Source organism: Bacillus sp. RE35, assembly GCF_052146655.1.
Lineage (GTDB): Bacteria > Bacillota > Bacilli > Bacillales > Bacillaceae_G > Bacillus_A > Bacillus_A cereus.
This window is the reverse complement of the sequence record NZ_CP197377.1, coordinates 2127331-2185001: the sequence shown is the minus strand read 5'-3', so window position 1 is coordinate 2185001 and position 57671 is coordinate 2127331. Positions and strand designations below refer to the sequence as shown.

Here is a 57671-nt window from a genome sequence, read left to right as displayed (position 1 = left end):
AATGGTAATTCTTCTAGCACAACAAATGCCGATGGTATCATATAATTCGCTAAACTTTCTGAAACATAAGAACGAATTTCTGAAAGATTAATCGGTTCCTTTTCTTCTGCAACAATATACGCAATGATGCGTTTATCATTTGGACGATCTTCTCGTACCATTACTACCGCTTGTTGAATATTTTCATGTCGTTGTAATACCGTTTCAATTTCAGCTAATTCAATTCGGAATCCACGAATTTTAATTTGATGATCTGCGCGACTAATGTACTCTAACGCACCATCACTACGCCATTTCACAAGATCTCCTGTACGGTACATGCGCTTCCCTGATTCTCCATAAGGATTTGCAACAAACCGTTCAGCTGTTAACTCAGGTTTTCCTAAATATCCGCTTGCAAGTCCTTCCCCTGCAATATATAATTCACCAATAACTCCAGGTGGCACTGGTTGTAGCCCTGCATCCAATACATACACTTCTGTATTGCAAATTGGCTTTCCAATAGTTGGTATACCCTTTTCACCTTCATCAATGTTCATGAAAGTAGACCAAATCGTCGTTTCAGTTGGTCCATATAAATTAGTTATTGAACAACCTAATTCTTTTAATTTATTTGCTAAATGCGCTGGAAGAGCTTCACCACCAACTAGTATGTTTAGCCCTTGTAGCTTTTCTGAATAATCAGTTACTAACGCCTGCCAAAGCGTCGGTGTAGCCTGCATAATGGTCACTCTTTCTTCATGTAAAAGTGTCGTTAATGCAGAAGGCTCTTGTATGTCTTCTTTTTGTGCAATTGTTAAACTTGCACCACTAATAAGAGGTAAATAAATTTCTAGTGCAGAAATATCAAATGCAAACGTTGTAACTGCTAATAAATGATCATTTTCATTTAATGAAAACTTTTGTTGCATAGCCATTAAAAAGTTACTTAAACCTCTCATAGGAACAATTACACCTTTTGGGTTTCCTGTTGAGCCTGAAGTATATATTGTATAGGCTGTGTTTAACAGTGATACATCATTCTTACATGCTATATTCATACGAGAATATGTATGTAACGCTAGTTTCATTTCTTCTTCATCTAATACAATTTTTTTCATATCATTTTCTATAACTAACTTAGATGAAACAGATGAATGTGTTATGATACAAACTGGTTTTGCATCATTTACTATATAATTAACTCTTTCTGCTGGGTATTCTGGATCTATTGGTAAATACGCTGCACCAGCCTTTAAGACTGCTAGCATACTAACTACCATTTCTATTGATCTAGGGAATACTAAAGCTACAAACTGGTTTGGTTGTATTCCTTCTTCTACTAAATAATGTGCTAGTTCATTCGCTCGTTCATTTAGCTCTTTATACGTAAGGTTTACACCGTCACAAGTAATCGCTATTTTATTGGGATTTTTTTGCACTTGTTTTTCAAATGATATAGGCAGACTGATTAATTCATCGCCTTCCTTTGTTTCATTCCATTCCAATAAAACTTTATGATTTTCTTCAGGCAGAGTAATGTTTATTTTTCCAATCGACTCGTTTTTCTCACAATTATTTATTACTAATTCAAATAGATTCATAAATCTTTCTTTATGCAATGCTAGCTCCGCGTCATTATATACTTCGGGATTTGCATCAAAATGAATCATTAGCTCATTTTGATCAAAACGTTTATATACATTTATTGATAAATCATCGACAGGTCCTGCTGATAAGTTATGCGTAATACCACGATTTCCAGCAAAATTTAGCCCGTAATCAAAAGGCATAACATTCACTAACGGTCCAAACAACCTTTGATTTTCACCTAGTAACTTTAAATCTCTTCTTAATTCCTCATGACGGTATTTATAATGGCGACGTACATCTCGGATTTCTTTAGAAACTTGCTGCAATAATTCTGCAAGAGTTATATTTGGAGTTACTGTAATACGAATTGGAACTAAATTCATTACCATACTTGGTGTATGAATAGATACAGAACCTAGACGTCCCATCATCGGTAAACCTAAAACAATATCATTTTCACCTGTTAATTTATGCATATAAATACTTGTTACAGCGACAATGAATTCCGGCCAACTTGTTAACGAAATATTGATATCTTCTAGTAAAGTTTTCGTGCTAGAACTAGATAAATAAGCTGTTTCTCGTGAAAATCCATTTGATGTTCTCGGTGCTCGTTCTGCCAAACTTACAACTTCTGGTCCATCTGCATACTTTTCTAACCAAAAAGTACGATCTTCCTGAAATTGTTTAGACTCACGATACTCAATATCTTCTTGCACAACTTTTGCAAGAGAACCAAATGGCTTTTCATTCTTGTTTGTTTCTTCTATAAGTGATGTATACTCATTCGCTACTTTTTGGCTAAGAAGTGAAAATCCATAGCCATCCATCACAATGTGATGGATGCGCTGATACCAAAAGAAACGATTATTTTCGACTTGAATAAGTGCTTCATTAAATAAAGTATCTTTTTTCAAATTGACTGGCATAGATAAATCATTTTTCATCCATACTTTAGCAGCTTCTTCAGGATTTTCTTCTTTACGAACGTCAATAAAATGCATATGAAACTGTGATTCTTCAATAACTTGCCATGGGCCAATTTCATCCTCTTCGAAGCGAACATGAAGTGCTTCTGTTTCCATTACAACTTTACGTACAGCTAATTCAAAAATGTCTTGATGAATATTTCCGTTTATTTCTACATATTCCCCAGTATTATAAATTGGATTAAGCGGATCTAATTGTTGCGCAAACCACATACCAGACTGCGCAGATGATAACGAATGACGAATCTTTTGACTGTTAGGCATTCTTTACTACCCCTTTATTATGTAGTCTATTTGTTACAGCACCTGTGCTGTTTGTGAAGATAGTAAACTGTACCAACCTGCAACAGTTGGACGTTCTGCTAAATCTGCAAAAGTGATTTCTTTCCCTTCACGACGCCACTTCTCTACTAAACTCATAATTCTGACCGAATCAAGCCCTCTATTTAATAAGTCCTCATCAATATCAATACTCTCTACTGGCTCACGAAGTAGTTGTGCAACTAGTTCATGCACTTCCTGTATAGTGATTCCTTCACCCTCATCACCTTTTACACTTTGTAAATCTTTTAACAGTAGGTTTGTTGATGTCGTTACTGCACATCTATTAGATGCATACTCCAATGCTTGTTTATGATGCTCTAGTGAAAAATCAGCAACTGCATCTGCTACAAAGAACGGCTCTATACCATCCATAAATGCTTCACAAGCTGTTAAAAGACAGCCAATATGCGCATAAATACCGCAAATAATGAGTTGATCTCTTCCTTGTTCATTTAAAATTTCTAATAGATTTGTCTTTTTAAATGCACTATATCTCCATTTTGTTAGGAATATATCATCTTCATCAGGAGTAAGTTCATCAACAATTTTCTTTTTATCTGGTCCAGCAGGTATACCATCACCCCAAAAGTCTTGTAATAAACCTCGTTGTTCTAACGTTTGCCCACCAGGTTGTGCTGTATAAACAACTGGTATACCAAGTTCCTTACATTTTTCTCTTATCATTTTAATATTTGAAATAAGTTCTACTTTTGGTGATTCTTTATCGCTATATGCATCAAGAAAGTATTCTTGCATGTCATGAATTAAAAGTACTGCACGTTTCGGATCTGGTGTCCAATTCACTTTATTTTTTGGTAGTTCTGATTCAATTGGCATTTTATATACTGAAATAGATGGGATGGCCATCTAATCACTTCCTTCCGATTTTTATTATTGTTTTACTGTAATAAGTTTTTCAGCAATGACTTTACGTAGTTCTTTTTTGCTGACTTTTCCGACTCCTGTTTGCGGGAATGATTCAATAAATTCAATTCGATCTGGAATTTTATAAGCCGCTATACCACGTTCTCTTAAAAACATTTTTAATTCACTTACTGCCGGAACTTGTCCGCGAACTATAACAAAAGCACAGGTGCGTTCACCTAAATAATCGTCAGGCATAGATACGATTGCTACGTCATGGATCGCATCGTGTGCTAATAGATGATTTTCAACTTCTTCTGCAGCAACTTTCTCACCACCACGGTTAATTTGATCTTTATCTCTTCCTTCTACAATGATGTATCCTTGTTCATTTACTTTTACAAGATCACCTGTGCGATAAAACCCATCCTTTGTAAATGATCGTGCATTATGCTCTTCGGCTTTATAGTAACCACGAATTGTATATGGACCTCGTGTTAATAAACTACCTACTTCGCCCGGTTGTACATCGTTGTCATTTTCATCAACAACTCGTACTTCATCGAGTGCAGACATTGGTCTACCTTGTGTATGAATAATAATTTCTTCCGGATCGTCTAATCTTGTATAGTTCACTAATCCTTCCGCCATACCGAATACTTGCTGTAACGTACATCCAAATGTAGGGCGTATACGTCTTGCTACCTCAGCACTAAACTTAGCACCACCTACTTGAATAACCTCTAGGCTCGATAAATCGGTATTACGAGAAGATGCAGCATCAAGCCAAATCATTGCTAATGGCGGAACGAGCGCTGTAATTGTAACTTTTTCTTTTTCGATAAGAGCAAATGCCTCATCTGGACTACCACCGGTTGCCAATACCACTTTTCCACCCGCATAGAAAGTTCCAAATGTCCCTGGAGAACTCATTGGGTAATTGTGTGCTACTGGAAGAACTGCCATATAGACGCTTTCTGCATTCAAATTACAAATTTTAGCGCTAACACGTAAACTATAAATATAGTCATCATGTGTTCTAGGAATTAATTTAGAAAGACCTGTTGTGCCTCCTGATAATTGGAGAAACGCAACATCACTTGGCTGAACTTCTGGTAATGAGACGGGATCCATATACAGATCATTTATGTTCACAAACTCTTCTTCTTCTCCCACTACAATTACATGTTGTAAATTTGGCACTTTCTCTTTCACTTCTCTTGCTAGTTTTCGATAATCAAAACCGAGAGCCTTATCTGAAATAACGTAAGCGCTCGCCTCGCCAAAATCACAAAAATAACTAATTTCACTGCTTCGATGTGACGGCAGTGCAAAGACAGGAAGCGCTCCAATTCGAAATAGTGCAAAACATATTTCGAAAAACTCGATAATGTTAGGTAACTGGATTACAACTCTGTCCTCTTTCTTTATTCCTAAATTCAGTAAACCTGCTGCTAAACGATCTACCTTTTTATTAAGTTCACTATATGTTATATGCTTCTTACCACTTACAACCGCGATTTGATCTCCATATTTCTCAGCCCGCTCTCTTAACACTCCTCCAAATGTTTCACCAAGCCAACATCCTTCTTCTCGGTAACGATCGGCAAATTCTTTTGGCCATTCTGTATAACCTACTAGCATTCTTTCTTCCCCCTATTTTTCATTAAGTGAACTATCTCTTAACCCTAAAGCTTTTAGCATTGTTTGGAACTTAGCTGATGTTTCTGCTAACTCATCTTCTGGTTTTGACTCAGCAACAACTCCAGCTCCTGCATATAAACGCAGTGTATTTTCTTGTACTTCAGCACAACGAATTGTAACAATCCATTCTCCATCTCCATTTAAATCGCTCCATCCTAGCATTCCTGTAAAGAACTCGCGGTCAAATGGCTCAATATGCTGTATAGCCTCTCTTGCTTTTTCCATCGGAGTTCCGCAAACTGCTGGCGTAGGATGAAGGGCAATTGCTAATTGTAAAGAAGAAGTATTTGGATCCTTCAGTTCACCTTTCACTTCTGTAGACAAATGCCACATCGCTTCACTATGAATAACTGATGGCTTTTCTGGAACATGTAATGTATGACAATACGGACGAAGTGCAGCGGCAACCGCTTCCACTACTACCGCATGTTCATGTAAATCTTTTGGAGAAGAAAGTAATTCCTCTGCTCTTCTTTTATCTTCTACTGGGTCCTCACTACGTGGCCTTGAACCAGCTAACGGGTTAGAAATAACTTGCATACCATTACGTGAAACAAGTAATTCAGGACTTGCTCCAATTAGCGTCTTACTGTTCTCTTTTTCATCTTTCGGTAAATTCACAGCAAATGTATAACCATGCTTATTATGCTCTGCTAATTCTCGCAGAAGTTTTTGCTTATCAATCTTTTCCGAAGATTTAACATCTAACGATCTAGATAGAACGATTTTCTTTAAATCACCGTCCTGTATTTTTTTAATTCCTTGCTTCACACCATTCACATAAACTTCAGGGTCTGGCATTGGCGTCATTTCAAATGTTACGTTCTCATTTGTTTCAAGCTGATTTGTTGTATCAAATTGTAAACGCTCAGAAATCCTACTATATTCTGGTACGATAAGTTGGACTTCTTTTCTACGATCGAATGGCAAAGCACCCACAACGATAGGATTTGGATTTCCAGCTTGTTTCGCATTACTTAATGTCGCTTGCACAAGCTCTGGGAAATTTTCAATTTCACGATGCTTTACTGTAGTAAACTCTCCTTCTGCTAATATCGTTCGAGTTGGTGAAGCAAAAAAGAATGAAGATTCAGTCTTATAATCTTCTAAAAGTTTTTCTGACAATTCCTTTACAGCTATATGTTCATTCATAATATAATAACCTCCTGAATTTTGATTAAACTCCTAACGTAGCACCGCCATCGACACATAAATTGTGCATTGTAATATGACTTGCTCTATCTGAGGCTAAAAATAACACGGCTTCAGCAACTTCTGAAGGTTGTGCAATTTTTTGTAATGGAATTCCGAGTCTATATGTATTTTGAGAACCAGCAATTATATTTTTAGCTCCATTCTCATCAGCCCATAGTAATCTTTGCATCTCAGTTTCAGTAGAACCTGGAGAAACTAAGTTGCAGCGTATATTGTATGCCGCAAGCTCTAGTCCTAAACATTTCATAAACATCGTCGTTGCAGCCTTTGACGCAGCATACGCAGCCATCTCCATTCTCGGCGTATTTGCCGCATTTGAACCGACTGTAACAATTGCCCCTGATTTTCTTAACATCATATTTTTACTTACCGCTCGGGACATATTGAAAACCCCTGTAGTATTTACAGAGAATGTTTTATTCCAATCTTCATCACTTAACGAATGAATTGGTCCCATACGTAAAACCCCTGCAACATTTATTAAAATATCTATTGGCGCTATTTCATTTGCAATATGATTTACCATGTCTTCAACAGCAGCGCTATTACTCACATCTAAACGAAACGTTTTCATACGTGTTTTATTTAATTCATTTTGATTTAAGAGTACATTTAACCCCTCTTCATTTTGATCAACCGCAATAACTGTGGCTCCTCTTTCTAAAAACATTTTGGCAACAACACTGCCTATGCCTTGTGCTGCACCTGTTACTAAAACTGTTTGCCCATCAAATTCCCCTAAGTTCATTTTCTCTATCCTTTCACATAAACATTAATTTCATTAAGTAACATAAATGATATTGATTTTCATTATCAGTCATGTTGTAAAAAATAATACACTTACTAAACTAATTGGTCAAGTGCGCATTACTTTAAAATCCATTTTATTGATAATGTTTTTCATTTACTATCTTACACCGAAATGATAATGTTTCTCAATAAACTTGTCAATCTTTTTTTATTTTTCAGATAAAGTATTTTAATGCTTCTTAATAAAATCATACCTAAACGCATTAAATGTACTTATATTATAAATAAAATTCAAACTCCTCTTTTTAAAATTGAAGAAGATAAACTAGAGATACGTTCATTTACAATGCTTTATGAAAAACTCAAGTATATATTTTCTCAATATTTTTCTGAAAATATATCTTACAAATACTAATGAATGTCTTCTTTATCATTTAAGATTTAATATATATTTCGAATATGATGTATCAATTTATTATATTCCAAATGGGTATTCCACTCACTTTTACATCTATAAAAATCACAAAAGTAATTTAACCTTGTTAAAATAACTCATAAAAAAGCATCCTAATTAATAGAATAGGATGCTTTTTCGTAATCATAGTGTTATAGAAGATTTGTATACTTATGCTACGCTGCGATACTCTTCTTCTTGTTCTTTTTTCTGTTTAGGTGCTTGAATTAAAATTGCGATAATGAATGACACGACACATAATACACCGATCACCATGAACGTTGGTTTGAATCCACCTAGAAGTGCACCGATAAAGGAACCTGCAAGCGCCCCAAATCCAAATCCTTGATACACAATTCCGTAGTTCTTACTATGGTTTTTCATACCGAAGAAATCACCAACAATAGCTGGGAAAATAGTGATATTTCCACCAAAGCAAAACGCTACACTTGCTACACATACGAAGTAAATACCATAATTTAAATCTACAAAACTTAGAACTAAGACTGAACTCGCCATAACAACAAAAGTACCAGTAACGATTTTTAAACGCCCAATTTTATCCGATAACGGTCCTAAAATGATACGACCTAATGTATTGAAGATTGCAACCATAGCCACCGCATTAGCTGCTGTTGCTGCGCTAAGTCCTACAAGTTGAACACCAATGTCTTTTACCATACCAATTAAGTATAAGCCACTCATACATGATGTAAATAACATGATAAATAATAAGTATACTTGTTTTGTGCCTAACATTTCTTTCGTTGTGTATTCCTTAGTTTTTGTTTCATGAACTGCTCCTTGATCTGCAGCTTGATGGATTAAACAAGCACCAATTACAATCATAGCTGTAACAATTAAACCCCAGTATATAAATGCTTGCGATACACCAACTGATTCAATCAACTGTGCGTTAACGTATTTAAAGATTAAGCTACCTGAACCATATGCAGAGACAGAAATACCAGCAATTAAACCTTTACGCTCTGGAAACCACTTTATTAAATTTGATAGTGAAGTGATATATGCTGTACCATCTGCATAACCTACAACAACTCCTGCTAGTACATAAAGCAATATTAATGAAGACGCTTGTGAACTAAGTATTAACCCTAGTCCTAATGCTAATCCAGCTATCATAATAAGTTTACGAAGTCCCCATTTTTCTTGCAATTTACTCGCAAATAAAGTTGAAAATGCTAAAGAAAGACTAGTAATTGAGAAAGTTATCGCAACAGCGTTAAGACTCCAACCGTATTTACTAACTAAAGGCTGATTGAATAAACTCCATGTATATATCGTCCCAAGCCCCATTTGTACTATAACTGTGCCAAGGACAACAAACCATGGATTAACAGTTGATTTTTTCATACCTTTCCGCCTCCTCTTTCTATTTCAATGCTATTCGCTAAATTTACTTTTTTTATGTTCATTTTGGTCACCTCTTTTGATTTGACACCTTCATTGTATAAGATGTTTTCGTTCATGTAAGCACTTACAAGACAGAGCGTCAAAAACGTAGAATCAGTTACAAAAAACGAAGGATGAAATACAAAAACTACTTATTAAATACGTAACACTTATTTAATAAGTAGTTTTTGTATAAGATCGATTTACATTTATTTTTGAACTCTTTTTTTAAAAGTGAAACAATAAAACCGTCTCTTTACTATTTATTAAAGAGACGGTTTTATTAGGTCAATTCATAAGCCTGACTTTTTTTATACGTTTATAATTGTTTCTTCAAATGTAACAATTGGCTCTACAAATTCCATCATAATGAAAGCATTTTTAATACGTCTTGTTAAAACTTCTTTTAATTCTGCACACATTTCTTCTGTAAGTGATTTTACAAATACAAAGTTGTGATAATAAATCACACTCTTCTCTTTACTTAATGGGTTTAAAAACATCCCCTCTTTTGTAACGAGAGCATTAGAATGCCCCGATAAAGTTGAAAGAAACGTCTCTAAAATTTTTATTTCTCTTTTTGAAAACGATTCTTCACAAACTACTTTAATATTCATTTCTGTTATCATTTATATATTCCCCCAACCATTTTTTCACAAGGGGATACTATAATACTATTAAATTTTCACAAGACTCCCCTTGTCGTTCATAAAATTCACCAGAAAACTAAGTTGACTAACTTGTTTTTTCCCTTTATTCATATAAATCTCTCCTTTCGTATATATTACTTCTCCATTTGTAATTGATTACCTTTTTATATTAAAGTTTTTCTATGTTTTTAATTGGAATTTTACCAATTAGAGATCTTATTAATAAACGTATATTTTTCTTATACTCCTGAAAAAAACTTTACTTATCTACTTTACGTTTTGTGCTACATAGTGTCTGTTTTTTGAATAATTTGCTTCTCTGCAGTATTTACATAGAAATATTGTTTCGCTAATGCTGAAAACAATTTACTTATAATAAAGTGAAACTTTAATCAACCCTCACCAATCGGGCTTTTATGGGCAGCAGGGCCCCCACCTAACTTCTTTGCTTCCACTGAATTTTGAGGTGGGGGTCTTACTGCCCAGCAAATAGCGGGATAAACTTAAATAAAATATAACTTTTAACATAAGAGTACTTTATACTCTTCTATTAGAGAACAAATTTTTTCCCAATAAATAAAACTAAATATTCACTAATATATCTATCCGTGGTTTAATATATATAATAAAAAAATATTTCTGTCTTTAATGAGGAGGTACTATGAAAGCAAACGTAGGGGATACTATACTTTTTCAACGAAATAATTTAAAGATTACAGGATCTGTATTAAAACTTTATACTGAATCGGTCTTAGTTGAAATTACAAATGTAAGCGGTGGTACTTTTGAATTTGATCGAACAATTGTAAATCATAAAAACTATAAAGTTTTAAATACAAATACATAAAACAACACAAAATAGCCCCTGCTCAACAGCAGGGGCTATTTTATATAAAAATATTTCACTAGTTTATATACCCTAAAACATTAACAATCTTACTCGCTTTTAAATTGTTAATATGATAATAAATTTCTAAACCTCTTCTCTCTGCTCGTAACACTTTACCCTTCATTTTTGATAAATGTTGTGAAACAGTAGATTGCGGAATATTCAGTAACTCTGTTAATTGTGTTACATTACAAGTTTTTCTCGTACTTAATTCATTTACAATTTGCAGTCTGATTGGATGCGCCATAATTTTTAAAATATCTACATCTTCTTCTGAAACTAAAGTTTTTCTCATTTCACTCGTATATGTTGTCATAAGACATTCCCCTTTTATATGAATTCCATATTCATAAGATCTATTTCCAAATTTTTTAAAACCCTTGATTAAAACTTTCATATAGAAATAAAAGGATTTTAAATTTTTGAAAACAGAACTTACATTCACTTTATTTATTTATTTATTTGGTACATATACATAATACAATGTTAATATGTGCTCTATGTGAAGTTCACATAAATTTGTGATGAAGATTTACTTAGCCACTCGCATCCTACTCATCTAATTACTCACTGCGTAAAATCATCAGTTATTTTAACACATTTTAGGCGTTTGTATATACTATTTATAAAACAACTTTTATAAAGGAGGATTCATATGCCTACAGCGTTACAAGAAGAAGTCGAAGAAGCACGGGAAACATATGTCAGTCGTATCATCTTAGTTGGAGGATCGACTTTATTTTTAGTAGGCGGGGTTATATCGGCAATTTCAGCTTTTAAAGCTTATAATCGTTTGGAGAATACGCCGCCTTCTACAGATAATTCATAGATATTTTATAAAATAAAACGTCGCCTCTAATATGAAGAGACGACGTTTTATGATTCATACATATGACACTAAAAGTATCGGTAGATTCCCTACTCCATTCTCTAAGCTTACTTCACCACAAACCTAGTCTGACTACACCCATCCTTCTGCTTCGTTACTTCTAATACAGCTGGCATTGCGTTTTTCAGCTCTTGTACGTGTGAAATGACACCGATAAATCGGCCTGATTTTTGTAAGTCAATTAAGGCGTCTACTGCTTTCGTTAATGATTCTTCATCTAATGAACCGAACCCTTCATCGATGAACATCGTTTCGATGGAAATACCACCTTCATATGCTTGAATGACATCTGCCATTCCTAGCGCTAGGCAAAGTGATGCATTAAATTTCTCTCCGCCGGATAGTGTTTTTACATCGCGTGTTTGGCCAGTATATGCATCGTACACATCTAAGCCTAATCCACTTTGACGATTTCTCTTTTCAACTCGTTCACTTCGTTTTAAATAAAATTGTCCGTTTGATAATTTACGTAATCGTTCGTTTGCAATTTGAACAATTTGTTCTAAATACTCAATTAAGATGTAACGTTCAAATGATATACGGCTCTCGTTATCACCTTTCATTACTTCATATAAGTCAACAAGTTCTTGGAAAGCTTTTTCTTCCTCATGAATTTGCTCATCAATACGTCTAATGTTTTCATGTAAATCAGAAATATATGTTACCGCATTTTGCGCACGTTGACGTTTTTCTTTAATGATATCGAGATTAATTTGTAATTCTGTTATGTGTTCACCTAACGCTGTAATATCCATATACTCTTTATCTTTTAATTCAGCTTGTAACTCTTCAATTTGTTTTGCAAGCACTTCAAGCGATGAATAATAACCTTGAATTTCTTTTTGTAACATTTCCATCTCGTGATCGCTTAATTTGGCTTCTTTATACGTGAATTCGTCTGTAAACCCGCTTTGTTCTAGCTCTTTCATAAAGCGTGCGAAAGTCTCTTCTTTCTTTAATTTTGCACTTTCAAATTGATTAGAAGCACCTTTTTGTTCTGCTTGAATACGTATATTTTCATTTTGCCAATGCTGATACGCTTCCTGCACTTTCTTCCATTCGTCCTCCATTAACCTAAGTTCCTGCATAGCTTGGTCAAACTGTGCTTTCCAAGCTTGTACTGTTTGTAAGTTTTCTGGAATATTTCGTTTATCATGTTCATATGACGTACGAAGTTGCATACACTCCATTTCTGTACGGTGCTGCATTGTTTCCACTTCTCGTTTTTGTTTCTGAAGTTCTTCTATTTTTTCTTCTACGCTTTTCATGTTCGCAGCAATCTGCTTACGTGTTTCTTCACTTGCTTTTAACGTATTAACGTCTGCAGCTAATTGTTTTCCTTTTTGAACAAGTGCACTATATGTTTCAGCTAATTTTTCCGAGTTGTAGCCGCGCTTCACAACTTCTTCTATCACTTGTTCATATTGTAGTCGATAGAAATTCCATTTCTCCTCTACTTGCACATGTAATTTTTCAGCAATGTTCTTCTTATCTCTTAAATCGTTTAACTCTTTTTCATCGATCGCATTACTTTGCTCTGTAGCTTTTTGCGGATGATTCGTACTACCACATACCGGACAAGATTCACCGTCATGTAAATGAAGAGCTAATATACCAGCTTGTTCACTTAACCAGCGGCGCTCCATGTTTTCATATGCACGAACTGCCACTTGCATTTTATTATTTGCCGCTTCTTTTTCTTGCTCGAATTTTTGTTTTTCTTGCCAAACATCATATGCTTGCTTTAAAACTTTTGCATCTTCTCGCATATTCGTTAGTTCTTCTACTTTAGCTACATATTGCTCAAGTGCTTGTTCTAATTGCTGCAATTCATCAGACATTCTCTGTTTTTTGTTTGTATGCTCTTCTAGTTGTTGATCTAACTTTTGCATACTTTCTTTTAATTTCCCTATTTGGATTTCGGTATTTTGTAAATTCAGCTTTCTCTCAGCTAATGATTCAATAATCGCTTGTAACTCTTCTAATCTTTGAACAAGTTTTTTAGCCTCTTCTCGCTCAGCTTCTTTATTCTTTACTACTTCATACTTCTCCTGAGCAAGTTCAAAGCTATTCATTATCTGTTCTTGTTTGACGCTTATCTGTTTTAACAAACTTTCAGCTTTCTGCTCATTTTCCATCGCTTCTTCATACCATTGTTCAAATGGTAATAAGCGCTTTGCTTGTTCCGCACGTTTAAAGGATTTTTCTTTCCTTTCAATTGCTGCACGGTTCTCTTGTAAAGTGTTATATTTCTCATCCTTTTGTTGTAAATCTATAAATTTCTCATTTACAGATTTTGCTGCATGAAAACGTGTTTCTGCATCCTTTAATTGCTTCGTTTGAACATCTTGTTCTACTTGTAATTGCTCAACCTCTGCCTTATACACGGTTGTTTCTTGTTCTAACGCTTCTACTACTTGATGCGTATTTACATGTTCTTGTGCCACTAATGTCTCTAATAATGCTCCATCACGGATTGGTAATTTAAAAACATTACGGAAATAGAGCTCTCTCTCTTTTTGTTTTTCTTGCAAGACATCTTTCCATTGTTTTCTCTTTTGATCAAGTAACTCACGCATTAATTTATAACGATCCGTTTTAAAAATACGACGTAAAATCTCTTCTTTGTTTTCCGTCTCAGATGTTAATAGTTTTCGGAATTCCCCTTGGGGTAACATAACAATTTGGCTAAATTGATGTTTACTTAACCCAATTAAATCTTCCACTTTTTTGTTTACGTCTGTTACATGAAAACGATCGACGGCTGGAACGTTTTCTCCATCAATAACTTCATATAATTCTACTGCATGTCCTGTAATGGTCTTATTCCCTTGTTTTTTATGTCCAAGTTGTCGTTTTATTTCATAGCGTTTCCCTTTTAACTGAAAGGTTAATTCAACACTTGTATAAACATTATCATCAGCAAATTGACTTCGAAGCATGCTCGTATCACTACGTTCTTCTCCACTAGCCTCACCATATAACACATAACAAATCGCATCAAAAATCGTTGTTTTTCCAGCTCCCGTATTCCCAGAAATAGCGAAAATACGATGTTCTCCAAGATCTTCAAAATCGATTACTTCTTTCTGTTTATATGGCCCGAATGCTGTCATAATAAGCTGAATCGGTCTCATCCTCGTTCACCTTCCCGTTCTTGCACTGTTTGTAATACATCTATAAATAGGCGTTCTTTCTCTTCTGATAAATCTAACCCTTTCATTTCTTTATAGAAAGCCTTTAAAAGAGATAAATCATCCGTTTTATGTCTTGAAACCGTTACTTCATTTGTATCTGTGAGTTCTCGCCTTTGCATCGCTCTTTCAACGTGCATTGCATTTGGATATACAGATCGTATTTTCTCCATTGGCTGTAAGACAGGGTTTTCGTCTAATAATTTTACAAATACGTAATCTTCACTTACTGGGTGCTGTAATAATTCATCTATTTTCGCTTCTACTGTTCGCATTTTACGACGTGGTGAAAGTAACCTTTTTTCAATTGCTACTTCACCAGTTTCATTCAGTTCTACAATGTAATAACCTTTTTTATGTTTCTCTTCAGAAATTGAATAGGCAAGTGGTGAACCTGAATATCTAATGGTCTCATTACGTACGAAATGCGCTTGATGTAAATGTCCAAGCGCTGTGTAATGAAACTTATCAAAATAATGACTATTTACATATTCAGCACCACCAATTGAAAGTGGTCGTTCTGCATCACTTGTATTCTCCTCCGCTTCTCCTGAAGAAGTTACAAATGCATGTCCAACAAATACATGTCTAGCTTCTTTATCCATCGTTTCAGAGAGCTCATTCATAAAAATGCGCATCGCATCATCATGAGAACGTACGTCTTCATTTTTCAACACGTGTCTAACTATGCTTGGGTCTGCATACGGTATTAGATGGAAGTGAACCTCTCCATATTCATCATTTAGTACAACAGGTTCGTACGGGAATTGAAATTGACCTGCAATATGTAATCCTTGTTTTTTCATTAAACTACTTCCAAAATGGATACGATCCGGACTATCATGATTACCAGCTACTGCAATAACTGGTGTTTGTAAATCAATAACTATTTTTTGCAGCACATCATTTAATAAGTCTACTGCTTCTGTAGGTGGAATTGCTCGGTCATATAAATCCCCTGCAATAATTACAGCATCTGGTTTTTCTTCTTCAACAGCCTGTACAAACTGATCTAATACAATCTTTTGGTCTTCAGTCATATACACGCCATGAACAAGCTTTCCTAAATGCCAATCCGCTGTATGAAATAACTTCATATTTTTCTACTCCTTTTAATTTACTGATTTTAGTGAAACGAGTTGATAGTTTATTGTAGTTTTTCCGTTCTCCCACTCTAGTTTCAATATCGTTGCACTTCCAATTCTTTCTTCATTTGATTTATATAAAGGCAATATTTCTTGAATTGTAAATAAGTGATAACCATCCAATATTAATTGGAATATATTTTCTTCAATATGTAATCTTACTTCTTTTTCATTTGAAATAATTTTTGTGTGCATCTCAAATTTCATGATAGATACAACCCCTTTTTATAATCTCTACATTTTAATAGTATAGTGGCTATGCAAGATTGACAAGTACATACACAGCAAAGTACACACTTTTCTATTGTTATATGCTTTATGTATTTTATATAAAATACGGTATGTGAAATTTTACATTTCCCCCAAAATAAAAATGCCTATTGTGACATCTTTATTTTTGTATAAAGTCTTTCATTACATAATATAAAACGGTAATTAAGACGATTGCGACGAAAAATGAGAACACTGCGACAATGTAGCCATCTTTATTTAATAAAATACAGAATGAAATAGATATTATAAAAATCGGAAATACGAGACGTACTTTATCCTTCACTTCTTCTGTCGTATCTGTATGATGAAAATACTGCGTTATTCCTATCATTAAAAAAGACAAAATAATAACCGACAATAGTAAAGGTCCTGGCATTCCGATTTCTCCTTTCTCTATTTCTAATTCAATGTAAAATTTTTTATTACAATTGTACGATTTATTTTTTCTTCAAACACACTTTTAGAATTGATAATGAACATTTCACACCTATATAATAGCGCTTTTATCATTATAACTTCAAATAATTACACTTACAGTAATGTTGTAATATTCCCCCTCAGTCTCTGAAATCCTGCAAAGATAACTCGTCAAAATATGCAGTGACCAAATTAATATTTACCGTCAACTTTTGACAAAATTTATAAAGGACATTTCAGTACATATCAAGAATTAAGAATAAGAAGATATGTAAGGGAGGATGCATTATGACTGAACAAGTTTTATTTTCTGTTAGTGAAAACGGCGTTGCAACAATTACTTTAAACCGTCCAAAAGCACTTAATTCTTTATCTTATGACATGTTACAACCTATCGGACAAAAACTTAAAGAGTGGGAACACGATGAGCGTATTGCACTTATCGTGTTAAAAGGAGCTGGCACAAAAGGTTTTTGTGCAGGTGGCGACATTAAAACTCTTTATGAAGCGCGTTCCAATGAAGTGGCATTGCAACATGCAGAACGTTTTTTTGAAGAAGAGTATGAAATTGATACATATATTTATCAATATACAAAACCGATTATTGCTTGTTTAGATGGAATTGTAATGGGCGGTGGTGTCGGTCTTACAAATGGTGCGAAGTATCGCATTGTAACTGAGCGTACGAAATGGGCAATGCCAGAGATGAATATCGGCTTCTTCCCAGACGTCGGAGCTGCATATTTCTTAAATAAAGCACCTGGATATACAGGACGCTTCGTTGCTTTAACAGCATCTATTTTAAAAGCTTCTGACGTATTATTTATTAATGCTGCAGATTACTTTATGACATCTGATTCATTACCAGAGTTTCTTACTGAACTTGAAAGTGTAAATTGGCATAAAGAAGATGATGTACATACTAATTTAAAAGAAGTTATTCGTACATTTGCAACTGCTCCAAACTTAGAAAGCGAGCTCGCTCCTTCATTAGAAGTAATCAATTCACATTTTGCTTTCGATACAATTGAAGAAATCATCCATTCATTGGAGAAAGATGAAAGCTCCTTTGCTCTAAAAACGAAAGAAATACTGTTATCAAAATCCCCTATTTCACTAAAAGTAACATTAAAACAGTTTATTGATGGACAAGATAAATCCGTTGAAGAATGTTTCGCTACGGACCTTATACTTGCTAAAAACTTCATGAGGCATGAAGATTTCTTCGAAGGAGTACGCTCCGTTGTCGTTGATAAAGATCAAAATCCGAATTATAAATATAAACAGTTAAGTGACGTTTCAGAAGAAGATGTGAATCGTTTCTTTAACTTACTTAATGCATAAAATGAAATTGTCATGAGGGGATATTTTGTTCATCCCCCACCTAACTTCTTTGCTTCAGCTAAATCTTGTGTGGTGAAAATCTTACTACCCGCAAATAGCGGTATAAAATCGAGGCTATATAGTAGTGTAATTACAGCTACTATATAGCCTTTTTTATTTAATTATTTTTAATAAAATTTAATTTTATTAAATCCATTTTTGTGCTACACTGATTTTAATCAAATATTCTAAAAATAAAAAGGAGGGGCGGCTATGATAGAAAATTATCTTCTTTTCATCATTATGTCTATTTGCCTTATCATTTTACCTGGTCCAGATACAGCAATGGCTACGAAAAATACATTGGTTGCTGGTAAAGTCGGTGGAGTGAAAACAGTGTTTGGTACATGTATTGCACTATTAATTCATACTTTAGCTGCTGTAATTGGTCTTTCTGCACTTATTGTAAAGTCAGCTCTTTTATTTTCTATTTTCAAGTACGTTGGGGCTCTCTATTTAATATATATCGGTATTAAAGCCCTTTTAGCAGTAAGAAACAAAGAAAACTTAGATACAAATGATCTATCTTTGAATAATGAAAACGAACATACTTCTTGCTTTCGCCAAGGATTTCTTACAAATTTATTAAACCCTAAAGTAGCAGTCTTCTTTTTAACTTTTTTACCACAATTTTTAAATCCAAATCATAATACATTTATTCAACTTCTTGTAATGGGCCTTACTTACCTCGTTTTAACAGTCATTTGGTTTGCATTTTATATATTTTTAATTGATAAAATTAGTGCTTTTATGAAAAAACCGAAGACGCAACGTTATATTCAAGGGCTAACAGGAGTCGTCCTAATTGGATTTGGTATTAAACTAGCTTTTGAAAAAAATAATTAACAAGACGAAAACCACCACTATTAATAGTGGTGGTTTTCATCTAATAACTGATTTGGTTGTTTACTCTATATTAAAACCAGCGCTCAGTTACAACTTTTTTACGTGTATAGAATTGAACGCCATCTGTACCATTTGTACCTAAATCACCAAAGAATGAAGCTTTATTTCCTGCAAATGCGAAGAATGCCATTGGTGCTGGAACGTTTACGTTTACACCAATCATACCAGCATCGATATTATCACGGAATGTTTGTGCATGTTTACCATTTGACGTATAAATAACCGCACCATTTGCAAATTTAGATTGATTTGTTAGTTTAATACCTTCTTCTAAATCTTTAACACGTACAATACTTAATACTGGAGCAAAAATTTCATCTTGCCAAATTTTCATTTCTTGATTCACGCCATCAAAGATTGTCGCACCTACAAAGTAACCTTCTCCAACTTCTTCATTAATTTTACGGCCATCTACTAATAAAGTTGCCCCATCTGCTACACCGCTATTAATATAGCCTAAAACGCGCTCTTTATGAGATTCACGGATTAATGGTCCAACATAGTTATCTTCGTTAAAGCCATCGCCTACTTTTAATTTTTTCGTTTCTGCTACTAATACATCAATAAATTCATCAGCAATTTCATCCACTACTGCTACTACTGAGCATGCCATGCAGCGCTCTCCACTACTTGCAAATGCAGATCCAATTACACCTTGTACTGTTTTCTCAAGATTGCAATCTGGCATTACAATCGCATGGTTTTTCGCACCTGCTAATGCTTGTACACGTTTTCCGTGTTTCGTACCTGTTTCATATACGTAACGAGCTACCGGCTCAGAGCCAACGAACGAAACAGCCTGAATATCTTTATTTTCTAAAATGCTATTTACAACATCTTTTCCGCCTTGCACTAAATTTAATACGCCTTTTGGGAAACCTGCTTCATAGAATAATTCTACAAGTCGCTCCGCTAAAAGTGGCGTTCTTTCAGATGTTTTTAATACGAATGTATTACCGCAAGCAATTGCAAGTGGGAACATCCATAACGGAATCATCATCGGGAAGTTAAACGGTGTAATACCAGCAACAACTCCGATTGGGTAGCGCCAAATCGATCCATCAATTCCGCTAGCGATATTCGGAAGTGCTTGACCCATCATTAAATTTGGCGTAGATGTTGCAAGTTCTACCGCTTCAATACCACGCTGTACTTCACCTGTTGCATCCGTTAGCGTCTTACCATTTTCTAGCGTAATGATTTTTGCAAGCTCATCTTTGTTTTCTTGTAATAGCTGTAAATATTTATATAAATTTCTTGAACGATTTGGAACTGGTACTTTAGACCATGTTTCGAATGCTGCTTTTGCCGCTTCAACAGCTTTTTCAACATCTTCTTTTGGAGATAGTGGAACGTAAGCGATAATTTTTCCAGTCGCTGGATTTGGAACTGCTTCTACTTCCGTACCTGTCGATTCAACCCACTCACCGTTAATGTGATTTTTTACTCGTTTAATTTCAGTTGTAATCATTGTATTCTCTCCTTTGTATAATTTATTTTTGATTAGAAATTAATTGCTCGCTAACTTTCTTATATAAAGCAGCCATATCGTTTTCACCATATCCAGCTTGACTCGCTTCGTCATATACGTTTAATAACATTTCGCTTACCGGTAAATGGAGTTCGCTTTCCTTAGCTAAGTCAACTGCAAATCCTAAATCTTTCTTCAATAAGTTCACAGTAAATCCTGGCTCGTAGTTTTCAGGTGCTATAAAACTTTTATAATTACGTTCATAAATTCTACTTTGACCGTAACTTACATTTAAAATATCAAACATTTTATCTAAATCCATATTATTCTTTTTCGCTAATGTTAAAGCTTCACTCACACCAGCTGTATAAAAACCAATTAATAAGTTATTAATTAACTTAACAGTTGTACCACTATCAATCTGCTCACTAACGTGGAAAATGTTCGCGCCTAGTACGCCCATGATAGATTCCGTTTTCTCATATACGTCTTTTGATCCACCAACCATAAACGTTAATGTACGGTTTTCGGCTCCTATTACACCACCGCTCACAGGTGCTGCTAAAAAGTCTACTTTCTTTTCCTTTGCAGCTTCCTCTAACTGTTTGTTTAACTGCGGCGATACCGTACTTGTATCAATGAAAACTACATTCGAGTGACCATTTTCAAATAATCCTTCTGCTCCAAAATATACCGCTTCAACAGCGCGAGGTGAAGGTAAACTTGTAAAAACTACATCACATGTTTCTGCTAGTTTTGAGATTGATAGACCGATAATTCCGCCTTCTTTTTCAAAGGACGCTTCCGCCTCTTTATTTAAGTCCACGCCATATACTGTGTAACCTGATTTAACTAGATTTTTTGACATTGGAAGGCCCATGTTACCTAAACCGATAAAACCAATCTTTTTCATATCGCTTTCCTCCTATTTACACAATATATTTCCCGCGATTTATAATAGCTTTCGCAATTTCTCTCTTCTTCGTAAATACGTTCGTGTATAAAGGCACTAATAATTGACGGATTTCAGCTAAAATCACATGTCTATCTTGTTCTTCTGTGACAGCCGCTGAAAGTACAGAAATCGCCGCTTCTTCTACTTTACGGTATCCTTCTTCACAAATAACATCCGTTATTAATTGCTTCGTACGTTCTTTTTCCTCACCATTTTTACTTACCGCTTTTCTCGTACGTAAAAACGCTGATTCCATGACGTACACGTCCGTCAACATATTTGAAATTACACGTGAATATTCTTGTTCTTGGTCAATTTTTAGACCTAGAGTTTTAGAGAGCGTTTTCAAAGATTGTTTCAACAATTTTTTCGCTAATAAAATGTAACGATGGTTTCTTTCTACATTTGCTACATCACTTTCTACTTCAGTATTTTCTAATTGTTCGATTTGCTTCATTAACATTTTGGCAACTGTTAATCTATTAATTTCGTTCGTTCCTTCAAAAATACGACTAATTCTAGCATCACGATATAATCGTTCTACCTCATACTCTTGCATATAACCGTAACCACCATGAATTTGTACAGCTTCATCTACGATATAAGCAAGTGTTTCAGAAGCATTTACTTTATTCAGTGCACATTCAATTGCAAATTGGGACATTTTCTTCATAAGATCTTCATCGCTCTCATGAATTGCTTCATCGATTACACCTGCCGTACGATAAGCTGCACTTTCGGCTCCATATGTAGCAATGATCATATTTGCAATTTTCTCTTGAATCATCGTAAAGTTTACTAATTCCGTTTGGAACTGTTTTCGCTCTTTTCCATATTGAACCGACAAACCAATTGCTTGTTTTGCTGTTCCAATATTTCCAAAAGCAAGTTTAAGTCTAGCAAAGTTAAGAATATTAAGGGCTACGTGATGCCCTTTCCCAACTTCCCCTAAAACATTTTCAGCAGGGATGACAACATCTTCTAAAATAAGAGTCGCTGTTGAAGAACCTTTAATCCCCATTTTCTTTTCTTCTAATCCAATAGATACACCTTCACATGTTCTTTCGACAATAAACGCTGTCATTCCTTTATTTGTCTTCGCAAAAACAACGTATACATCTGCCATATGAGCATTTGTAATCCATTGCTTCTCACCATTTAACTTCCAAGCTGTTCCCTCTTCATTCAATACGGCGCTTGTTTTTGCACTTAATGCATCCGAACCAGCATTTGGCTCTGTTAAAGCATAAGCCCCAATCCATTCTCCCGATGCGATTTTCGGTAAATATTTTTCTTTTTGCTCTTTCGTTCCATAATATATGTAAGGCAATGTACCGACACCAGCGTGTATATTAAAAGAAACGCTAAACGCACCAGCGTAACCCATTTTCTCTGCTACAAGACCTGAGACAGCCTTTCCTAACTCGAACCCGCCATAATCTTCTGGTACCTCAATGCCTAATAATCCAAGTTCCCCAGCTTTCTCAAATAATTGACGAGAAACTTTATAGTTATGTTGTTCAATATTCTCCATTTGTGGAACAATTTCTTGTTTAACGAATTGTTCTGTCGTTTTTGCGATTAAATCTTCATCACCTGAAAAATCTTCTGGTGTAAAGTAAGTATGATTTATATCTTTATTAAGTGAAAAGAATTCATCCCATGGTAACTTCGTTTTCTCCATATGTATCCCCCTATCATTCGGCTTTCATAGCTTTTTGCTTATGCTCGTCTACGATGAGTGGAATATCTTTTTTGAAAATAGAAGGCGATGATTTTTCACATCAAGCATTTTATTTTGCCAAAGATGTATTTTCATCGCCTTCGCTGCTTTATCTATTGATCTTCTGATAATACTGTTTTTGCAATACCAGTATCTAACTCTTCAAAGTCATGATATGAAATTGTTTCGTATAATTCACTTCTCGTTTGCATATTAGAAAGTGCATCTTTTTGAGAACCTGTTTCTTTAATTAAAGCAAACACATTTTCATACGCTTTCGCTGCAACGCGAAGTGAAGTTACAGGATAAATAACCATTTGGAAACCCATATTCGCAAATTCCTCTGCACTATAATATGGAGTTTTTCCGAATTCAGTCATATTCGCAAGCAAAGGTGCATTTACCTTACTATTAAATAGACGGAATTCTTCCTCTGATTGAAGCGCTTCAGGGAAAATTGCGTCTGCACCTGCTTTTACATATGCATTTGCTCTTTCAATTGCTTCATCTAATCCTTCAACGCCACGAGCATCAGTACGTGCTACAATGTATAAGCTCGGTGCAACTTCTTTAATCGCTTTAATTTTTTGAACCAATTCTTCTGTAGTAACAAGTTTCTTACCATTTAAATGTCCACATTTTTTTGGTAATTGCTGATCTTCAATTTGGACAGCTGCTACTTTCGCTTCCACCATTTCTACAGCTGTTCTCGCCACATTTAGTACACCACCAAATCCTGTATCAATGTCAACAAGAACAGGTAAGTCTGTAGCTCTTACTAAATCTCTTGCTCTCTCAGCCACTTCAGTAGACGTCACGATACCTAAATCTGGTAAACCTTTACTTGCAGTATAAGCAGCTCCTGATAAATAAAGAGCTGAAAAACCTGTATTTTTCGCAACAAGAGCTGCCATTGCATCATGAGCACCTGGAATTTGCAAAATTTCATTTGCTTCTACTAAAGCTCGGAATCGATTCGCAAGCTCCTCTTGTGTTGACTGTTTTTTCACAACCCAAGCCATTCTAAATTCCCCCTATTATTAAATTAAGAATAGATCTACAAATTCGTTTACATTCATATTTTCTAGTTTTTCTTCATTTAAACAAACTTCATGAATTTGTTCTTGTTGCTTACTAGAATAATGACCTGCCATATTTGCAGTGAATTTTTGAACAACTTTTGGTATTGCTTCGTCTCTACGGAAGCGGTGACCAAGCGGATATTCACATTCCACATTTTCTGTTACTGTGCCATCTTTAAAGTGAACTTGAACAGCGTTGGCGATTGAGCGCTTGTTCGGGTCAAGGTAATCTAAACTGTACTGTTTGTTTTCAACAACAACCATCTTATTACGTAATTCATCTACACGTGGATCGTTTGCTACTGCATCTTCATAATCGTCTGCAACGATATCTCCTTTTAATAAACCAATTGCCGTAATGTATTGTAAGCAATGATCACGATCAGCTGGGTTATTTAATGGACCTTCTTTATCAATAATACGAATTGCTGATTCATGAGTTGTAATTGTAATACGGTCAATTTCATCTAATCTCTCTTTAATTTCCGGATGCAACTTCACTGCACATTCTGCAGCCGTTTGTGCATGGAATTCTGCTGGATATGACACTTTAAATAATACATTTTCCATTACATATGACTCTAGTGGTCTTGCTAATTTTAATTCTTGTTTATTGAATAATACATCTTGGAATCCCCATCCTGGCGCAGATAATGCTGTTGGATAACCCATTTCACCTTTTAGAGCAGTCATTGCAAGATGAACACCGCGGCTCGTTGCGTCACCTGCAGCCCATGATTTACGTGAGCCCGTATTTGGAGCATGACGATATGTACGAAGACTAGAATTATCAATCCACGCATGTGATAATGCATTAAAGATTTCTTCACGTGTTCCGCCAAGCATTTTCGCAACTACTGCAGTTGTTGCTACTTTTACATATAATACATGGTCAAGACCAACTCTGTTTAAGCTGTTTTCTAAAGCAAGCACGCCTTGAATTTCATGTGCTTTAATCATCATTTCTAATACTTCACGTACTTTTAAAGCTTCTTTTCCTTCTGAAATACGAACACGGCTAATATAATCTGCAACTGCTAAAATTCCGCCTAGGTTATCAGATGGATGTCCCCACTCTGCTGCAAGCCAAGTATCGTTATAGTCTAACCAACGGATCATACATCCGATATTAAATGCACCTTTTACTGGATCTAGTACATAAGACGTACCTGGTACACGTGTACCATTTGGCACGATTGTTCCTGGCACAACTGGTCCTAGTAATTTCGTACATTCTGGATATTGCAGTGCTAAAATTCCACATCCAAGTGTATCAAGTAATACGTAACGAGCTGTACTGAATGCTTCTGCACTAGTAACCTCTTTATTTAATACATAATCGGTAATCTCTTCTAATAATGCATCTTTTTGCTTAATTTCATTTGTTTTAATCATGCTATTCTTCCCTTTCTGTCGAAAATTCGTTATTATTAATGATGGGTGTCGGTCAAACACCCATCTGGCGGGCGGCGCTAACAACTCCCCAGTTGTTCTTATTTACTAAGTACATGTCGCTCGCCAATATAATTTACACGTGGACGGAACAAACGATTATTTGCATGTTGCTCAATAACGTGCGCACATAACCCCACTGTTCTAGAGCTAAAGAAGATTGGTGTGTAAAGTTGAATTGGAATACCTAGCATCCAATATACTGGAGCTGCATAATAATCAAGATTTGGATAAATTCCTTTTTCTTTTTCCATAATCTTTTCTCCAGCTTCACACATTTCATATAGTGTATAATCACCTTTTACATCACATAACTGTTTTAAAGCTTCCTTCATCATAAGTGCTCTTGGATCCATCTTCTTCATATAAACACGGTGTCCAAAGCCCATAATTTTTTCTTTGTTATATAGTTTCTTCTGTAATAACTCTTCAAATTTCTCAACATTACCAGCTTCTAAAAGCATGTACATAACCGCTTCATTTGCACCGCCATGTAAACTTCCTTTTAAAGATGCAACTGCACCTGTTAAAGCACCGTATAAATCTGATTGTGTTGATGCAATAACGCGAGCTGTAAATGTAGAGTTTGGCATTTCATGCTCACTATATAAAACAAGGGAACGATCAAAGATCTTTTCCTCAAGTTCAGTTGGTTTTTTACCAGTTAACATATAGAAGAAATTCGCACTATAAGATAATTCTTTAAGAGGTTCAATTGGCTCCTCATTATTTAAAATATGATAGCTATTCGCTACAATGTTTGGCACTTTACTTAACAGCTTGTACCCTCGGCTTTTATTCACTTCTAACGAGCGGTTTTCGATATCATTATCGTAACCAGCTAACGCTGACACACCTGTACGTAATCCATCCATGGGATGCGTCTCTTTAGGCAATGCCTTTAGTACGTTGAATACACCTTCTGGTACTGCATATTCTTCTTTTAATTTCTTTTCAAGTGTTACTTTTTCATCTTCATTCGGTAGGTGTTCCTCCAATAAAAGGTGCACAATGTCTAAATACTCTTTTGTTTTTGAGAGTTCGATTAAGTCATACCCTTGAATTACAATTTCACCTTTTACTGTGTCAAGAAACGAGATTTTCGTCTCCGCTGCCACTATACCATCTAATCCCGGGGAAAATTTCTCTTCAGCTTTCATCATTATTTCCTCCAATCCTAATAGATCTTCGTGCACATAACTGTAAGCCTTTACAATATTGTGAAACTACATTTCTATTTCAATGTATCAGAGTTTTTAGAAGATTTCAATTTATTTTATAATGATAAGTTTCCTACACTTTTCTTACTGTAACAATACAATTTTTTGAAAATAATTCTTATATTTTATAAAGAAAGGATAGACTTCTTTGCGTATTTTCAAAAACAAGATATAAAGATTTTTCATATAACACCGCCAAATATACAATTATTCTAATTTTATTTGAGAAATAGAAAAAACGAGCTGTACATAAATACAGCTCGTTACTATATGATATTTATTTCACTATCTCTTAAATATAATTTTTATATAAAACTTATTCATTTTTAATAAAGTTATTATTTTACATAATTAAATTGAATTTCTTCCATTTCCTCATGATAACTTACAAATAAATCATAGTTTTGAAAATACCAAAGATCATCAGAATCTACAAAAAATATAATACCTTCCTTCTCAACTGACACTATTTCGCCATCGGGTTTCTCAGCAACAACCCCTAAAGAATATCCGGGCTGAATTGAACTATCCCCTCCGTACCTTACAGTAAAACGTACAGATTCACCGTGCTTTATACGTAATTCTTCCTGGAACCATTGCAGAGCTTTACGATCAATTGAAATTCTCATCTTTATTCCTCCAGTTTACGCAAACTCTTTTTTTCCTAATCGTTGTTTTACAAAGAAGACGAAAATAATTAAGGCTATCAATGCTGAAATTGCACTCCCTGAAAATAAAATACGATAACCAAACATTTGTGAAACAACTCCAAGTAAAATAGCACCTAACCCGATTCCTAAATCAAACGCTGTAAAAAATGAAGCATTTGCAACTCCTCTTTTACTCGGATCGACAATTGTAAGCATTGCCGCTTGCAAAGCTGGCTGCGCTGAACCAAATCCAATACCGTATAATGTTGCTGCGATAATTACACCTATCAAACCATTTGAAATAGTTAAAACAACTATAGCTAAAATAGTAATACATAATGCTGGAAGTATAATGAATACTTCTCCATACTTATCTAATAGTTTCCCTGAAATTGGTCTTACAATTGTTAATGCAATTGCATATACAAGAAAGAAAGTTCCCGGGTTTACATGAATTGATGATGCAAATAACGGTAAAAAGGTTGTTATTCCTCCATATGCAAACGATAAAAAGAATACTACAATCGTGATTGTTAATACGGATTTCTCAAATAGCTGAATTTTCCCTTTTTCTTTTTGTGGCGTAAATGGGATCTTCGTTATTAATGATAATACGACTGCCATAAAAGATAACAACGTCGCTAATAAAAATAGACCATCAAATGAATAATTTTGCACAACCCATAATCCAATCATAGGTCCGATCGCCATTGCAATTGTCATCGCCATCCCGTACCAACCCATACCTTCACCGCGGCGTGAATCTGGAATAATATCCGTTATTGCTGTTCCAACAGCTGTTGTAGAAACAGCCCATGTTACTCCGTGAATAACACGTAAAACAGCTAAAAGGACAATAGTCGATGCTATATTATAGGAATACATCGTTAAGCCAAAAAAGATGAGTCCGAAAATAATAAAGGATCTTCTACCATATTGATCTAACATTCCTCCAATAATCGGTCGTATTACAACAGCAGCTATTGTAAACATCCCCATCATAAGTCCAACTTGCGATTCATTGCCACCTATCTCTTTAATAAAGAGCGGGAGCGTTGGAACAAGTAAATAAAATCCTGTAAATAAAAATAACATTGCGAAAGTCATTTGAATAAATGATTTCGTCCATAATCGTTCCATAAAAATACCTCCATACACTCGTAAAATATTACGATTAACACCCTCATTGTATATTTTTTTTATCTCTTTTCCCTCCGCAAATAGACGTATCTTTTCATATTAAATAGTCCACCATCAGCTTACATTAGTCTTAAGACTTTGTACGCATATTTTAAACGAAAGTCCTATATATGTACCTTTATACGTGTGAAAAGAATATACTAATTTATTATCACAACTTAGGAGTGATTATTTTATGTGGGTATTATCATCAAGAGTAACTGTCGCGGTTCCTTCGATACCCGAAATACATGCCCCCGCCGTTCATACAGCAAGTTCCGATGTCGGCATTGAACTTCCAGCAATTTGGCAACAATACCAATCACCAGGTCAAGCTACCCCTTCATTTTGGCATCATGGTGCCCATCCAAGTAGCACTACCTTTTATCATCCTAGCCACGCTCCACTACCTCAGGCTCAAGTCTTTTATCATTTCCCATCAATTTATTTTCAAAATTTTTATGGTACGTTTAACATTTAAAACACATCATTTCATAGCTACTACATTTAAACGAAAAAAGCACTTAAGATTGTAATTTTCACAAATCTTAAGTGCTTTTTAATATTTTTTATAAATTTTTCTTATTGCCCATTATTAGCAGGGGTCTCTCCTGCATTACCGCCAGTCTCTGGTTGTGTGGTCGCTGGTGGAGTTGTATTTCCTTGACCTCCTCCGTTATTTGCTGGAGGTGTCGTATTTCCTTGACCTCCTCCATTATTTGCTGGAGGTGTCGTATTTCCTTGACCTCCTCCATTATTTGCTGGAGGTGTCGTATTTCCTTGACCTCCTCCATTATTTGCTGGAGGTGTCATATTTCCTTGACCTCCTCCGTTATTTGCTGGAGGTGTCGTTCCTTGGCCATTTCCATTATTTTGTTCTTCTTGTTTCTTTTGCTCTTCTAGTTTCTTTTGTTCTTCTTGCTTCTTAAGTTCCTCTTGTTTCTTTTGTTCTTCTTGTTTTTTCAGTTCTTCTTGTTTCTTTAATTCTTCTTGCTTTTTCTCTTCTTCAGTTTTTTGCTGTTGATCTTGTTTTGGTTGCTCCGTTGTATCCGGTACGCTAGTATTTGGCGATGAATCACGTTTTTCACCTTTTATACGTAGCTCACTACCTTCTTGAATAACACTACTTGGCATTTTAAAGCGTGATTTATCTGTAGCCATTTCGCTCATCATTTCTTTAAAGATCAACTGTGCAATTTTCGTATTTTTACTACTAATATACTCGTCTTTACCATCTTTCATATACCCAGTCCATACTGCCATCGTATATTGCGGTGTATATCCAGCGAACCAACTATCACGAGTTGCACTTTCTGGAATTTTATATTGAGCTAATTGCTTTGATGAATAGTTTGTCGTACCCGTTTTACCAGCTACATCTAAAGAGCCTACATTTGCCGATGTACCAGTACCTGATGTAACTACAGAACGAAGCATATCAGTAATCATGTATGCTGTAGAATCTGTCATAACTTGTTTTGGTTTTTGTCCAAAACTTTGTGACTTACCGTCTGGATAAACGACTTTCTTAACAAAATGCGGTTTCGTATATTTACCTTCATTACCAAATGCCGCATAAGCACCCGCTATTTCAGTTGGCGATACTTCATTTGTACCAATCGCTGTCGATTCTGTCGGTGCTGTATTAAATGTAATACCTAGTTTCTCAGAGAATTCTTTCGATTTACTAATCCCTACTTCTTTTGCAGTTTTAATTGCAGGAATATTACGCGACATTTTTAATGCTTCACGCATTGTAATTGGACCCATATGACTTCTATCTGCATTTCGTACTTCTTGTCCCGTTGAATACTTAAATGGAGAGTCATCAATTTGATGGTACGTAGCCCATTTTAAATATTCAATTGCAGGAGCGTAGTCGAAAATCGGCTTCATCGTTGAACCAGCTGCACGATCTAATTCAATTGCCATATTATGCCCTTTAAATACAGCTTTATTTTCTCCACGGCCACTACCTATAGCACGAACTTCTCCTGTTTTCGTATCCATAAATGTGAATGCACCTTGGAATTTATCGTTCGGATAATCAATGATATTATTATTTAAAATATTATCAGCAAGTTTCTGTGCTTTCGGATCTAACGTTGTATAAATTTCTAAACCGTCAGAACCGATATTAGCATCTGGTAATTCTTTTTCTACTTCTTTCACAACTGCATCCATAAATGCAGGGTATGGCATTGTTTGTAGTTGAGCTGCAGGCTTAAGCCCCTTTTCTACGTCAACTTTTGATGCTTCTTCCATTTCCTGTTTTGTTATATATCCATGTCGGTTCATTAAACTTAGAACAACATTTCTTCTTTCTGTTGCTTTTTGAACATTTTCTTTTTTCGTTGGATCATAGTTATTCGGTGCTTTCGGTAAACCTGCAAGCATCGCAACTTCTGGTAATGTTAAGTCCTTCAATTCTTTACCATAGTAGTTTTGTGCTGCTGTTGCGATCCCATATGAACGGTTTCCTAAGTTAATTTTATTTAAGTACATCTCTAATATTTCATGTTTTGAATACTGTTGTTCTAGCTTATAAGCTAAATATATTTCTTGCGCCTTACGCTTTGGTGTTTTGTCCATTGATAAGAAGTAGTTTTTTATAACTTGCTGTGTTATCGTACTTCCACCTTGAGAACCATAATCCCCTTTAAGACTTACTAGAACAGCACGGGCAGTACCTTTAAAATCTACTCCGCTATGCTCATAAAAACGTGAATCTTCTGTCGCTAAAAATGCATTTTCTACTAATTTAGGTATTTGCTCATACGTAACATTCGTCCTTTTTTCTTTTCCATATTCATATACCAAATCCCCGTTTTTATCATAAATTTTTGAGGATAACGGATTAACAAGTTTTGCTTTCTCAAGTTTTGGTGCATCCTTAATCATTACGAAAAAGGTAGCAACCCCCGCCACTAAACCAACAATACCAAGTAATAAACAAGTAATTAAAAACTTGCGAAAGAATGATGTTTTACCTTTTGGCTTTTGTGTTTTAGAAGCTGGTTGTTTTTTCTTTTTAACTTGTCGTCGTTCCTCTCGAGAACGATAATTTTCTGACATGTTACTTTCTCCTGCCTTTCAATTCTCCCGTTGATTTACTTAAAAATATTGAGGTCACTTTCTAAAATAAATTTGATTAAGAAAGTATATTGACCTGGAGCATTCAATATTTTCCCAATTCACAGATTATAAATTTTAGAATACTTCTTATACAAACTATTTTCACTTCTATTTTTCCTAATAACGCTGCCCCTTGAAGCATAGAATGTAAAAAGTGAATTTTTAATACCTCGTATAAATAATATACCTTTTTTTCAAATGGTCAATATTTTCTTATTTATAAATCAAAGGTGAAATAAAAATAGCACAACGATATGTACTTCGTGTGAACTTCCTTATAATTACGTATAACAAACATTTAATATATTGCATATAAGTATAATACCTCTTAAATTATAAGGATTTCAACATCACAACCTCAACATCTACAAAAAAGTATTAAAAATGAAAAGTGAGGAGTTGCGTAATGATGAAGCTATCTCCCGTAATTTCAAAAAATATAGTTGCTGTTGGTTATAATCCTTTTTCTATGATTTTGCGAATCCAATTAAAGAATGGTATGTACGATTTCTTTAATGTACCAGAAAGTATTTATACTGGCCTATTACATGCACAATCTAAAAGTTATTATCATAATACTTACATTAAAAATTCTTTCCGCCACACAAAAATCTAAACTTAACACCCACTAAAAAAGAAAGGAGGTTAATCCTCCTTTCTTTTAAAAACATTTTGCAGATGAATTATCTTCGATTCCTCTTATTAATTTCATCATATGCTTGAATTTGTTTTTTCAAACGCCGATCAGCTTTTTTATCATGCACTACAAGAATTGCATGTATAACTCCTGGAACCCAAAATATTAATGTTAATATGAAATTTATGATTGCCTGAATTGGTTTTCCACAAAATAATACAGCAACAGGTGGAAGAAGAATTGCTAATAAATACATCATCCCTTGAAAACTCCTTATTTTGTATTTTATATATCACTTTTCAAAATATACGCAAAAAAACCTACTACCATTTTAATCTTAACCTACCTCTAAAATCAATGTATCTCCTTCTATTTAAATAAGTATTTCAGACTTTTTATTGTTTTCTAGCCTATTTTCTTCCTCTATTGCAGTTACTCCAATTGCAGAAATTAACGTTCCTATCGCTTGTATCCAAATACCAATGAGTGCAATGATTCTCTCATCCTTCTTATCAAAAATACTATCTTCATTTTCTCTCTCATCTTTCAATACATTTGAAACACCTTGATACGCTTGTAATCCAGCCCCTAAACTTTGCATGGAGTTACCCAGTATAATAATTTTCTGTAATACATTTATATCCAACAAAGCTGCTTCTACTCCTAAAAAAGCACCGATCGATTGTAAACTGTTCCCTGTAATGATAAGATAATCATTTTCTTTCAATTGTTCATTTATATTAAAATATGTTCCTATTACATTTGATATATTGCCTAATGCTAATAACTCAATTCCTATTTGATCAAGTAATTTACTTTGATTCTCTAAGCCTATATTTTGATTTTCTCTTTTTTCTTCCCCATCATCATAATTGCTCGCAATGATTTGTAATATATATCCGAGGGCTTGTAATGAGCTTCCTACAATAACAAGATCCGATTCAACTTTCTCTTCTCCAATAAATCCTCTTGTCGTTCCAATAGCAGCTGTAAGATTCCCTCCCACTTGAAACCATGCCCCTGTCACTTTTAAACTGCTTGGATTCATTTTTATCACCTATTTAAATATTTTCTAAAGCTTTCAAAACAAACAAACCTCACCCTTAATCTTTTATTTTATTTTTTAGATGTAATTTTGTGAATGATATAATGTGCTACTAATATAAAAGCACCTTAAAGGTGCTTTTATATGCATGCTGGGCATGTCAATGAATCTCCATTTTTATCTATTGTTATATTCAATATATATTCAATTGCTTTATGTGACCAAGTTTCAGGTGTAGGCGATTCATTTATATATTGTGGCGCACATGACTTCAGCATTGGAGTACTAATACTCCCTCCAGGATCTAAAGCAACTACAGCCATGCCATGGGGTAATTCCAGGGCCATAGATTTAGTGATACCTTCAATGGCAAATTTCGAGGCACAATATGGCGCAAGCTCAGCCTCACCTTCTCTCCCCCAACTAGAACTCATATTAATGATAATTCCTTCTTTCCTAGCTACCATCGCTGGAACAAATGCTCTTATTACATTTACTACACCATTCACGTTTACATTCATTACATTTTCGAATTCTTGAGCCGTAATTTTCCAAAGTTGTGCATTTTGATTTACAATCGATGCATTATTTATTATCATATCGGGAGCTGTATGTGTATTAAGTATATAATTTGCCCAATTGTTAACTTGCTGAGAATCTGAAACATCAATTACTTGGAAATCATGTATTTTACTGTACTGTTTTTTTAGTTCTTCAATTTTATCTTTTGAACGTCCACAACCATATATGTTCCACCCTAATTCATGAAATCGATCAACCATCGCACGCCCTAACCCTTGTGTCACGCCTGTAATAATTACAGATTTACTAATTTCTTTTCGCTTCATTTCTCTCATCCTCCTTCCCTATATCTTACTCTCTTCATTTTTATTCAGCGATTTACTATAGTATTAACTCAACTCATACTTTAGTAATGGTTTTGATATTGTATACATAAACAAAAAAAGTAACCATCATGGTTACTTTTTGCTATATATCTAAAAATTCATTGTTTATTTCATTATTGTTTTTACATTTCAACTTCTCTTTTCCACATTTCTCACACTGGTAAATATAAACTACACCTAATGTACCTTTTTTAAAATCCTCATTATCCTGCATCTTAATAAAAACATATTTATGTTTACAATGCGATTCACCCAAATAATTTTTAAACCACTTTTTCAACACAACACATTCCACCTTGATGATAGAACCTTTATTTAGCTGCTTTATTACATACTTTTATTTAAATGTTCAATCTCATCTTGCAACTTTTTAAATTGCTCAAAATGCATGGTAATAGATTGGCTACTACCATAATCAACATTTTGTTTCACTAATATAACACCCGTATCATGAAAAAGCGCTTCAAGTTCTTTCCTAATAGACACTTTCGCAATATGAGCTGTTTTAATTGCAGATAAAATTGCAATTTCATTAAACTTTAATTTTATTTCATTTGGACAAAATGCGTCTTCAACTAATATAACTTCATTACTATAAATTAGTGCAACAAGATTACTTGATTTGGCATCTGTTAAATCAACTTTTTTCATAATATCTTTCATTACATTTTGCCTCCTTTATTTTCATATATATCAATTATACAAATTTTTTAAAAAAATTACTCAACTTTATTATATTAATTTTAACACACTTTTATTGAAATCCATGCTCCAAACGTTTTACTATTCCACAATTTTTATTATATGAACCATCTGGACTATAACTCCATATAGTAATGTTAACAACTTTTTATAAAGCAGGTGAAAATTATGCCATCAGTTGTAGGAAATTTAGTTGTACAAAATAGTAATGGATCATTTAACTTAGGTGATTTCTACAACGTTTCTCCGAAAGAAAATACGAAAGCTTATAATGGTTCCGGCGCATCAAACGTTGGTTTTGTTGTTAATACTTTTAGCGGTGTTAGCGCGACCAATACATTTGATTCTGACCTTGCAGATCAAAACCAAGTGGGTACAGCCTAATCTTATGTTCAACTTTTTGTATAGAAAATTTTAATTTGTCTATACTATAATCAGGCTGTTTGACAGCTCTTATCGATTTTGGAGTACCCTATCTTTTTCTCCCTTTCCCTGGGGCTCAGCAGCTAGCACAAAGCTAGCTGCTTTTTCTTATATTATTTGTCTCATAAATCAGAAATAAAAAAAGCTGCCATTTAAATATTCAGCTTCTTTTACATTATTTCAATAATATCCATAGCGTTAAATACGTAAGTTTTATAAAAGGCGTCTGTACAAATTACAATTTGTTTTACCGGATTGATATGTACAACAGTCATGTAGCTTGTTAATATGTAACCATCTTCAAAATATGTTACCAATATTTCTTTCTCAGACAGTAATGACGTTAATAATTTATCAGAAATCCTCTCTTTTGCTTCATTTGTTAAAAGCGGTTTTTGTACTTTTAATTTCTCTCCAATAATCTTTCTCATATTTAAAAGTTGTTCGGACATTACTGTAAACGGAACCCACTCTCTTTCTTCTTTTTGTATCTTTACATCGTTCATTTTTTTATCTCCTTGATCATTTATACATTTATTTATTCATGCTATCCCTTAGTTATTTTTAATACTTACTAAACTCGAATTTACTTCTAAACTATAATTAGGTTACCTCTCAAAAGAACATTCGTTCTTATTATACACGAACTTACGTTCCTTTGAGAAGAGCTATACTTATTATTTCTTAACAAAAAACATAATTTTATTTATCTCCATATTTTTTCCTTTATCAAATAAACTTTTCATTTCTTATATAAAATGCATATAAAAACTAAAAGGCGACTTCACACAAAGTGAAATCGCCTTTTTCTAAAAAATATTCAAAGCTTATTTTTCTATCCTAACTAATGTTCTTTCTGGAATACATAATTCATCTATATTAAAATGATTTATTTTTAAGTTCAATTCCCCTACTCGTTCCTTATCTTCATCACCAACCCAACAACTAAATAATTCGAAATAGTCTCCATCTTCCAAATAACTTTCCATAATCTTGCATAAAGTTAAAAGTTTTTCTTTCGCTTCTTTTTTTTCCTTTACATTTTGCCACTCGACAAGTTCAATTCCCTAATTAGTTGAAACCTCATATATGTAATTTGTTTGGAATTGATAATCTTGTACAATTTCAAGCATACTTTCATCTGAAAAACACGGTCCAAAAACAATTACATCATTAGAATCTGGATCCGTTAACGGAATTTCTACATTACAGCCTATGTAACTTGCTAAACTCATTTTATACTCCTCCAATATTCGTATAAAAAATACTTCATAATATATTTATTTACTCAAATATAAAATCCCTGCCTAAACGAAAAAGTTTTAAATTTTTATCGTTTATTAACCATCTATAACTGAAAACATATACTATGATGAACGAACTCACAAAGCATAAGAAAAGAGAGCATTTACAACACTCTCTTTTCTTACATACTCTATGGAACTTTACAAAACTGAATCAGTGATTTTTATTATTATATTTTATTACATATACTTAGGTTGTACTATTATATGTAACTCTCTCTCTGTATCCGCTTTTTTCGGATGACGAAAATAATTAAGTTCGTACTTTAACACTTTATACTCAACCATCCCAATTTTAATCCCTTTCGTTTCTTTTAATATAACTAATAAATCACTTATATTTTCATCATATGACTCAAAAATTTTCGCTCCGCCCTCTCCTTGAAAGATTACTTTCATATATTCTCCCCACCTTAATTTATTGATGTGGTAAATGATGCGTTTAAAACGATTCATTCTTTATCCTAAAATTTTCACAACAAAAAGAACATCCTTTCCAATCGAATGCTCAGCTTTTTACTAATTATCCATGTTAAATATTTATTCAAAAACATTATATGTATTATTTTTTAAATTATGTTCGATATTCATTATTAAAGAGTAAATATATGTAATAAACTTGCATAATGAAAACCGTAGAATATCCACTTTCGTTGAAATAATTATAAACCATAATTTTCCATTGTAATTCTTAATATTTAAATGTAATATTGTATTGTCTTACTATCTATTTATAACTCACACACTAATTAGAAAAGGGAACTCTATATGAGTTCCCTTTTCTAATTATGATTACAGTCATTATTTCTTTTCTAGAAATTTAAATGTATCTTTAAATTCTTTATTATTCACTTTAATATCAGCATCTTTCAATAAATCATTGACTACTTGTTGTTTCCATTTACCTGTCGTATCTTGTAGTCTTTGTTGTTCTATATCTTTACGAATTTTATCCTTTACTTCATCAAATGGCTTCAATTCTTTTTTATCCGTCACTTTAATAATATGGTAACCGTAAGTTGTTTTAACCGGATCACTTACTTGGCCTGCATCTAATTTATACGCAGCTTCCTCAAATTCTTTCACTGTTTGCCCAGGAGCAAAACCAGATATTTCCCCGCCCTGTTCCTTTGAACCAGTATCCTCTGAATACTGTTTTGCTAAGGCAGCAAAATCTTCACCATTATTTACTTTCTCCTTTATTTCTTTAGCCGTTTTTTCATCTTTCACTAAAATGTGACTTACTTTCATTTCTGGTTTATAGTTATTTTTCACATCTTTATCTGTAACTGTTGCTTTAATCGCTTTCTCAAATGCAATTTCTGGCTTCATTTTTTCTTTTAATTCATCTTCGTTTTTCAATCCAAGTTGTTCTAAAGTGGATTTAAAGTTCTCACCCATTTTATCTTTTGCTTCTTCTACTTTCTTTTTTGCTTCCTCATCTGAAACTTTATATTTATCTAACAATGCCTTACTTAACATCATTTGATATAAAGTACTTTCTCCATATTGTTGTCGTAATTCTTTACTTAATTCTTTCTCTGTAACATTCCCTACTTTTGATGTTACTACGTTGTCTGAGGAACCACATGCAGATAATGCTAGCATCACGCATGAAATAATTGTTCCAATAAATATTTTTTTCTTTTTCAATTCAAATACCTCACTTTTATCATTATGCAAATTAACTATACACAGTCATTGTGAAAACAGTGTGTTTTCTACATGTAATTCATTTCATATGAGTAGACTATGTATCATGTATTTTCATTTTTAAACGTAAAGAGTCTTCTTACTATTATGTATAGTAAGAAGACTCTTTACATACTCCTTAAAAACAATACTGCCGCTATAGTTACTTAATAATTACATGTTTTTCAGGTATCCAACTATTCTGCCCGATATCTACCGCATTTCCCACTCTACCCCACACTCGAAAAGATGTCGATCCATCTATATTCCCTTTATAATTCATACATTCAGGCTCTTCATAATAATTTACTCCGTAACCGACAGGATATTTCGAAGTTGCATAAAACCATTTCACATTAAAATGTTTTAAATATGCCCACTGCTTATCGTTCTCTAAACAAATCATATCTTGCTCACCGCCTCCCCAATAACCTGTTAAGATTAAATATGGAATTTTCTGAGTGAGTGCACCTGTAAATTGAGGGGTCATGGGAGTTTCATATAAATTTATTCCGTATCCATCAGGATATTTCGAAACTGCAATACCAATGCCATTCGGTTGCTGTGTATACACTATGTTAGATTGATTTGCTTTGTTGGAATCTATAAACCAAGAAAGTGACTTATTTCCTACTAATCGATTCAGATCACATTTCCCAATCCCAGGAACATTCCCTGAATCCGTATATTGCCACATATCGCATGGATATGCTGGCTTATTCCCTCCATAACGAGGGATCCATACGAAATCAGCTTCAATATTACATGCTCCAAATGATAAATACGTGTGATGCCCTACGTATAATCCTACTTTTTCCGCACCTAAACGGCGTAATTCATCAATAAATGCCTGTGTCCCGCCTTGCATATCTACCATCGTTTGAACTTCTATGTCTGCTACCCAAAACTTAGCAGATTGATCACCACGATTCCAAAAATCTTGTGCCTCTTTCTTTGCATCAGCAATAGATATAAAACGGCAAAAAGCATAATTACCGAATGGGATACTATGCTTTTTCATTTCACTAACATAATTTTGATACATAAAATCCACCGTATTAGAGCCATCTTGAACTCTAGCAATCACTAAATCTAGCTGAGATGCTGCAATATCCCAATTAATAGTTCCATTCCATTTTGAAATATCTACAATATACCCCATACATTCCAGCTCCTTTTGAATGTCTTATTCATAGCTTGTTTTATTGTAAGCCTCCTCTCTCTAAAACTAGCTATCTATAATATAAATAAAAAGAATCTTTACTGTTTTTCAAAATATATTCTCTTTCAGAAATATTTCTATCAACTTTAACATGTATGCCACATAAAACATTCGAAATATACCCTACTATTCATTTATTATGTAATCTCGTCCTATCAATCATTTTTACAGATATTAAAAAAAATCTCCTGTATTATTAAATTATAACTTTCAGTATCGATTTCCTTTCAACTAAAAAATTTCATCCCTCATTTTCTATATATTCTTAAGTCAAAATTACTACCTCTACATGAAATTTGAGATTTAGAAAAATTTTAATTAATTGAATTTTACTCCTATTAAATTGCAATTTTCCAACCTGAACACTATTGGTGCATAAAAAAGACATTTTCTATTACTGAAAATGTCTTTTTACAGTTTAATAAAACAACTTTGGTGCTAAATCTGTATTTTGTAATTGTGAGTTTTCACTGCTCATAACACAACTTGTGGAAAATAGAATTGGGATACCACAAACCTCATCATTCATTACATCACGAAACACATTGGCCGCAACACCTGTAAACGTTTGACATAAGTTAGAAATATCGTCATTGAAAAACTGAATGACTTCCGCAGCGAAAACCGGAAAAACAACATTCGGTCCGCCAGGGAACTGAGGCTGTACCACAACTTGTTCAAAATAAGGATTATTTTCTAGTGCTACTTGAAATAAATGAGCTATTTCAAATGCATCTAGTGGACAAGGAAATGGATTTACAATTTCATTCTCATTATTCGTTACAATAACTGTCACACTTACATTCCCAAATTGTACAAAAGATTTTAAAAGCGTTGCTAATGCTCTCGCTTTTTCGTTGCTTAACCCATGCACTAAAATAATATAATTACCACCAACAGGAATAAGCGGCCCAACTGTAACAGTTGGATCAGCACCTATTGAATTTTTTAATTCATTAAAATATGTGATCCACGGTGGCGAAAGCTGAGCTTGTACATTTTCTTCCACTATTTTATACTACCTCCTTATACCATTCTTACTAACATAATATGTAACAAACAAAAAAATGCATTAGTTATATTAACCATTTGCGTATTTATTGATTATATTAATTAAACATTTTATTTCCCATTCTCAATTTTCTCTTTACATCTTTAAGCACTTTTACTACTATAAAATTCTTTATTATAAGCAAATCCACTGAAATTTCATATTATACTAATACGACTCTATATCCATTAAATTATAATACTCAATATTAGGAGCTGATTTCATGGAAAAAAAACCTATCGTGTTCAAAATCCCACCAAATTCAAAGCTAAAAATTACATTTTTCGGTCCTTGTAACGAAGTAATTACAAATGTGTCTATAATTAATCAACTATGCACCCCTAAATGTCAAACTATCACGCAATACCCAGACTTTAAGAAATATGTAACGGAAGTACGATCGCTATCCCGTTGTTAGTCCGCATAATGCACGATTTTCACAACTTTATTACCTAAAATAACCGAGAAAGAAAATAACTGCATTCCTAGACTAAAATTACTCATGTTATGATATTCCATTGATAATTCATTGATTTTTTACACGTTTTTATGAAAAGAACATATATTATCGTATGGAGATTATCCACTCATAAAACCTATCTTTCTTTGGAGCGTACTTTTTATGTATGCTCTTTTTTTATGTAACCGTCCCCCTTCTAAATTGACCAATAATATATTAAAATTCTTTATATACTCAAGGAGGTCAAATATGTTCAAGTTGCATCCAATACTACTCATCTTAGGATTGATTTTGTTTTTATATAGTGTAATCGCCTTTATGCTATTCTTTTCAGTGTATTAGCATTCCCTACACAAATCTATGTTCAATATATAATTTCTATATAGTAAAGAAAAAACATAATGATACGATCTTTTATGTATTCCGTCTTTCTTGTTCTATAAGAAAACTAGTAAACTTACTAACAATGCGTTTTTACAAGCATGTTACTTATTATTCTGTTTATTATCTGAAGAAGGTTGAAGCCCCTACAAATTAAACTACGCTTTACCTATTTACTTATATATTTTAGAAAAACAATAATAATCCCCCACCATTTGGTAAGGGGATTAACTAAACCTACTAAAAAACATTTAATAATCAGTTTTATTTAGTTGGAGAAGGAAATCTTGCCGCTTCAAAATGAACCGTATTTACACCATTAACATTTTGTACAATTACGCCAGCAATACTACTTTCTGCAAAAACTTCAACTAAATCTCCTGCTTCTAATTGAAGAATAGTAGTTACGGAAACATCATTATTAAAAAATACTCCTGTTCCAAAGAAATCATTATCTATCGCTATTGCCGGATTGCCATTTACACGAATTTCTACTCTAGCTCTGTAATTTACATTAAAATCATTTGGAGAAAATGTTATATTTCCTAATACACTATATACCCCTCTAGTTTTCGGAGTAAAAATCGACGTTACTGGATTATATTCATTCGCTAGATCAAATTGTTCATTTTGAAATAATACTTTAACAGGAGTATTTGCTAGAACAGGTTGATTAACTGTATTCACAGCTCTAAATGCCGATGCCCTTACAAGCTCCTCTTTCTTATCATCACAACACTTCACCTTTACATACTTCCTATCACATTTACTACTTTTCCTATAACAATCATGACTTTCCTTTTTGTAATCTTTACAATACTTACAGTAATAATAAGACATAGTGAGTCCCCCTTTACACTTATTTTTACATAGTATGCTATATAGATTAGAATAGCTTGGACGACCTGTTACTATTTTTAATAGATTAAAAAACCCTCACCATTTCGGTGAGGGTTTACCTTTAAGCTTCTGCAAACTCATTGTTTAATGACTTTATTTAATTGGAGAAGGAAATCTTGCTGCTTCAAAATGTGCACCATCTTCTAAAGGACTTAAAACTCCATCTATACTACTTTGTGCATAAATCTCAACTTCATCCCCTGCATTCAATTGAACAATTGTCGAAACACTTACGACATTTCCAAAACTTATTGGACCAAAAAAGTCATTATCTATAGCTATCGCTGCGTTTCCATTCACACGAATTTCTACACGCGCTCTATAATTTAAAGTTGGATCGTTTGGAAAGAAACCAATCGTTCCAATAATAGAATATACACCTTTAGTCTTCGGCATAAAAATAGATGTTGCTGGATTATACTCATTCGCTAAATCAAATTGTTCATTTTGAAATAACACTTTCACAAAAGTATTAGCAGGAACATTTTGATTCACAGTATTTCTAGCTCTAAATGCCGATGCTCTAACAAGATTGTCCTTGTTATCATGGCACTTACTAGTGTTCTTACAACAATCATGATGCTTCTTTTTATACTCCTTACAATACTTACAGTAGTAATAACAAGACATACTAATTCCCCTTTCAAACTTATTACTACATATTATGTAAGATTGATTTATAAGGTTTGGACTAGCTATTTTTATTATTCATAAGGGCGCTATTAACCTGCACCCTTATTTATATACACCACTGCATTCCTTACTAGTTATAAGTTGTATACAGTTCCATATGGAATAGTAAGAAAAGAACTTCCGTACGGTGTAACATGATGTACTGGGTAAAAATACTCTACGGATGAATAATACGGTTGTACACCTTGCTGCTGCATTTGCAATTGTTGTTGCATTTGCAATGCTTGTTGAATAGCTTGGACTGTACTTTGTGCTCCACTATACGTTATAGATGTACCATACGCTGGTCGCATACCAGTTTCAGAATTAAAATATGAATAAAACATGATTTTCAACTCACTTCCGTATAAGTTATTACAAATTATATTATGATTCTTTATTTCAGTGGGTACTATAAAGCTAGTCCGCTCGCTTATATTCAAATGACAAAATAAAAAAGTAGCTGCTAGACTACTTTGACTCCTTCTTATCACCAAATGAAATGATATACATATTCTCCTGTTACACGCTCATTAATTCCCGCAACCCTAACGAACCTAAGTAAATCCGCTCCTTGAAGGAAATATACCGAAATCGTAACCGGTACTTGTGACCACATGAATTGATAAAGCCCATTCACTCTCTGATTCGTCGTAACGATTAAATCATTTACAGGTCCATGATTCCATGCAGAGGTTTGAACTGAAGTGAAAGAAAGGTCTTTCCCATTAACCACTATTCTTGATACGCTTTGAGTTATGTCCACAATAATCCCCTCCAACATTACAAAAATTGGACCTTTTTTAGTTCATATTATTATAAATATTCTTGACTGTAATAAATGTTTAAGGCAAATCCCTAATAAAGTGAAACTTTAATCAGCTCTCACCAATCGGGCTTTTACTGGCAGCCCGACCCCACCTAACTTCTTTGCTTCCGCTGAATTTTGAGTTGGGGGTATTTACTGCCCGACAAATAGCGGGATAAAATTTTTTTATTCATATCCCTCAATTCCCATTACAACCATATAATTTCTAACCTTATTCAATTTTTGGAATTAATATAAAAAGGCATCTTAATTAGATGCCCTTTACTTATCTTCCACTACAATTCCACTATTAAAATAGCAACGCCAAATCCGATGCAAACCAATCCTATCAATATAAATAGCAATCGGAATCCCCATAAATCACTGATTATTTCTATAATATGCACCAGCACAATAATAATAAACTCTTTAAACCCACTGAAACTATGTTCCTTTGTCTCTCTGATTCCATCAATTACAGTCAGACAAACAATAAAAACACCTAAACCAATTAATATAAAACCTAATACAAGCATTCATATATCCTCTTTTTTCTTTTATCTCCTATTAACGAACATTTTCACATTAAAATTCAGTACATACGAGGAAGTTAGATAAAAAATTAACTACCCGTAAAACCTTATTAGTGTGTACTAATAATTAGAGGGAAGGCCTTCCTCTTCACCTTATATTATCATGAAAGGATATGAGCTTCCGAGTTATTTCTTTATAAAATAAAAAATAGCTAATTCACTACTTAAAAAGTAAAAAAGCATCAGATTGACTAGTATGTAGATGGTTAAATGCATGTAAAATGAGTTTAAATTATCTACTCTTTTTTTAGCTCGGAAGTAACTCTCATCTCGTCCCATCTTTATACACCACTTTCTTAATCACACTGAACGCAATATTCAATTGATGAGTTTGTCATTTCGTTACCTCCAATTAACGCTTTTGTTCAATGTAGTTATTTTCTTGTATAATAAAAGTTAATTAATCTAGAAGGGATTCTGAGAAAGAGCGAAAAATCAGCTGGAAAGCTTATCGATTTAAATATCTATTCGAAATTAATAAGCGATTAATTTTAGTCACTCTGCCCATACTCAATCAAAGTGTGGGCTTCTTTAATTTCTGTATAAAATTCAAAAGTTTGACACAATCCTGGAAAAAGCTTATAAAGAAAAGTGAGGTTCCATTATTTTCACACTTAGTAGCGCAGTCATGTTACATATAATTTTATAAGTGTGAACGAACTACAAAACTAAAAAACAAATAATAAGTTTGCAACATGTTTGCAAATACGAATTTTGCATATAAATTCGTGTGATATTGAAAGGAGTTTTACTTATGAAAGAAATTAAAACAGAACAAGAATTCAAAGACATCATCGCAAGCGAGGAGCCTGTAGTTGTTAAGTTCTTTACTACATGGTGCCCAGATTGCGTACGTATGGACAACTTTATCGGAGATGTAATGGAAGAGTTCAATAAATTTGAATGGTACTCTATCAATAAAGATGAGTTTCCAAGTATCGCTGAAGAGTATCAAGTAATGGGTATTCCAAGTTTACTTGTATACCAAAACGGTGAGAAGCTAGGCCACTTACATAGTGCTAATGCAAAAACAGAAGAGCAAGTTACTGAGTTTTTAGAAGCATACTAAAATGAAAGCCCTCTGGAAAATATTTTTCAGAGGGTTTTCATCTATTTTCACAATTATCTTTTGAAGTTTTTCATGGTTTAATGAATTACACCTTGTCATGATAAGAATAATACGTAGTAAGAAAAGTATTCGTTTCCTCATCCATCTACCCTCCTATCTCTTTAGTAAATAAACTCCAATTAGGTTCACACCTTGACTTTGTACTTTTCAACATATTTTTCCTTTACGAAACTTTGTTATCCCCTTCTTAAAAAGCTATAAAACGTCAACAATGTTTGTATAGACCCACACGACTTTCGTTTGATACTCTATTTATAGAAAGAAATTCCTTTAAAGAAAGGTGAGTGATTAAAATGGATACTCTTTCTCATAAAGAAGCTGATAAAGGTGCTATTGTCAGCATTATGGCCTACATATTTTTATCCTCTATGAAAATCATCATCAGTTATATTACCCTCTCTAGCGCATTACGCGCTGACGGTTTAAATAACTTAACGGATATCGGTGCTTCTTTAGCGATATTAATTGGTCTAAAAATATCTCGTAAACCTCGTGACCCAGATCATCCGTATGGGCATTCGCGTGCCGAACAAATCGCATCACTTGTTGCGTCCTTCATTATGGCAACAGTCGGATTAGAAGTTGTTATTAGTGCCATTCAATCTTTCTTAAATCCGAAACAAGCAGCGCCTAATGTACTCGCTGCATGGGTTGCTTTATTTTCTGCTGTCGTTATGTACTGCGTGTATTTGTATACGAAAAAAATTGCAGCACGAACAAAAAGTAAATCATTAGAAGCCGCTGCAAAGGATAATTTATCAGATGCACTCGTAAGCATTGGTACCGTAGTAGGTATTGTCGGTTCTCAGTTCCAAATGCCTATTTTAGACCCTATTGCCGCTTTAATTGTCGGTCTTATTATTTGTAAAACTGCATGGGAGATTTTCGTAGAATCTTCTCATATGCTAACAGATGGAATTGATCCTGATAAAATGGAAGAATACGCTGATGCTATTGAGCATATTGGCGGTGTGGAAAACATTGTAGATATTCGAGCACGTATGTATGGGAATCAAACGTACGTTGATATTACAATTGAAGTAGATGCTCGCATGGATGTTGGAGAAAGTCACTGTATTACCGACAACATCGAAGCTATGCTGCGCAAAAAATTTGGAATTTACCATGCACACATTCATGTTGAGCCAATGAAAAAAGAACCTATTATGACATAGGTTCTTTTTTTATGAACGTTTTATGGAATATAACACATAAAACGAGCCAGCTACCGCCAGCTGCCCATCCTGCTAATATGTCAGATGGATAGTGCACGCCAAGATATATTCGGCTAACTGAAATAGATAATACAACAAAGCTTGCTATAAGAATAATTAACAATTTTTTATGCAACGAAATACGCTCTTCAGTAATTGTGACGTATGCAATAAATCCTAAAAAAGCAGTAGCATTCATCGTATGACCGCTCGGAAAACTATATCCAGTTGCAGTAACAAGCTGCGTGACATCAGGTCTTGCTCGTTCGTACCATAGTTTAAGCATACTGTTTAAATAACGAGATCCGTAGTAATTAATTGTTAGAAGTAACGCACTAAGTAACTTTTTTCTAACGAGAAAATACATTACAAGAATAATGAGTAATGGAAAATATATTCTTTTGGAACCGATAAAAGACACCCAAGTAAAATAGGTCGTCAAATAATCGTTTCGAAAGCTTTGAATAAAATGTGCGACTATATTGTCAAAGTTCTCAATACAAGCGGTATGATACGAAAGTGATAATACGACAAAACAAATGAGTAACATAAAACTTAGCAAGTATAAATGTCGATATCGTTTCACATACATAACCTCACTATGCAAAAAAATGGAGCGGTTGTTTTAGTTTTCCTCTCCATTTCTTTTTTATGCATAGTTTATTAAAAAATATAATTATTAATTTTTTGCTTCATCTCAGGGATATCTTCTCTTGTTACGGTAAAACGAATCACCTTCTCATCAAGATCAAGCGCCTCAGCGAATAAACCAGCTAATCCACGTGATTTTCTATCTACTTCCATAATAATTTCTAGTCGGTCGTATGCACGTGGCAAGATTAATAATTCTAATTCATCTAATTTCCCATAATGCTCTCCAGAAACCGGAATAAACTCAAATTCTTGTGCGAATGGAACTTGCTTACGTAATCGATGTGGTAATTCTTCACATTCTATATGACGTGCTTTAAACCCTAATTCATTTACACTATCTAAAACACTACTTAATAATGCATTAGGTAACACTTGAACGTAGTCGCGGTCACTTGGGTCTATACTACGTTTAATATCAAGACCTGTATGAATCCAAACCGTTTTCATACCAAGTGTAAGTGGTGCTTCAATTGGCATTGGAAAAGAAAATGGAATTTCAACTTTTTCATTCGGTTCTACAGAAAAAGGTTCTGTTAAGCGTACTCGCTCTAAATCATATGTTGCTGTTACTTTTTTATCATCCACTTCTCGTACATACGACGTCGATAATGTTAAGTAAATGCTTTCAATTTGTTGGCTAACTGAACCTCCAGTTATATGAACCTTTCCAACTATTTCTTCCCCAACAATATACTCATCTTTTTCAAGAACAGTATCTACCTTTGCACTTCCAATACCAACGCTTGCTAAAAACTTTTGAAACATGGAGTCTCCATCCTTTCTAAAGCAGAAGCTACATCTTGTTTTAAATCTTGTACATTCTCATAGTACGGCGTTTTTATTTGTAACATTCGCATAAGCATTTCACGATTATAATGTTCCAAAGTTAATTCTTCGTACCATGGTTTTTCCTGTTTTTCATTAGATTCATATCCTGCATATAATAAAAATAATGAGAAATGACCGAGCGCATAAAAGTCGCTACGAAAGTGAACTTCTCGCATCAAAGCTTGTTCACCTTCGTAAGTTGTAGCTCGCTCATCATCTTCACCTTTCCATTTAGCTAATCCAAAATCGATAATACTAATTTGATTTTCTTTCATTAGTATGTTTGGAATGCGTAAATCTCGATGAATAATGCCTTCACTATGAAACACCGATACAATTTCTAATATTTCATATAAAATCTCAAAAACTTCGCGTTCTGTATATACATACCCATCTATGAAAATATAATCTTCAAAATTTTTACCAGGCATGTACTCCATCACAAAGAAGCTCTTTTTCTCCCATAGGAAATGATCATATAGACTAGGAATTGCATGATGATTTAATGTTTGTAAGATCATTTTCTCTTGTTCAAATGATTTTCTACCAGACTCATATCTTTGTTTACTTTGTCTTAATTGTTTTAAGACTTTATATCTATTTATTTGTAAATCATTAACGACATATGTAACCCCATAACTGCCCATTCCAATTACTGATTCAATTTTATAACGCTCTGCAACAATTGTATTTTTTCGCAGTGGTCTATCAAATAATGCTAGTACACGACGCCATTTCATCAGCTACTTGAAAAGAAGCTACGGCTTTTACGTTTTCTTTTATAATGTTGATGTCCATAACCAGATGAACGTCGTTTATAATCGCTACTTGAATACGAGCGCCCTCTACGACGATAATCACTACTTGAATACGAACGATATTTTTTCTTTCCTAATAAAGAATCAATAATTTTTTTGAACATTCCTTCACCTCTTGAGTAAAATTTCCTTTTCATTATACCAATAATTATTGACTATATTTGTGACAGGTTTGTAAAGAGTAAAAAACGACGAGTTATGCCCGTCGTTACTTTCATTCATCCTCTTCATCAAAAACTTCATCAATCATGCATTTCTCTAATAAATACTCAAATGTAATATCTGCGAGATCTTCAATTTCTTCTCGTTTTGGGACGTACCCTCTTTCAATTAGTTGCTCATAAAAAAACTCCGCAATCTCTTCCGTATCAATCACGACTTCAATTTCCTTCATGAGCATCACTCCTTTATTTCTGTTTTATGAAAAAATCTCAAAATTATGTATATGAGATTAGAAAAATAGATTTTATTTTTTTATAGGTCATAAGCTTTGGACGAGATGCATACGATTGTAGTACAAGCTATTCAAAGGGGGAAATAATAATGGAAAATCAATATGAAGTAGGACAAACAAAAGAAGAGTTCATGCATGAAGATCAATGGGCAGACTCTCTTATAAAGTGGCTTTTTATTTTTTTAATAGTTGTAGGCATACCTTATACTGCATATGTTGTTGTTCAATTTATTCTCTCTTTCTAGTTAACTATTTTTTCTCTGTCAATTTAACTAAATAATTATGAACAACATCCATTACAATTTTATATTCTTCATCTTTAAATGTATCGAACAATAATTGATAATCGTTATAAATATCAAGTAATCCATCAATGATTTCTTGACGATTCGTCTTAACACTCACTTTTTTCGAGTTGTTAATTGACTTTAACTTTCCTAAATCTAATTTATTCATACCTGCTTTATCTTGTTTCATTTTCTTCAAAATTGCATTTGCCGTTTGAGCATTGGCGAGTAACGTTAAATCTGATTCATCCGCTTCTAACCATTCACCATCCGTAATCCGTGACAATTCATAAATTGTATCTTCCCATGCGTCATTCTTATATCTCCATACTTCTGTACGAAAACCAACAATACGGAAAACATCTTTATCATATCCAGTTACTTGCACAAGATCACCAAACGTGAAATTATAATTTAATTCAATCCACTCCGTATCGCCCTTTTTCATATCTTGCTCTGTAACGTGCTGCAATGTTTGCTCTACGTAAAATCCATCGTGATTATTGACTTCGTATACATAAACTCCATCTAAAACCTTCATATTTGTGATTTTCCCAACGGTTCCATATAGCGTAATCACGACTATGTCCCCTACGTTGTATTTAGGTTGTTTTTTTCTTGCCATCTCTATCTCTCCTTTTTTTGACGTCGTGATTTTGATATCAGTATATGCAACCTACATAAAAACGCTTATCACAGAAGCTTATATTCATAAATTTTTTCAATAAAAAATATAATCTTATAAAATTTACATTACACTCAAACAAAAGCTAGTAACTAGACTAGCTTCAAATCAACAAATTTCATAATAAAAAAACATACAGAATACTTCACTTTAAATAAAGTAATGTATTCTGTATGTTTTCAAATAGTTTTTATCTATCTTGTATGTATAAATCCCAGGCTTCATCAAATATAGACATACTTTCTAGCATTCCGCTCAACTCTAAGTATGAACTAATTTCATCATAGTCTTCAGATTGCTTCGGAAAACTTAAATCATCATACATCGCCTCTGCTAAATCTGAAATTTCATTTCTAAATAAAGCTGCACGATGCTTCATCATATAATGGTAAAATGTCTTTTTCAAAAATATTCCCTACCTTTCTAACTTGGGTACATTATACAAGGCAAAAAAGAAAAAAACCAGCATAAAAGCTGGTTAAAAGTCGAAATAATTTCTTTTTAATAGACGCGGTCTTCCCATTAATTCTTCATATGTTAGTTGTTTTGGTAAATCTTTCGTGTAAATTAAGAATAATTGATCTTCAATTTCTTTTACTGTATGGTCTGATTGATAGTCCATCCCGCACGAGGAACAAGAAATACATGGTGTCTCTTGGATTTCAATGGCTTTCGTACCATCTGGTAATTCCCAATATACAGTATTCAAGCTTTCTTTCGCTTCTGTACTGTCACACCACATACAATTCATACTGCATCACCCTCAGTTTTTTTGTCGTTTTCTTCTAATTTAGCCATTTGTGCTTGATATTTTTTATCTTTTAATTGATCGCGCTTATCACGTTTATCTTTTAAAGATGCGTGAGTATCATTATCTTCGTAGTCTTTACGACGGTTCATACGCTGTAAGTCGTCTGGAACGAGGTTAAATTTCTTATCGCTCATAAGACCTGCGATACCAACATCTGAACGTTTTTCTTCGTAGTTCGGATAAATCTCTTTAAAGTATCCTTCCGCTCTTCCTGGAATATAGCTCTCTGGCTCTGGATACGTCGTAATAACACCTTCAAAGTTACGAAGTACAACTTTATCTGCACTTTGTGAGATTAAATAGTTTGGTTGAAGTGCAATTTTACCGCCTCCGCCTGGCGCATCAACAACGAATGTCGGAACAGCATAACCAGATGTGTGTCCACGTAAACCTTCAATAATTTCAAGACCTTTAGATACTGGTGCACGGAAGTGACCGATACCTTCAGATAAGTCACATTGATAAATGTAGTATGGACGTACACGGATTTTTACTAAGTCATGCATAAGTTTTTTCATAATTGGAACGCTGTCGTTAATACCAGCTAAAATTACTGCTTGGTTTCCGACTGGAACACCAGCATTCGCTAACATTTCACATGCCTTTTTCGATTCTTCAGTAATTTCAATAGATGTATTGAAATGTGTATTTAACCATACTGGATGGTATTTTTTAATAATGTTACATAAGTTTTCTGTAATACGTTGTGGGAATACTACTGGTGCTCTCGTTCCGATACGAATAATCTCAACATGCGGAATCTCTCGTAAATTTTTTAATACATATTCTAAAATTTTATCGTTAATTAGAAGTCCGTCACCACCGGAGATTAATACATCTCGTACTTGTGGCGTTTCACGAATATAAGCAATTGCATCATCTAATTGTTTCTTCGGTACACCCATTCCAATTTGTCCACTAAAACGACGACGTGTACAGTAACGACAATACATAGAACATTGATTTGTTACTAAGAATAGTACACGGTCCGGATAGCGATGTGTTAGCCCTGGAACTGGTGAATCTTCGTCTTCGTGAAGTGGGTCTTCTAAATCATATTTTGTTTTATATAACTCTTCCGAAATCGGTACTGATTGCATCCGAATCGGACAGCGTGGATCATCAGGATTCATTAGCCAAGCATAGTACGGTGTAATGTTTAACGGGATCGTTTTCGTTGAAATTTTAACGCCCTCTTCTTCTTCAGGTGTTAAGTTAATTACTTTTCTTAAGTCATCTAACGTTTTGATCGTATTCGTTAATTGCCAAACCCAATCATTCCATTGCTCTTCAGTAACATCTTTCCATAATTCGATATCCTTCCAGTGACGATTTGGTTTGTATACATCATGTAACATTGCTATTCCCCCTTTTTATACGCTCATCCTTTATATAAGCAATAGTTATGCCAACTTTACATTGTTGATAAGTAAATGTGCGGAGAACCCTATTACATAAGCGAAAAAATATTTTTAAGCGTTGTATGAAATCAATACTTAACATCATATTCATTACTTTTTATATATGTAAACGCTCTTTTATTCGTGCAAACACACAAAAACCGCCGATTATTCGGCGGTTTTGTCGTACTTGCTCAGTTTATATTGAAGCGTTTGACGAGGGATACCCAACATTTTTGCGGCTTGTAATATATTCCCTTCCGTTTCAATCAACGCTTGATCTATTAATTCTTTTTCTGTTTGATGAAGTGCTTCTCTAAGTGGCATTATACCCTTCTTCTTCGAAAACTTCTCTTTCCGAAATGTACGTGGTAAACAATTGGCTGTTAATGTATTCCCTTCTGCAATAATAACAGCATGTTCAATCGTATGTTTTAACTCCCGTACATTTCCAGGCCACTGATAAGCTTGCAGTCTATCTTTCGCTTCCTCATCAATTTGAAGTACACCTTTTTTATAACTTTTATTATATTCTTTCAAAAAATAAGATGCTAATAATAGTACATCCTCAGTTCTTTCACGAAGCGGTGGGATATATAATGAAAATACGTTTAAGCGATAATATAAATCAGTGCGAATTTTATTCTCTCGTAAACATATTTCTGGAGGCTGGTTCATCGCGGTAATAACACGAACATCTACTTTTCTCGTCTTATTATCACCAATTCTTCTAATGACTCCATCTTCTAACACTCGTAACATTTTTGCCTGCAAATCAAGAGGCATTGAATTCAGTTCATCTAAAAATAATGTACCACCATCAACAAGTTCAAATAGCCCAGCTCTTTCAATCGCTCCCGTATAGCTTCCTTTTGTCGTTCCAAACAATAAACTTTCTAATAGCGACTCTGGTAAAGCTGCACAGTTTTGTGCAATAAATGGCTTGTTTTTTCTTTTAGAAGCTTCATGAATTGCTTGTACGAACAGTTCTTTTCCTGTTCCTGTTTCACCATATATTAAAACATTCGCGTCTGTTGGTGCTACTTTTTGTGCTAACTCTTTCGTCTGTTTAAACCGCGTATCATTTGTCACTATCGTCTCAAATGCAGCGTGCTTTTTAATCACTTTTTTTCTAGATGATCGCTTTATTTTCGACTGTAAGTCAACAATTGTGTCAGTAAGCTTTTGAATTGTAGAGTAATCCTTTGCAATTTCAACAGCCCCAGCAATATTCCCATCTATAAAAATAGGTAACGTCGTATTTACTGTACAAACATCTTCACCATTTAAATTTTGATAATGTTGTACCTGATGTACGATAGGTTTTTTTGTATCTAGTACTTTCATCAATGTACTCGTTTCCCTTGATAAAGACGGGAACGCTTCTAACAGATGTTTCCCTAACACTTTTTCAATCTTCGATCCATCGTGTTTTGCAGCTACAGAATTATAAAATATTGTAATTCCATTTTCATCTACAGCGTGTATAGCCTCATCAATACTGCCCAAAATCGCTTCAATGACTTCTTGTGTCGAAACTGCTAGCAATGTCATCCCCCCTCTTGCCGAAAATCCAGCAATTACATGCCGAATTTTCGGCACACCTATGTGCGATTGTAAGCATGACGATTCCGTTCTATAATTTTAATCAATTTTATATTTTCATTAGATAACTCGAAACTCTAATTAGTACGGCTTTTTCAAACACCCAGCTCCACCTAACTGTTTTGCTTTACAGCCAAATTTTGAGGCGGAAGTTTTACTGCTTTCGAATAGCTAGATAGATCTTTCACCCATATATTCATATCTTCCAACTTATCGAAAATGTAGCAATTATTCGCCAGTCTTCCTGTATACGTATAGCCTAATTGATGAAAGGCAGCATTCATTCCGAAAGAAAGCGATCGAGCAATTGTATAGGAGCAGAAAATAGATCTTTCTTGAAGTTCTTCCTCTAATTTAATTAGTAAACTTTTCATAAATCCATGTTTACGGTATTCAGGTAAAGTAGCACAATTCGTTAATTCTGCATTCCCTTCCTTTATGTTCATTTCTGCAGATGCTGTACTAATAATTTTCCCCTCAAATTCATACACGTAGTAAATCGTATCGTCTTCTTTCATCGTCTGTAATACATAACTCGCTTCATTTAAAGGTGTCGGATACACTTCAAATACTTTTCCGAATACAGTTGCTAATTCTTCTGCATCTTCTTCAGTCGCTTTTCTCAGCAAAAATTTCTCTGGAACTACTTTTTCTTTTATTTCTTTTCCTTTTACACCGCTTAATATAGTATCTTCCTCAATCCAATGCATACTATTTCGTCTTTCATCATTATTATATTTCACAAAAAAGTATGCATCGTGTCCTTGAAAATAATGAGGTATCGTTGCTTCCAACAAAAAACCGAAAGAGAGCCATGTTGAAACATGCTCTCCCTTTCCTTTAATAATACATTTAGTGAAAGAATGTTTCTCTGCTAGTTCGTCAATTGTCTGTATAATACTTTCAACATTTCCTGTATAGTGATCTACCCGAATACGCTTATTAAAATAATCTAAAACACCTTCTACTGTATAACAATTCGTCTGTTCTCTAAAAGATTCATAGTATTTCATCTTTTCACCTCACACCAATCTAGTAATGTACATGCAATAATTTTTGCGGCAGCTATCATTTTATCAACTTCTATATATTCGTTTGGATAGTGTGCTACTTTCGTCTCTCCTGGACCAAATACTATTGTTGGTACGTTTGCAATTTGTGTAAATAAACCTCCATCAGTCCCCCACGGAGATGCTTCAATAATTGGTTCGTTCCCTTCGATTTCAACAAAGTTGTGATGAAGTGTCGTAATGAGTTCATGATTCTCTTCTAGTTCACCAGGAACCCATCTCGCTCCAAACCATTCTACTTCTACTGGATTTTCAACAAACCAATTGTCCACATCATTTAATTCAGCAATCCAATTCTCAAACTCTTCTTTTGCCGCCTCTATAGTCTCATTCGGCGCAACACCGCATCTTCCTTCTAAAATTAATTCATCGGGAACAGAACTTGGCCAACTCCCTCCTTCAATTTTCCCAATGTTAATTGGAATTGGAATCGGAATTTCTTTAAATAACGGATCTGTAATTCGACTATTTCTTTTCTCCTCTAGCTTTCTTACATGTTCTATAACAAACATACTTTTTTCAATTGCACTAACCCCTTCATAGCGCGTTCCACCGTGTGCAGCTTTCCCTTTTACACGTAGACGAAACCACATGGAACCTTGTTGTTTCGGGAAAAACTTCATATTAGTAGGCTCCGGAATAATGACACCATCTGCCTTATATCCTCGTAATATAGTTGCTAATGTCCCTGCTCCGCCACTTTCCTCTTCTATTACACTTTGAAAATAGATGTCTCCTTTTAATTCAATGTTAGATTCAATAATCGCTTCCATCGCAAGCATAAGTGCGACATTTCCGCCCTTCATATCCGTCGTTCCACGGCCATATATACGATTTCCGATTTTCTCACCGCTATAAGGATGATGTTCCCACTGATTCACATCCCCTTCTGGAACTACATCAATATGCCCATTCAATATCATAGATTTCCCGTCGCCACTTCCTTTTAAAGTTGCTACAATATTTGGGCTATCTGAAAAACTTGTACGGGGTGATACAAAATAAGGATGATCTTTCATTTTAGAAAAAGAAGGCTCCCATATATCGAGCTCTAAACCTAATTCACGTAATTTTTCAATCACAATTGCCTGCGCACCGCTTTCATCACCAGATACGCTCTTTTCTTGAATTAATCGTTTTAAAAATTTCACACTTTCCTCTTCATGGCTCTCAATATAATCACAAACTTGCTTTTTTAATTGCTCCATATATTACATCTCCCTTCATTCAATTACTAGTAAGTTAGAACTAATTTGAAAATCAGCTTCTGTATGTCGTTTTACATCTTCTACTGTGTATGGGCTCATTAATTCTTGTAATATAAGTCCACTCGGAGTTACCTCCATGACTGCCATATCAGTAATAATTAAATCTACACATTTCTTTGAAGTTAATGGCAATGTACACTCTGAAACAATTTTTGCATTTCCGTACTTATCAACATGATTCATCACAACAACGACCCGCTTCGCTTTTTGTGCTAAATCCATTGCTCCACCAATACCTGGAACACGTTTTCCAGGTACAATCCAGTTTGCTAAATCACCATTTTCACTTACTTGTAATGAACCAAGAATCGTTATGTCTAGCAAACCTTTTCGAATCATCCCAAACGCTGTGCAGCTATCGAAATAACTCGCTCCTGTTATAAGAGAAGTTGGTAAACCTGCTGCATTACACAAATTTTCATCTTCATTCCCTTTACTTGGCGTTGGTCCCATGCCGACGATTCCATTTTCCGCATGAAACATAACATTTATATCTTCAGGCAAATGATTTGGTACAAGCGATGGTATGCCAATACCTAAATTTACAATCATACCATTTTGTATTTCTTTCGCCGCACGCCTAGCAATCTTATCCCTCACTTCTACGCCCATACCCATTTCCAGTTCACTCCTTCCGACAGTACAATATAATTTACGAAAACACCTGGAACGACAATTTCCTCTGGATCTAAACTTCCAAGCGGGACTATTTCTTCTGCTTCTACAATTGTTATATCCCCAGCCATAGCTAC

The 57671-nt window shown here is 34.1% G+C and carries 61 protein-coding genes and 2 pseudogenes (2 of these 63 only partly in view); 11 read left to right on the top strand and 52 right to left on the bottom strand.

Going from position 1 to position 57671, the window contains the following annotated elements; genetic code table 11:
- The 7 genes from ACTL4X_RS11380 to ACTL4X_RS11350 form a co-directional block, all read right to left on the bottom strand.
- Window positions 1–2825 carry the 5' end (the start) of an amino acid adenylation domain-containing protein gene (locus tag ACTL4X_RS11380; RefSeq protein WP_441395034.1) on the bottom strand. It extends 4333 nt beyond the left edge of the window, so 2825 of the gene's 7158 nt are visible here — the first part of the coding sequence; its start codon is at window positions 2823–2825; its stop codon lies beyond the left edge, outside the window.
- 33 nt (window positions 2826–2858) lie between these two features.
- Window positions 2859–3752 carry an isochorismatase family protein gene (locus ACTL4X_RS11375; RefSeq protein WP_025687424.1) on the bottom strand — a complete coding sequence of 298 codons (894 nt, stop codon included), beginning with the start codon at window positions 3750–3752 and terminating at the stop codon, window positions 2859–2861.
- Window positions 3753–3776: 24 nt separating this feature from the next.
- The gene (locus tag ACTL4X_RS11370) at window positions 3777–5393 is read right to left on the bottom strand and encodes a (2,3-dihydroxybenzoyl)adenylate synthase (protein WP_000960124.1); all 1617 of its coding nucleotides are present in this window, start codon (window positions 5391–5393) and stop codon (window positions 3777–3779) included.
- 12 nt (window positions 5394–5405) lie between these two features.
- Entirely contained in the window at window positions 5406–6605 is a 1200-nt protein-coding gene (gene dhbC / locus ACTL4X_RS11365; protein ID WP_426865582.1) for an isochorismate synthase DhbC, read from the bottom strand.
- 25 nt (window positions 6606–6630) lie between these two features.
- Complete coding sequence (dhbA, locus tag ACTL4X_RS11360; RefSeq protein ID WP_001048437.1) at window positions 6631–7416, bottom strand: 2,3-dihydro-2,3-dihydroxybenzoate dehydrogenase; 786 nt, start codon at window positions 7414–7416, stop codon at window positions 6631–6633.
- Between the two features lie 627 nt (window positions 7417–8043).
- The gene (locus tag ACTL4X_RS11355; protein ID WP_000750111.1) at window positions 8044–9246 is read right to left on the bottom strand and encodes an L-lactate MFS transporter; all 1203 of its coding nucleotides are present in this window, start codon (window positions 9244–9246) and stop codon (window positions 8044–8046) included.
- A gap of 350 nt (window positions 9247–9596) precedes the next feature.
- Window positions 9597–9914, bottom strand: coding sequence for a hypothetical protein (locus ACTL4X_RS11350; protein ID WP_000627302.1), 318 nt, complete (start codon window positions 9912–9914; stop codon window positions 9597–9599).
- 682 nt (window positions 9915–10596) lie between these two features.
- Between ACTL4X_RS11350 and ACTL4X_RS11345 the strand changes: the two genes are divergently transcribed.
- Complete coding sequence (locus ACTL4X_RS11345; protein WP_000646793.1) at window positions 10597–10782, top strand: YkvS family protein; 186 nt, start codon at window positions 10597–10599, stop codon at window positions 10780–10782.
- Window positions 10783–10840: 58 nt separating this feature from the next.
- On the opposite strand, the gene ACTL4X_RS11340 is transcribed toward ACTL4X_RS11345, so the two are convergent.
- Window positions 10841–11140 carry an ArsR/SmtB family transcription factor gene (locus tag ACTL4X_RS11340; RefSeq protein ID WP_000214801.1) on the bottom strand — a complete coding sequence of 100 codons (300 nt, stop codon included), beginning with the start codon at window positions 11138–11140 and terminating at the stop codon, window positions 10841–10843.
- Window positions 11141–11479: 339 nt separating this feature from the next.
- Here ACTL4X_RS11340 and ACTL4X_RS11335 point away from each other — a divergent pair, with 339 nt between their 5' ends.
- The gene (locus tag ACTL4X_RS11335; protein ID WP_001141668.1) at window positions 11480–11653 is read left to right on the top strand and encodes a hypothetical protein; all 174 of its coding nucleotides are present in this window, start codon (window positions 11480–11482) and stop codon (window positions 11651–11653) included.
- A gap of 107 nt (window positions 11654–11760) precedes the next feature.
- Here the strand turns inward: ACTL4X_RS11335 and ACTL4X_RS11330 are convergent, their stop codons facing one another.
- The 4 genes from ACTL4X_RS11330 to ACTL4X_RS11315 form a co-directional block, all read right to left on the bottom strand.
- Complete coding sequence (locus tag ACTL4X_RS11330) at window positions 11761–14850, bottom strand: AAA family ATPase (RefSeq protein WP_441395033.1); 3090 nt, start codon at window positions 14848–14850, stop codon at window positions 11761–11763.
- Window positions 14847–16004, bottom strand: a complete 1158-nt coding sequence (locus tag ACTL4X_RS11325; RefSeq protein ID WP_000765150.1) for an exonuclease SbcCD subunit D — start codon at window positions 16002–16004, stop codon at window positions 14847–14849. The genes ACTL4X_RS11330 and ACTL4X_RS11325 overlap by 4 nt, the downstream gene beginning before the upstream one ends.
- 15 nt (window positions 16005–16019) lie before the next feature.
- Window positions 16020–16259, bottom strand: a complete 240-nt coding sequence (locus tag ACTL4X_RS11320) for a DUF2584 family protein (RefSeq protein WP_000667344.1) — start codon at window positions 16257–16259, stop codon at window positions 16020–16022.
- 184 nt (window positions 16260–16443) lie between these two features.
- Window positions 16444–16701, bottom strand: a complete 258-nt coding sequence (locus ACTL4X_RS11315; protein WP_001119404.1) for a hypothetical protein — start codon at window positions 16699–16701, stop codon at window positions 16444–16446.
- 329 nt (window positions 16702–17030) lie between these two features.
- Here ACTL4X_RS11315 and ACTL4X_RS11310 point away from each other — a divergent pair, with 329 nt between their 5' ends.
- Complete coding sequence (locus ACTL4X_RS11310; protein ID WP_000139775.1) at window positions 17031–18086, top strand: enoyl-CoA hydratase/isomerase family protein; 1056 nt, start codon at window positions 17031–17033, stop codon at window positions 18084–18086.
- Between the two features lie 252 nt (window positions 18087–18338).
- On the top strand, window positions 18339–18971 hold the full coding sequence (locus ACTL4X_RS11305) for a LysE family translocator (RefSeq protein ID WP_000572360.1): 633 nt from the start codon (window positions 18339–18341) through the stop codon (window positions 18969–18971).
- Window positions 18972–19041: 70 nt separating this feature from the next.
- On the opposite strand, the gene ACTL4X_RS11300 is transcribed toward ACTL4X_RS11305, so the two are convergent.
- The 8 genes from ACTL4X_RS11300 to ACTL4X_RS11265 form a co-directional block, all read right to left on the bottom strand.
- Complete coding sequence (locus ACTL4X_RS11300; RefSeq protein WP_000633344.1) at window positions 19042–20502, bottom strand: CoA-acylating methylmalonate-semialdehyde dehydrogenase; 1461 nt, start codon at window positions 20500–20502, stop codon at window positions 19042–19044.
- A gap of 22 nt (window positions 20503–20524) precedes the next feature.
- Complete coding sequence (locus ACTL4X_RS11295; protein ID WP_000719409.1) at window positions 20525–21415, bottom strand: NAD(P)-dependent oxidoreductase; 891 nt, start codon at window positions 21413–21415, stop codon at window positions 20525–20527.
- A gap of 16 nt (window positions 21416–21431) precedes the next feature.
- Window positions 21432–23141 (bottom strand): acyl-CoA dehydrogenase family protein, encoded by a 1710-nt coding sequence (locus tag ACTL4X_RS11290; protein ID WP_441395032.1) that lies wholly within the window; start codon window positions 23139–23141, stop codon window positions 21432–21434.
- Between the two features lie 152 nt (window positions 23142–23293).
- On the bottom strand, window positions 23294–24202 hold the full coding sequence (gene prpB / locus ACTL4X_RS11285) for a methylisocitrate lyase (protein ID WP_000312639.1): 909 nt from the start codon (window positions 24200–24202) through the stop codon (window positions 23294–23296).
- 18 nt (window positions 24203–24220) lie between these two features.
- Complete coding sequence (gene prpD / locus ACTL4X_RS11280; RefSeq protein WP_000598123.1) at window positions 24221–25657, bottom strand: 2-methylcitrate dehydratase; 1437 nt, start codon at window positions 25655–25657, stop codon at window positions 24221–24223.
- 98 nt (window positions 25658–25755) lie between these two features.
- Window positions 25756–26877, bottom strand: coding sequence for a citrate synthase (mmgD, locus tag ACTL4X_RS11275; RefSeq protein ID WP_002041090.1), 1122 nt, complete (start codon window positions 26875–26877; stop codon window positions 25756–25758).
- Between the two features lie 395 nt (window positions 26878–27272).
- Window positions 27273–27563 (bottom strand): HesB/YadR/YfhF family protein, encoded by a 291-nt coding sequence (locus ACTL4X_RS11270; RefSeq protein WP_001222842.1) that lies wholly within the window; start codon window positions 27561–27563, stop codon window positions 27273–27275.
- Window positions 27564–27578: 15 nt separating this feature from the next.
- Complete coding sequence (locus tag ACTL4X_RS11265) at window positions 27579–28724, bottom strand: MFS transporter (protein WP_000440662.1); 1146 nt, start codon at window positions 28722–28724, stop codon at window positions 27579–27581.
- Window positions 28725–28959: 235 nt separating this feature from the next.
- Here ACTL4X_RS11265 and ACTL4X_RS11260 point away from each other — a divergent pair, with 235 nt between their 5' ends.
- Window positions 28960–29244, top strand: coding sequence for a hypothetical protein (locus ACTL4X_RS11260; protein ID WP_000270101.1), 285 nt, complete (start codon window positions 28960–28962; stop codon window positions 29242–29244).
- Window positions 29245–29345: 101 nt separating this feature from the next.
- Here the strand turns inward: ACTL4X_RS11260 and ACTL4X_RS11255 are convergent, their stop codons facing one another.
- Window positions 29346–31838 carry a PBP1A family penicillin-binding protein gene (locus ACTL4X_RS11255; protein ID WP_441395031.1) on the bottom strand — a complete coding sequence of 831 codons (2493 nt, stop codon included), beginning with the start codon at window positions 31836–31838 and terminating at the stop codon, window positions 29346–29348.
- 466 nt (window positions 31839–32304) lie between these two features.
- Here ACTL4X_RS11255 and ACTL4X_RS11250 point away from each other — a divergent pair, with 466 nt between their 5' ends.
- On the top strand, window positions 32305–32514 hold the full coding sequence (locus ACTL4X_RS11250) for a KTSC domain-containing protein (protein WP_000977081.1): 210 nt from the start codon (window positions 32305–32307) through the stop codon (window positions 32512–32514).
- Between the two features lie 67 nt (window positions 32515–32581).
- Here ACTL4X_RS11250 and ACTL4X_RS11245 read toward each other — a convergent pair whose 3' ends face one another.
- From ACTL4X_RS11245 to ACTL4X_RS11225, 5 genes are all read right to left on the bottom strand, one after another.
- Entirely contained in the window at window positions 32582–32794 is a 213-nt protein-coding gene (locus ACTL4X_RS11245; RefSeq protein WP_000990233.1) for a YqaE/Pmp3 family membrane protein, read from the bottom strand.
- Window positions 32795–32908: 114 nt separating this feature from the next.
- On the bottom strand, window positions 32909–33583 hold the full coding sequence (locus ACTL4X_RS11240; protein ID WP_001070038.1) for a DUF6944 family repetitive protein: 675 nt from the start codon (window positions 33581–33583) through the stop codon (window positions 32909–32911).
- Window positions 33584–33720: 137 nt separating this feature from the next.
- A complete protein-coding gene (locus ACTL4X_RS11235) occupies window positions 33721–34428 on the bottom strand; it encodes an SDR family oxidoreductase (protein WP_000823062.1) in 708 nt (235 codons plus the stop codon).
- 142 nt (window positions 34429–34570) lie between these two features.
- Window positions 34571–34771, bottom strand: a complete 201-nt coding sequence (locus ACTL4X_RS11230) for a hypothetical protein (RefSeq protein ID WP_000915148.1) — start codon at window positions 34769–34771, stop codon at window positions 34571–34573.
- 44 nt (window positions 34772–34815) lie between these two features.
- Entirely contained in the window at window positions 34816–35151 is a 336-nt protein-coding gene (locus tag ACTL4X_RS11225) for a hypothetical protein (RefSeq protein ID WP_000651907.1), read from the bottom strand.
- Window positions 35152–35358: 207 nt separating this feature from the next.
- On the opposite strand from ACTL4X_RS11225, the gene gerPF reads away from it, so the two are divergent.
- The gene (gene gerPF, locus ACTL4X_RS11220; RefSeq protein WP_001141569.1) at window positions 35359–35574 is read left to right on the top strand and encodes a spore germination protein GerPF; all 216 of its coding nucleotides are present in this window, start codon (window positions 35359–35361) and stop codon (window positions 35572–35574) included.
- Window positions 35575–35783: 209 nt separating this feature from the next.
- Here the strand turns inward: gerPF and ACTL4X_RS11215 are convergent, their stop codons facing one another.
- The 6 genes and pseudogenes from ACTL4X_RS11215 to ACTL4X_RS11190 form a co-directional block, all read right to left on the bottom strand.
- Entirely contained in the window at window positions 35784–36119 is a 336-nt protein-coding gene (locus ACTL4X_RS11215) for a YolD-like family protein (RefSeq protein ID WP_002024004.1), read from the bottom strand.
- A gap of 321 nt (window positions 36120–36440) precedes the next feature.
- Window positions 36441–36848 (bottom strand): annotated as a pseudogene (locus ACTL4X_RS11210) (hypothetical protein).
- 249 nt (window positions 36849–37097) lie between these two features.
- A complete protein-coding gene (locus ACTL4X_RS11205; RefSeq protein WP_000864275.1) occupies window positions 37098–37316 on the bottom strand; it encodes a hypothetical protein in 219 nt (72 codons plus the stop codon).
- Between the two features lie 402 nt (window positions 37317–37718).
- Window positions 37719–38570, bottom strand: a complete 852-nt coding sequence (locus ACTL4X_RS11200; protein WP_000727348.1) for a peptidylprolyl isomerase PrsA — start codon at window positions 38568–38570, stop codon at window positions 37719–37721.
- A gap of 202 nt (window positions 38571–38772) precedes the next feature.
- Window positions 38773–39771: a glycoside hydrolase family 25 protein gene (locus ACTL4X_RS11195; RefSeq protein WP_048656788.1), complete on the bottom strand. Its 999-nt coding sequence runs from the start codon at window positions 39769–39771 to the stop codon at window positions 38773–38775.
- 478 nt (window positions 39772–40249) lie between these two features.
- Window positions 40250–40840: a hypothetical protein gene (locus ACTL4X_RS11190; RefSeq protein WP_441395030.1), complete on the bottom strand. Its 591-nt coding sequence runs from the start codon at window positions 40838–40840 to the stop codon at window positions 40250–40252.
- A gap of 265 nt (window positions 40841–41105) precedes the next feature.
- On the opposite strand from ACTL4X_RS11190, the gene ACTL4X_RS11185 reads away from it, so the two are divergent.
- Window positions 41106–41300, top strand: a complete 195-nt coding sequence (locus ACTL4X_RS11185) for a hypothetical protein (protein WP_000412555.1) — start codon at window positions 41106–41108, stop codon at window positions 41298–41300.
- 687 nt (window positions 41301–41987) lie between these two features.
- Here ACTL4X_RS11185 and ACTL4X_RS11180 read toward each other — a convergent pair.
- The 6 genes and pseudogenes from ACTL4X_RS11180 to ACTL4X_RS11155 all read right to left on the bottom strand — a co-directional run.
- Window positions 41988–42563, bottom strand: coding sequence for a hypothetical protein (locus tag ACTL4X_RS11180; RefSeq protein WP_000122943.1), 576 nt, complete (start codon window positions 42561–42563; stop codon window positions 41988–41990).
- A 153-nt stretch (window positions 42564–42716) separates the two neighbouring features.
- On the bottom strand, window positions 42717–43253 hold the full coding sequence (locus tag ACTL4X_RS11175) for a C1q-like domain-containing protein (protein ID WP_001278088.1): 537 nt from the start codon (window positions 43251–43253) through the stop codon (window positions 42717–42719).
- A 137-nt stretch (window positions 43254–43390) separates the two neighbouring features.
- A complete protein-coding gene (locus tag ACTL4X_RS11170; RefSeq protein WP_000500095.1) occupies window positions 43391–43642 on the bottom strand; it encodes a DUF3947 family protein in 252 nt (83 codons plus the stop codon).
- A gap of 143 nt (window positions 43643–43785) precedes the next feature.
- Entirely contained in the window at window positions 43786–44061 is a 276-nt protein-coding gene (locus ACTL4X_RS11165; protein ID WP_134208065.1) for a hypothetical protein, read from the bottom strand.
- A 338-nt stretch (window positions 44062–44399) separates the two neighbouring features.
- Complete coding sequence (locus ACTL4X_RS11160; protein ID WP_441395029.1) at window positions 44400–44639, bottom strand: hypothetical protein; 240 nt, start codon at window positions 44637–44639, stop codon at window positions 44400–44402.
- 231 nt (window positions 44640–44870) lie between these two features.
- Window positions 44871–44975 (bottom strand): annotated as a pseudogene (locus ACTL4X_RS11155) (2TM domain-containing protein); the annotation flags it as partial.
- Window positions 44976–45450: 475 nt separating this feature from the next.
- On the opposite strand from ACTL4X_RS11155, the gene ACTL4X_RS11150 reads away from it, so the two are divergent.
- Together ACTL4X_RS11150 and ACTL4X_RS11145 are read left to right on the top strand one after the other, a co-directional pair.
- Window positions 45451–45765: a thioredoxin family protein gene (locus ACTL4X_RS11150; RefSeq protein ID WP_000658787.1), complete on the top strand. Its 315-nt coding sequence runs from the start codon at window positions 45451–45453 to the stop codon at window positions 45763–45765.
- A 353-nt stretch (window positions 45766–46118) separates the two neighbouring features.
- On the top strand, window positions 46119–47000 hold the full coding sequence (locus ACTL4X_RS11145) for a cation diffusion facilitator family transporter (RefSeq protein WP_000380385.1): 882 nt from the start codon (window positions 46119–46121) through the stop codon (window positions 46998–47000).
- Here the strand turns inward: ACTL4X_RS11145 and ACTL4X_RS11140 are convergent.
- The 5 genes from ACTL4X_RS11140 to ACTL4X_RS11120 all read right to left on the bottom strand — a co-directional run bounded on the left by ACTL4X_RS11140 (window position 46990) and on the right by ACTL4X_RS11120 (window position 49733).
- The gene (locus ACTL4X_RS11140; protein ID WP_441395028.1) at window positions 46990–47625 is read right to left on the bottom strand and encodes a phosphatase PAP2 family protein; all 636 of its coding nucleotides are present in this window, start codon (window positions 47623–47625) and stop codon (window positions 46990–46992) included. The genes ACTL4X_RS11145 and ACTL4X_RS11140 overlap by 11 nt on opposite strands.
- 77 nt (window positions 47626–47702) lie before the next feature.
- Window positions 47703–48458: a sporulation protein gene (locus tag ACTL4X_RS11135; protein ID WP_000486625.1), complete on the bottom strand. Its 756-nt coding sequence runs from the start codon at window positions 48456–48458 to the stop codon at window positions 47703–47705.
- Window positions 48440–49261, bottom strand: coding sequence for a serine/threonine protein kinase (locus ACTL4X_RS11130; protein WP_000872063.1), 822 nt, complete (start codon window positions 49259–49261; stop codon window positions 48440–48442). The genes ACTL4X_RS11135 and ACTL4X_RS11130 overlap by 19 nt, the downstream gene beginning before the upstream one ends.
- A complete protein-coding gene (locus ACTL4X_RS11125) occupies window positions 49261–49443 on the bottom strand; it encodes a hypothetical protein (RefSeq protein WP_000473371.1) in 183 nt (60 codons plus the stop codon). Before ACTL4X_RS11125 ends, ACTL4X_RS11130 begins: the two co-directional genes overlap by 1 nt.
- A gap of 110 nt (window positions 49444–49553) precedes the next feature.
- Complete coding sequence (locus tag ACTL4X_RS11120; protein WP_000658451.1) at window positions 49554–49733, bottom strand: YozD family protein; 180 nt, start codon at window positions 49731–49733, stop codon at window positions 49554–49556.
- A gap of 149 nt (window positions 49734–49882) precedes the next feature.
- Between ACTL4X_RS11120 and ACTL4X_RS11115 the strand changes: the two genes are divergently transcribed.
- A complete protein-coding gene (locus ACTL4X_RS11115; protein ID WP_000431486.1) occupies window positions 49883–50038 on the top strand; it encodes a DUF3930 family protein in 156 nt (51 codons plus the stop codon).
- A gap of 4 nt (window positions 50039–50042) precedes the next feature.
- Here ACTL4X_RS11115 and ACTL4X_RS11110 read toward each other — a convergent pair whose 3' ends face one another.
- The 9 genes from ACTL4X_RS11110 to atoD all read right to left on the bottom strand — a co-directional run.
- Entirely contained in the window at window positions 50043–50705 is a 663-nt protein-coding gene (locus ACTL4X_RS11110) for a hypothetical protein (protein WP_000101499.1), read from the bottom strand.
- A 250-nt stretch (window positions 50706–50955) separates the two neighbouring features.
- Window positions 50956–51171: a YozE family protein gene (locus tag ACTL4X_RS11105; protein WP_000750717.1), complete on the bottom strand. Its 216-nt coding sequence runs from the start codon at window positions 51169–51171 to the stop codon at window positions 50956–50958.
- Window positions 51172–51243: 72 nt separating this feature from the next.
- Window positions 51244–51516 (bottom strand): YokU family protein, encoded by a 273-nt coding sequence (locus ACTL4X_RS11100; RefSeq protein WP_000995763.1) that lies wholly within the window; start codon window positions 51514–51516, stop codon window positions 51244–51246.
- A complete protein-coding gene (gene ablA / locus ACTL4X_RS11095) occupies window positions 51513–52934 on the bottom strand; it encodes a lysine 2,3-aminomutase (RefSeq protein WP_000902142.1) in 1422 nt (473 codons plus the stop codon). The genes ACTL4X_RS11100 and ablA overlap by 4 nt, the downstream gene beginning before the upstream one ends.
- A 210-nt stretch (window positions 52935–53144) precedes the next feature.
- Window positions 53145–54530 carry an arginine utilization transcriptional regulator RocR gene (gene rocR, locus ACTL4X_RS11090; protein ID WP_011110073.1) on the bottom strand — a complete coding sequence of 462 codons (1386 nt, stop codon included), beginning with the start codon at window positions 54528–54530 and terminating at the stop codon, window positions 53145–53147.
- Between the two features lie 164 nt (window positions 54531–54694).
- Window positions 54695–55594, bottom strand: a complete 900-nt coding sequence (gene ablB / locus ACTL4X_RS11085; RefSeq protein ID WP_000878594.1) for a putative beta-lysine N-acetyltransferase — start codon at window positions 55592–55594, stop codon at window positions 54695–54697.
- Window positions 55591–56859 carry a peptidase gene (locus tag ACTL4X_RS11080; RefSeq protein ID WP_000436699.1) on the bottom strand — a complete coding sequence of 423 codons (1269 nt, stop codon included), beginning with the start codon at window positions 56857–56859 and terminating at the stop codon, window positions 55591–55593. The genes ablB and ACTL4X_RS11080 overlap by 4 nt, the downstream gene beginning before the upstream one ends.
- Window positions 56860–56874: 15 nt before the next feature.
- Window positions 56875–57537, bottom strand: a complete 663-nt coding sequence (locus ACTL4X_RS11075) for a CoA transferase subunit B (RefSeq protein ID WP_000525293.1) — start codon at window positions 57535–57537, stop codon at window positions 56875–56877.
- Window positions 57522–57671, bottom strand: partial view of an acetate CoA-transferase subunit alpha gene (atoD, locus tag ACTL4X_RS11070; RefSeq protein ID WP_441395027.1) — the 3' portion only. The gene runs 549 nt beyond the window's last position; only the last 150 of its 699 coding nucleotides appear in the window; the start codon falls outside the window, past its right edge — the gene reads right to left on this strand; it ends in the stop codon at window positions 57522–57524. The genes ACTL4X_RS11075 and atoD overlap by 16 nt, the downstream gene beginning before the upstream one ends.

Coding starts and splice junctions, on each gene's coding strand:
- ACTL4X_RS11375 (WP_025687424.1), bottom strand. CDS start 3,752: ATGGCCATCCCATCTATTTCAGTATATAAAATGCCAATTGAATCAGAA.
- ACTL4X_RS11370 (WP_000960124.1), bottom strand. CDS start 5,393: ATGCTAGTAGGTTATACAGAATGGCCAAAAGAATTTGCCGATCGTTAC.
- dhbC (WP_426865582.1), bottom strand. CDS start 6,605: ATGAATGAACATATAGCTGTAAAGGAATTGTCAGAAAAACTTTTAGAA.
- dhbA (WP_001048437.1), bottom strand. CDS start 7,416: ATGAACTTAGGGGAATTTGATGGGCAAACAGTTTTAGTAACAGGTGCA.
- ACTL4X_RS11355 (WP_000750111.1), bottom strand. CDS start 9,246: ATGAAAAAATCAACTGTTAATCCATGGTTTGTTGTCCTTGGCACAGTT.
- ACTL4X_RS11350 (WP_000627302.1), bottom strand. CDS start 9,914: ATGATAACAGAAATGAATATTAAAGTAGTTTGTGAAGAATCGTTTTCA.
- ACTL4X_RS11345 (WP_000646793.1), top strand. CDS start 10,597: ATGAAAGCAAACGTAGGGGATACTATACTTTTTCAACGAAATAATTTA.
- ACTL4X_RS11340 (WP_000214801.1), bottom strand. CDS start 11,140: ATGACAACATATACGAGTGAAATGAGAAAAACTTTAGTTTCAGAAGAA.
- ACTL4X_RS11335 (WP_001141668.1), top strand. CDS start 11,480: ATGCCTACAGCGTTACAAGAAGAAGTCGAAGAAGCACGGGAAACATAT.
- ACTL4X_RS11330 (WP_441395033.1), bottom strand. CDS start 14,850: ATGAGACCGATTCAGCTTATTATGACAGCATTCGGGCCATATAAACAG.
- ACTL4X_RS11325 (WP_000765150.1), bottom strand. CDS start 16,004: ATGAAGTTATTTCATACAGCGGATTGGCATTTAGGAAAGCTTGTTCAT.
- ACTL4X_RS11320 (WP_000667344.1), bottom strand. CDS start 16,259: ATGAAATTTGAGATGCACACAAAAATTATTTCAAATGAAAAAGAAGTA.
- ACTL4X_RS11315 (WP_001119404.1), bottom strand. CDS start 16,701: ATGCCAGGACCTTTACTATTGTCGGTTATTATTTTGTCTTTTTTAATG.
- ACTL4X_RS11310 (WP_000139775.1), top strand. CDS start 17,031: ATGACTGAACAAGTTTTATTTTCTGTTAGTGAAAACGGCGTTGCAACA.
- ACTL4X_RS11305 (WP_000572360.1), top strand. CDS start 18,339: ATGATAGAAAATTATCTTCTTTTCATCATTATGTCTATTTGCCTTATC.
- ACTL4X_RS11300 (WP_000633344.1), bottom strand. CDS start 20,502: ATGATTACAACTGAAATTAAACGAGTAAAAAATCACATTAACGGTGAG.
- ACTL4X_RS11295 (WP_000719409.1), bottom strand. CDS start 21,415: ATGAAAAAGATTGGTTTTATCGGTTTAGGTAACATGGGCCTTCCAATG.
- ACTL4X_RS11290 (WP_441395032.1), bottom strand. CDS start 23,141: ATGGAGAAAACGAAGTTACCATGGGATGAATTCTTTTCACTTAATAAA.
- prpB (WP_000312639.1), bottom strand. CDS start 24,202: ATGGCTTGGGTTGTGAAAAAACAGTCAACACAAGAGGAGCTTGCGAAT.
- prpD (WP_000598123.1), bottom strand. CDS start 25,657: ATGATTAAAACAAATGAAATTAAGCAAAAAGATGCATTATTAGAAGAG.
- mmgD (WP_002041090.1), bottom strand. CDS start 26,877: ATGATGAAAGCTGAAGAGAAATTTTCCCCGGGATTAGATGGTATAGTG.
- ACTL4X_RS11270 (WP_001222842.1), bottom strand. CDS start 27,563: ATGAGAATTTCAATTGATCGTAAAGCTCTGCAATGGTTCCAGGAAGAA.
- ACTL4X_RS11265 (WP_000440662.1), bottom strand. CDS start 28,724: ATGGAACGATTATGGACGAAATCATTTATTCAAATGACTTTCGCAATG.
- ACTL4X_RS11260 (WP_000270101.1), top strand. CDS start 28,960: ATGTGGGTATTATCATCAAGAGTAACTGTCGCGGTTCCTTCGATACCC.
- ACTL4X_RS11255 (WP_441395031.1), bottom strand. CDS start 31,838: ATGTCAGAAAATTATCGTTCTCGAGAGGAACGACGACAAGTTAAAAAG.
- ACTL4X_RS11250 (WP_000977081.1), top strand. CDS start 32,305: ATGATGAAGCTATCTCCCGTAATTTCAAAAAATATAGTTGCTGTTGGT.
- ACTL4X_RS11245 (WP_000990233.1), bottom strand. CDS start 32,794: ATGATGTATTTATTAGCAATTCTTCTTCCACCTGTTGCTGTATTATTT.
- ACTL4X_RS11240 (WP_001070038.1), bottom strand. CDS start 33,583: ATGAATCCAAGCAGTTTAAAAGTGACAGGGGCATGGTTTCAAGTGGGA.
- ACTL4X_RS11235 (WP_000823062.1), bottom strand. CDS start 34,428: ATGAAGCGAAAAGAAATTAGTAAATCTGTAATTATTACAGGCGTGACA.
- ACTL4X_RS11225 (WP_000651907.1), bottom strand. CDS start 35,151: ATGAAAGATATTATGAAAAAAGTTGATTTAACAGATGCCAAATCAAGT.
- gerPF (WP_001141569.1), top strand. CDS start 35,359: ATGCCATCAGTTGTAGGAAATTTAGTTGTACAAAATAGTAATGGATCA.
- ACTL4X_RS11215 (WP_002024004.1), bottom strand. CDS start 36,119: ATGAACGATGTAAAGATACAAAAAGAAGAAAGAGAGTGGGTTCCGTTT.
- ACTL4X_RS11205 (WP_000864275.1), bottom strand. CDS start 37,316: ATGAAAGTAATCTTTCAAGGAGAGGGCGGAGCGAAAATTTTTGAGTCA.
- ACTL4X_RS11195 (WP_048656788.1), bottom strand. CDS start 39,771: ATGGGGTATATTGTAGATATTTCAAAATGGAATGGAACTATTAATTGG.
- ACTL4X_RS11185 (WP_000412555.1), top strand. CDS start 41,106: ATGGAAAAAAAACCTATCGTGTTCAAAATCCCACCAAATTCAAAGCTA.
- ACTL4X_RS11180 (WP_000122943.1), bottom strand. CDS start 42,563: ATGTCTTATTATTACTGTAAGTATTGTAAAGATTACAAAAAGGAAAGT.
- ACTL4X_RS11175 (WP_001278088.1), bottom strand. CDS start 43,253: ATGTCTTGTTATTACTACTGTAAGTATTGTAAGGAGTATAAAAAGAAG.
- ACTL4X_RS11170 (WP_000500095.1), bottom strand. CDS start 43,642: ATGTTTTATTCATATTTTAATTCTGAAACTGGTATGCGACCAGCGTAT.
- ACTL4X_RS11160 (WP_441395029.1), bottom strand. CDS start 44,639: ATGCTTGTATTAGGTTTTATATTAATTGGTTTAGGTGTTTTTATTGTT.
- ACTL4X_RS11150 (WP_000658787.1), top strand. CDS start 45,451: ATGAAAGAAATTAAAACAGAACAAGAATTCAAAGACATCATCGCAAGC.
- ACTL4X_RS11145 (WP_000380385.1), top strand. CDS start 46,119: ATGGATACTCTTTCTCATAAAGAAGCTGATAAAGGTGCTATTGTCAGC.
- ACTL4X_RS11135 (WP_000486625.1), bottom strand. CDS start 48,458: ATGTTTCAAAAGTTTTTAGCAAGCGTTGGTATTGGAAGTGCAAAGGTA.
- ACTL4X_RS11130 (WP_000872063.1), bottom strand. CDS start 49,261: ATGAAATGGCGTCGTGTACTAGCATTATTTGATAGACCACTGCGAAAA.
- ACTL4X_RS11125 (WP_000473371.1), bottom strand. CDS start 49,443: ATGTTCAAAAAAATTATTGATTCTTTATTAGGAAAGAAAAAATATCGT.
- ACTL4X_RS11120 (WP_000658451.1), bottom strand. CDS start 49,733: ATGAAGGAAATTGAAGTCGTGATTGATACGGAAGAGATTGCGGAGTTT.
- ACTL4X_RS11115 (WP_000431486.1), top strand. CDS start 49,883: ATGGAAAATCAATATGAAGTAGGACAAACAAAAGAAGAGTTCATGCAT.
- ACTL4X_RS11110 (WP_000101499.1), bottom strand. CDS start 50,705: ATGGCAAGAAAAAAACAACCTAAATACAACGTAGGGGACATAGTCGTG.
- ACTL4X_RS11100 (WP_000995763.1), bottom strand. CDS start 51,516: ATGAATTGTATGTGGTGTGACAGTACAGAAGCGAAAGAAAGCTTGAAT.
- ablA (WP_000902142.1), bottom strand. CDS start 52,934: ATGTTACATGATGTATACAAACCAAATCGTCACTGGAAGGATATCGAA.
- rocR (WP_011110073.1), bottom strand. CDS start 54,530: ATGACATTGCTAGCAGTTTCGACACAAGAAGTCATTGAAGCGATTTTG.
- ablB (WP_000878594.1), bottom strand. CDS start 55,594: ATGAAATACTATGAATCTTTTAGAGAACAGACGAATTGTTATACAGTA.
- ACTL4X_RS11080 (WP_000436699.1), bottom strand. CDS start 56,859: ATGGAGCAATTAAAAAAGCAAGTTTGTGATTATATTGAGAGCCATGAA.
- ACTL4X_RS11075 (WP_000525293.1), bottom strand. CDS start 57,537: ATGGGTATGGGCGTAGAAGTGAGGGATAAGATTGCTAGGCGTGCGGCG.